The organism is Pseudomonas sp. GL-R-26 (assembly GCF_019947365.1).
Classification (GTDB): Bacteria; Pseudomonadota; Gammaproteobacteria; order Pseudomonadales; family Pseudomonadaceae; genus Aquipseudomonas.
Window position 1 is genome coordinate 55,849 of the sequence record NZ_JAGYGI010000019.1, and the last position, 57,671, is coordinate 113,519.

At 60.8% G+C, this 57,671-nt stretch carries 50 protein-coding genes and 1 pseudogene (2 of these 51 only partly in view); 23 read left to right on the forward strand and 28 right to left on the reverse strand.

Annotated features, from left to right (window positions below; all coding sequences use genetic code 11):
* A protein-coding gene (locus tag KGA96_RS19830; RefSeq protein WP_223514513.1) for a chromate resistance protein ChrB domain-containing protein crosses the window boundary here: on the reverse strand, window positions 1–565 show its 5' portion. Its footprint begins 380 nt before the window's first position; the window shows 565 of its 945 coding nt (coding positions 1–565); it begins with the start codon at window positions 563–565; its stop codon lies beyond the left edge, outside the window.
* Between the two features lie 538 nt (window positions 566–1,103).
* Here KGA96_RS19830 and KGA96_RS19835 point away from each other — a divergent pair.
* A complete protein-coding gene (locus KGA96_RS19835; RefSeq protein WP_223514516.1) occupies window positions 1,104–3,227 on the forward strand; it encodes a TonB-dependent receptor in 2,124 nt (707 codons plus the stop codon).
* Window positions 3,228–3,267: 40 nt separating this feature from the next.
* Here the strand turns inward: KGA96_RS19835 and KGA96_RS19840 are convergent, their stop codons facing one another.
* From KGA96_RS19840 to KGA96_RS19865, 6 genes are all read right to left on the reverse strand, one after another.
* A complete protein-coding gene (locus tag KGA96_RS19840; RefSeq protein ID WP_046038268.1) occupies window positions 3,268–3,720 on the reverse strand; it encodes a thiol-disulfide oxidoreductase DCC family protein in 453 nt (150 codons plus the stop codon).
* Window positions 3,721–3,771: 51 nt separating this feature from the next.
* Entirely contained in the window at window positions 3,772–3,978 is a 207-nt protein-coding gene (locus KGA96_RS19845) for a co-regulatory protein PtrA N-terminal domain-containing protein (protein WP_223514520.1), read from the reverse strand.
* 83 nt (window positions 3,979–4,061) lie between these two features.
* Window positions 4,062–4,715, reverse strand: coding sequence for a hypothetical protein (locus KGA96_RS19850; protein WP_223514523.1), 654 nt, complete (start codon window positions 4,713–4,715; stop codon window positions 4,062–4,064).
* 276 nt (window positions 4,716–4,991) lie between these two features.
* Window positions 4,992–5,270, reverse strand: coding sequence for a DUF2790 domain-containing protein (locus tag KGA96_RS19855; RefSeq protein ID WP_046038262.1), 279 nt, complete (start codon window positions 5,268–5,270; stop codon window positions 4,992–4,994).
* Window positions 5,271–5,528: 258 nt separating this feature from the next.
* Window positions 5,529–6,662, reverse strand: coding sequence for a response regulator (locus tag KGA96_RS19860; RefSeq protein WP_046038261.1), 1,134 nt, complete (start codon window positions 6,660–6,662; stop codon window positions 5,529–5,531).
* Window positions 6,663–6,779: 117 nt separating this feature from the next.
* The gene (locus tag KGA96_RS19865) at window positions 6,780–11,642 is read right to left on the reverse strand and encodes a HAMP domain-containing protein (RefSeq protein ID WP_223514526.1); all 4,863 of its coding nucleotides are present in this window, start codon (window positions 11,640–11,642) and stop codon (window positions 6,780–6,782) included.
* 297 nt (window positions 11,643–11,939) lie between these two features.
* Here KGA96_RS19865 and KGA96_RS19870 point away from each other — a divergent pair, with 297 nt between their 5' ends.
* Both KGA96_RS19870 and KGA96_RS19875 read left to right on the forward strand, forming a co-directional pair.
* Window positions 11,940–12,581, forward strand: a complete 642-nt coding sequence (locus KGA96_RS19870) for a response regulator transcription factor (RefSeq protein WP_046038257.1) — start codon at window positions 11,940–11,942, stop codon at window positions 12,579–12,581.
* A gap of 250 nt (window positions 12,582–12,831) precedes the next feature.
* Window positions 12,832–13,131, forward strand: coding sequence for a hypothetical protein (locus KGA96_RS19875; RefSeq protein ID WP_223514529.1), 300 nt, complete (start codon window positions 12,832–12,834; stop codon window positions 13,129–13,131).
* Between the two features lie 281 nt (window positions 13,132–13,412).
* On the opposite strand, the gene KGA96_RS19880 is transcribed toward KGA96_RS19875, so the two are convergent.
* Complete coding sequence (locus tag KGA96_RS19880) at window positions 13,413–14,066, reverse strand: hypothetical protein (RefSeq protein WP_223514532.1); 654 nt, start codon at window positions 14,064–14,066, stop codon at window positions 13,413–13,415.
* Window positions 14,067–14,342: 276 nt separating this feature from the next.
* Complete coding sequence (locus KGA96_RS19885; protein ID WP_008001371.1) at window positions 14,343–14,621, reverse strand: DUF2790 domain-containing protein; 279 nt, start codon at window positions 14,619–14,621, stop codon at window positions 14,343–14,345.
* Between the two features lie 816 nt (window positions 14,622–15,437).
* Between KGA96_RS19885 and KGA96_RS19890 the strand changes: the two genes are divergently transcribed.
* The 5 genes from KGA96_RS19890 to KGA96_RS19910 all read left to right on the forward strand — a co-directional run bounded on the left by KGA96_RS19890 (window position 15,438) and on the right by KGA96_RS19910 (window position 21,471).
* Window positions 15,438–16,688, forward strand: coding sequence for an OprD family outer membrane porin (locus tag KGA96_RS19890; protein ID WP_223514533.1), 1,251 nt, complete (start codon window positions 15,438–15,440; stop codon window positions 16,686–16,688).
* 160 nt (window positions 16,689–16,848) lie between these two features.
* Complete coding sequence (locus KGA96_RS19895; protein ID WP_046038251.1) at window positions 16,849–18,210, forward strand: spinster family MFS transporter; 1,362 nt, start codon at window positions 16,849–16,851, stop codon at window positions 18,208–18,210.
* 85 nt (window positions 18,211–18,295) lie between these two features.
* Complete coding sequence (locus KGA96_RS19900) at window positions 18,296–19,270, forward strand: AraC family transcriptional regulator (RefSeq protein WP_223514536.1); 975 nt, start codon at window positions 18,296–18,298, stop codon at window positions 19,268–19,270.
* 96 nt (window positions 19,271–19,366) lie between these two features.
* Window positions 19,367–20,473 carry an NAD/NADP-dependent octopine/nopaline dehydrogenase family protein gene (locus tag KGA96_RS19905; protein WP_046038248.1) on the forward strand — a complete coding sequence of 369 codons (1,107 nt, stop codon included), beginning with the start codon at window positions 19,367–19,369 and terminating at the stop codon, window positions 20,471–20,473.
* Window positions 20,473–21,471: a 3-hydroxybutyryl-CoA dehydrogenase gene (locus KGA96_RS19910; RefSeq protein ID WP_046038247.1), complete on the forward strand. Its 999-nt coding sequence runs from the start codon at window positions 20,473–20,475 to the stop codon at window positions 21,469–21,471. The genes KGA96_RS19905 and KGA96_RS19910 overlap by 1 nt, the downstream gene beginning before the upstream one ends.
* Before the next feature lie 57 nt (window positions 21,472–21,528).
* Here KGA96_RS19910 and KGA96_RS19915 read toward each other — a convergent pair whose 3' ends face one another.
* Window positions 21,529–22,230, reverse strand: coding sequence for an EthD domain-containing protein (locus KGA96_RS19915; protein ID WP_046038246.1), 702 nt, complete (start codon window positions 22,228–22,230; stop codon window positions 21,529–21,531).
* 515 nt (window positions 22,231–22,745) lie between these two features.
* On the opposite strand from KGA96_RS19915, the gene crcB reads away from it, so the two are divergent.
* The gene (gene crcB, locus KGA96_RS19920; RefSeq protein ID WP_046038245.1) at window positions 22,746–23,126 is read left to right on the forward strand and encodes a fluoride efflux transporter CrcB; all 381 of its coding nucleotides are present in this window, start codon (window positions 22,746–22,748) and stop codon (window positions 23,124–23,126) included.
* 14 nt (window positions 23,127–23,140) lie between these two features.
* Complete coding sequence (locus tag KGA96_RS19925; RefSeq protein WP_080925270.1) at window positions 23,141–23,482, forward strand: DUF190 domain-containing protein; 342 nt, start codon at window positions 23,141–23,143, stop codon at window positions 23,480–23,482.
* A gap of 114 nt (window positions 23,483–23,596) precedes the next feature.
* Here KGA96_RS19925 and KGA96_RS19930 read toward each other — a convergent pair.
* Window positions 23,597–23,689, reverse strand: a pseudogene (locus KGA96_RS19930) (GNAT family N-acetyltransferase); the annotation flags it as partial.
* A 124-nt stretch (window positions 23,690–23,813) separates the two neighbouring features.
* Between KGA96_RS19930 and KGA96_RS19935 the strand changes: the two are divergent.
* Window positions 23,814–24,179 (forward strand): NIPSNAP family protein, encoded by a 366-nt coding sequence (locus tag KGA96_RS19935; protein ID WP_223514539.1) that lies wholly within the window; start codon window positions 23,814–23,816, stop codon window positions 24,177–24,179.
* A 217-nt stretch (window positions 24,180–24,396) separates the two neighbouring features.
* On the opposite strand, the gene KGA96_RS19945 is transcribed toward KGA96_RS19935, so the two are convergent.
* The 4 genes from KGA96_RS19945 to KGA96_RS19960 all read right to left on the reverse strand — a co-directional run bounded on the left by KGA96_RS19945 (window position 24,397) and on the right by KGA96_RS19960 (window position 28,525).
* A complete protein-coding gene (locus tag KGA96_RS19945; protein ID WP_046038241.1) occupies window positions 24,397–25,428 on the reverse strand; it encodes a flavin reductase in 1,032 nt (343 codons plus the stop codon).
* Between the two features lie 292 nt (window positions 25,429–25,720).
* Complete coding sequence (dmpG, locus tag KGA96_RS19950) at window positions 25,721–26,755, reverse strand: 4-hydroxy-2-oxovalerate aldolase (RefSeq protein ID WP_046038239.1); 1,035 nt, start codon at window positions 26,753–26,755, stop codon at window positions 25,721–25,723.
* A 22-nt stretch (window positions 26,756–26,777) separates the two neighbouring features.
* A complete protein-coding gene (locus tag KGA96_RS19955) occupies window positions 26,778–27,665 on the reverse strand; it encodes an acetaldehyde dehydrogenase (acetylating) (protein ID WP_046038238.1) in 888 nt (295 codons plus the stop codon).
* A 32-nt stretch (window positions 27,666–27,697) separates the two neighbouring features.
* Entirely contained in the window at window positions 27,698–28,525 is an 828-nt protein-coding gene (locus KGA96_RS19960; protein WP_080925268.1) for a fumarylacetoacetate hydrolase family protein, read from the reverse strand.
* A gap of 283 nt (window positions 28,526–28,808) precedes the next feature.
* Between KGA96_RS19960 and KGA96_RS19965 the strand changes: the two genes are divergently transcribed.
* On the forward strand, window positions 28,809–29,606 hold the full coding sequence (locus KGA96_RS19965; RefSeq protein WP_046038236.1) for a DODA-type extradiol aromatic ring-opening family dioxygenase: 798 nt from the start codon (window positions 28,809–28,811) through the stop codon (window positions 29,604–29,606).
* On the opposite strand, the gene KGA96_RS19970 is transcribed toward KGA96_RS19965, so the two are convergent.
* The 13 genes from KGA96_RS19970 to KGA96_RS20030 form a co-directional block, all read right to left on the reverse strand.
* Window positions 29,603–29,986: a nuclear transport factor 2 family protein gene (locus KGA96_RS19970; RefSeq protein ID WP_223465059.1), complete on the reverse strand. Its 384-nt coding sequence runs from the start codon at window positions 29,984–29,986 to the stop codon at window positions 29,603–29,605. The two genes, KGA96_RS19965 and KGA96_RS19970, sit on opposite strands and share 4 nt — an antisense overlap.
* A gap of 196 nt (window positions 29,987–30,182) precedes the next feature.
* Entirely contained in the window at window positions 30,183–31,391 is a 1,209-nt protein-coding gene (locus tag KGA96_RS19975; protein WP_185754742.1) for an MFS transporter, read from the reverse strand.
* 7 nt (window positions 31,392–31,398) lie between these two features.
* Window positions 31,399–32,151, reverse strand: coding sequence for an enoyl-CoA hydratase/isomerase family protein (locus tag KGA96_RS19980; protein ID WP_259674426.1), 753 nt, complete (start codon window positions 32,149–32,151; stop codon window positions 31,399–31,401).
* A gap of 79 nt (window positions 32,152–32,230) precedes the next feature.
* On the reverse strand, window positions 32,231–32,998 hold the full coding sequence (locus KGA96_RS19985) for an enoyl-CoA hydratase/isomerase family protein (RefSeq protein ID WP_046038230.1): 768 nt from the start codon (window positions 32,996–32,998) through the stop codon (window positions 32,231–32,233).
* A complete protein-coding gene (locus tag KGA96_RS19990; RefSeq protein ID WP_046038229.1) occupies window positions 32,995–34,167 on the reverse strand; it encodes an acetyl-CoA acetyltransferase in 1,173 nt (390 codons plus the stop codon). Before KGA96_RS19990 ends, KGA96_RS19985 begins: the two co-directional genes overlap by 4 nt.
* Window positions 34,164–34,544 (reverse strand): Zn-ribbon domain-containing OB-fold protein, encoded by a 381-nt coding sequence (locus tag KGA96_RS19995; RefSeq protein WP_046038227.1) that lies wholly within the window; start codon window positions 34,542–34,544, stop codon window positions 34,164–34,166. The genes KGA96_RS19990 and KGA96_RS19995 overlap by 4 nt, the downstream gene beginning before the upstream one ends.
* Complete coding sequence (locus tag KGA96_RS20000) at window positions 34,537–35,004, reverse strand: MaoC/PaaZ C-terminal domain-containing protein (protein WP_046038225.1); 468 nt, start codon at window positions 35,002–35,004, stop codon at window positions 34,537–34,539. The genes KGA96_RS19995 and KGA96_RS20000 overlap by 8 nt, the downstream gene beginning before the upstream one ends.
* The gene (locus KGA96_RS20005) at window positions 35,001–35,480 is read right to left on the reverse strand and encodes a MaoC family dehydratase N-terminal domain-containing protein (RefSeq protein WP_223514543.1); all 480 of its coding nucleotides are present in this window, start codon (window positions 35,478–35,480) and stop codon (window positions 35,001–35,003) included. Before KGA96_RS20005 ends, KGA96_RS20000 begins: the two co-directional genes overlap by 4 nt.
* Before the next feature lie 13 nt (window positions 35,481–35,493).
* Entirely contained in the window at window positions 35,494–37,611 is a 2,118-nt protein-coding gene (locus KGA96_RS20010; RefSeq protein WP_223465067.1) for an acetate--CoA ligase family protein, read from the reverse strand.
* 33 nt (window positions 37,612–37,644) lie between these two features.
* A complete protein-coding gene (locus KGA96_RS20015; protein ID WP_223444049.1) occupies window positions 37,645–38,403 on the reverse strand; it encodes an SDR family NAD(P)-dependent oxidoreductase in 759 nt (252 codons plus the stop codon).
* Between the two features lie 17 nt (window positions 38,404–38,420).
* Complete coding sequence (locus KGA96_RS20020; RefSeq protein ID WP_223514546.1) at window positions 38,421–39,551, reverse strand: acyl-CoA dehydrogenase family protein; 1,131 nt, start codon at window positions 39,549–39,551, stop codon at window positions 38,421–38,423.
* Entirely contained in the window at window positions 39,552–40,580 is a 1,029-nt protein-coding gene (locus KGA96_RS20025) for an acyl-CoA dehydrogenase family protein (protein WP_223465069.1), read from the reverse strand.
* Between the two features lie 118 nt (window positions 40,581–40,698).
* The gene (locus KGA96_RS20030; protein WP_223465070.1) at window positions 40,699–42,444 is read right to left on the reverse strand and encodes an FAD-dependent oxidoreductase; all 1,746 of its coding nucleotides are present in this window, start codon (window positions 42,442–42,444) and stop codon (window positions 40,699–40,701) included.
* 340 nt (window positions 42,445–42,784) lie between these two features.
* On the opposite strand from KGA96_RS20030, the gene KGA96_RS20035 reads away from it, so the two are divergent.
* The 11 genes from KGA96_RS20035 to KGA96_RS20085 all read left to right on the forward strand — a co-directional run.
* Window positions 42,785–44,428 carry a DUF1302 domain-containing protein gene (locus KGA96_RS20035; protein ID WP_046038216.1) on the forward strand — a complete coding sequence of 548 codons (1,644 nt, stop codon included), beginning with the start codon at window positions 42,785–42,787 and terminating at the stop codon, window positions 44,426–44,428.
* A 70-nt stretch (window positions 44,429–44,498) separates the two neighbouring features.
* The gene (locus tag KGA96_RS20040; protein WP_046038214.1) at window positions 44,499–45,848 is read left to right on the forward strand and encodes a DUF1329 domain-containing protein; all 1,350 of its coding nucleotides are present in this window, start codon (window positions 44,499–44,501) and stop codon (window positions 45,846–45,848) included.
* 323 nt (window positions 45,849–46,171) lie between these two features.
* On the forward strand, window positions 46,172–47,284 hold the full coding sequence (locus KGA96_RS20045) for a WD40/YVTN/BNR-like repeat-containing protein (protein WP_223465072.1): 1,113 nt from the start codon (window positions 46,172–46,174) through the stop codon (window positions 47,282–47,284).
* 57 nt (window positions 47,285–47,341) lie between these two features.
* Window positions 47,342–49,867: an efflux RND transporter permease subunit gene (locus KGA96_RS20050; RefSeq protein WP_046038212.1), complete on the forward strand. Its 2,526-nt coding sequence runs from the start codon at window positions 47,342–47,344 to the stop codon at window positions 49,865–49,867.
* Window positions 49,868–49,938: 71 nt separating this feature from the next.
* The gene (locus KGA96_RS20055; RefSeq protein WP_223465075.1) at window positions 49,939–50,712 is read left to right on the forward strand and encodes an SDR family NAD(P)-dependent oxidoreductase; all 774 of its coding nucleotides are present in this window, start codon (window positions 49,939–49,941) and stop codon (window positions 50,710–50,712) included.
* 4 nt (window positions 50,713–50,716) lie between these two features.
* Window positions 50,717–51,961 (forward strand): NADH:flavin oxidoreductase, encoded by a 1,245-nt coding sequence (locus tag KGA96_RS20060; protein WP_223514548.1) that lies wholly within the window; start codon window positions 50,717–50,719, stop codon window positions 51,959–51,961.
* Between the two features lie 169 nt (window positions 51,962–52,130).
* Window positions 52,131–53,273 carry a helix-turn-helix transcriptional regulator gene (locus KGA96_RS20065; protein ID WP_223465077.1) on the forward strand — a complete coding sequence of 381 codons (1,143 nt, stop codon included), beginning with the start codon at window positions 52,131–52,133 and terminating at the stop codon, window positions 53,271–53,273.
* A 330-nt stretch (window positions 53,274–53,603) separates the two neighbouring features.
* Window positions 53,604–54,455, forward strand: coding sequence for an alpha/beta fold hydrolase (locus tag KGA96_RS20070; protein WP_223465079.1), 852 nt, complete (start codon window positions 53,604–53,606; stop codon window positions 54,453–54,455).
* A 71-nt stretch (window positions 54,456–54,526) separates the two neighbouring features.
* Window positions 54,527–55,558, forward strand: coding sequence for a ferredoxin--NADP reductase (locus tag KGA96_RS20075; protein WP_317850353.1), 1,032 nt, complete (start codon window positions 54,527–54,529; stop codon window positions 55,556–55,558).
* A gap of 41 nt (window positions 55,559–55,599) precedes the next feature.
* Window positions 55,600–56,487, forward strand: coding sequence for a VOC family protein (locus tag KGA96_RS20080; RefSeq protein ID WP_223465081.1), 888 nt, complete (start codon window positions 55,600–55,602; stop codon window positions 56,485–56,487).
* 114 nt (window positions 56,488–56,601) lie between these two features.
* On the forward strand, window positions 56,602–57,671 hold the 5' portion of the coding sequence (locus KGA96_RS20085; protein WP_223514563.1) for a flavin-dependent monooxygenase. 133 nt of this gene lie beyond the right edge of the window; the window shows 1,070 of its 1,203 coding nt (coding positions 1–1,070); its start codon is at window positions 56,602–56,604; its stop codon lies off the right edge, out of view.

A 57,671-nucleotide genomic window follows, 5' to 3' on the forward strand; every position in this document is an offset into this window, starting at 1 on the left:
GGCGGTCAACCCAAGGACGCTTGCGGGTTGCCCAAACACGCCCCTGAAAATCGCCACGATTGAGTGCTGTTATGGGGTGGTTACGGCTGTGTGGTTCGTCAGGAAACAAGGCTCTGCTGACGGCAATTTCAAGTGCTTGCAAGGCGACGTCAATCTGCTGCTTCGGCTTACCTGGGAAGTAATCGATGTTGGTCAACTGGTCGTAGGTTTTGCGCAATTTGCGAACCTGTTTCGTGGTGGCCAATGCGTTTTCAGGATTGAGCCGTCCACGGCATTCTTCGATCTCTGCGTTTAGTTTGCTGTAGTCATCGCTACGGTCGAACAACTCGACAAAACGCTCACCGTTAGGATCTATGACAGGCAGGATAAATACGGTCCCGTTGATGGCCAGGATGTCGCGCTCGACAACTGCGAGCGCTTCACGACAGACACTGGTATCGGGCAACAGATAGGCGCCATCACGCAGAACCGCCGCACCAGCAGCTTTCAGAGCACGCCAGGCTCGCATGCGTTCGGTGGCATTCGCTGTGGGTAAGCCGAGAATCAGTGCCAGCCAGGTTTTCATGTAGAGATCGCTATTTATTTTGTAGTAAAAGCTACATTACCCCTGATCTTAGTGTTTGAAAACCCGTCTTTCAGAAACAGGATTTCTGCGAGGCTAGCTGGAGGGGGGAGCTATGAGTGCAAGCAGCATCAATTGATGCGTTCTGATGCAAACCGTGTCAGAAAGGCGTTTCTCATTCTTTAGACGGCAATAGTGAATGGCCGATCACTGCCCGTCACCTTAAGTGATGCCTCTCATTTGCCATCACTGTGTCCACTGTCTGCCCCGATGACGTTTTCTGTCGAAGACGACTCTCCGGCAGATCGTCGATGGCACATTGCCGGCTGTGAGAGGCTGAGCTGTATCCGCCTACCCTGAGCGCCAGATATCGAACTGTAACGGCCCGAGGCTTGACGTCGGGACGGAGCGTTGATGTCGACCATCTATTGAATTGAGACGATCGTCCTGAGTGACGTCAATCATTTGTATCGGAATGATATGTATTTACTTACAAAAGATAATCGTTATTATTCGCGCCATAATTCACACAAAGGTGTCCATGGTGGCTCGATCGCGCATTTACCCAGCCTCTCTGTCGTTGCTGGGCGTTCTGGTTGTACCTGATTTACAGGCAGAAACGGGGTCTGCCCTGACTCTACCGGCAACCGCTGTGAACAGTGAGTACAACGAGCAGAGCTACATGTCGACCGAGAGCAGGAGCGCGCTGAAGATCGATGCTCCGCTACGGGATATCCCGCAAACCGTCAACGTGGTTCCCCAGAGCGTCATCAAGGATCAGGGGGCTCAGTCGATGGAAGACGTGCTGAAGAATGTCCCCGGTATCGGCCTGTCCAATGGGGACGGCCAGCGCGACCAGGTGACCATCCGTGGTTTCAGTGCCATTGGCGACATGTACATCGACGGCATTCGCGACGATGCGCTGTACTTCCGGGATCTGTCCAACGTCGAGCGGGTGGAAGTGATCAAGGGGCCGGCCGCAGTGCTCTATGGCCGAGGCTCTTCGGGGGGGCTGATCAACAGCATCAGCAAGACCCCCAACTTCGCACCCAGGCAGGAGGTCGGCGTCAGTGTCGACAGCGAGGGCAAGAAACGCACTCAGTTCGATGCCGGTTGGGCCGATCAGCAGCACGGCGATAAAGCCTTTCGTGTGACAGGTGCGCTGGAGAACAGCGACACCTTCCGGGATGACGGCTACATCGACCGCAAGGCCATCGCGCCTTCGGCCTACTTCAAGCTCTCGGATGATCTGGAACTGAACCTGGGCGCTAACTATCTGTATGACAAGCGCCTGATCGACTTCGGCATTCCGGCACGAGGCGACCGACCGGTCGATGTGGACCGCGACAAGCGCTTTGGCGCCGCCGACCCGGATGATGACTACACCCGCAGCGAAGTGTTCTCGTTCACGGCAGGTGTCGACTACCGGATCAACGACGATTTCAGCCTGAGCAATACCAGTCGCTACTACCACTACGACCTGGATCGCAACAACACACTCGCTGACACCAGCCCGACACGTTTCGTCACCGCCCCCAATGGTGAACTGCTGGTAAAACTCAACCGCGGCAACGTGCAGCGCAAGGAAGACGGCTGGTTCAACCAGACCGAACTCAACCAGCGCGTCGTGCTTGCCGGGATGAACCATAACCTGCTCTATGGTGTGGAGCTGGGGCGCCAGGTGAAGGACCAGTCAAGTTTCAGCCAATCCAATGTGGCCAGGGTGCCGGTGTACCGCGATGCCCTGGTCGACGTGCCGTTCCAGGCCAACCGGCAAACCGCCAAGGGTACCAACACCCAGGACACCGCCGGCTTCTACATACAGGACCTGATCGAACTGGCGCCACAGTGGAAGGCACTAGTGGGAGTGCGTTACGACGTGTTCGACCAGGAGTACGCCGATGACCTGACGCATAGCGAGCTGTCGCGCACCGATACAACCTGGAGCCCGCGAGTCGGTCTGGTCTACCAGCCTGATCAAGTGCAGTCCTATTACGTCTCGGTGAGCCGTTCCTACCAACCTTCCGCCGAGATGTTCGCCCTGAGTACGACCAACCAGGATCTTGAACCAGAGGAGACCACCAACTTCGAGATCGGCGGCAAGTGGGACCTGCTCGACAATCGCCTGGCGTTGACGGCGGCGCTGTTCCGCCTGGAACGCACCAATATGAAAACCAGCGATCCGGCGAACCCGACCAAACTGGTGCTTGCCGGTGAGCAGCGCACCGATGGCCTTGAGCTGACCGCCAGCGGGCAGTTGAGTGACAAATGGCAGGTCTATGCCGGTTACGCCTATCTGGATGCCGAGATCACCAAGTCCAACAGCTTTACCAACGGTGTCGCCAACGAAGGCCAGGTACCCACCTTGACGCCGCGCCACAGCGCCAACCTGTGGTTGGTGCGTTCGCTGACGCAAACCTGGCGTGTGGGCATGGGGGCCAACTATGTCGATGATCGCTATACCGCGCTGGATAACAATGTGGTCATGCCGGCTTATACAACCGTGGACGCCGCGCTGCTGTACAACGAGCCGAAATGGGACATGGCCCTGCGTCTGCGCAACGTTTTCGACAAGGACTATTACGCTTCGGCGCATGGTTCGGTGGATCTGATCACGCCCGGTGCCCCACGGACGCTGGAGCTGAGCACCAACTATCGCTTCTGAGTACAGACCTGAAGAACAGGCGCCCGGCATAGTCGGGCGTTCATAGGGGGGCTTTCAAAAAGCGCTGTTCATGATCAGGATCCGGCAACAGGCAGGTGTCGTACTTCCCGAAGAGCCGATAACGATTAAGCGCAATGCGGTCGTATGCCCAATCTCGAAGTTTGCGAGGGAAGATGCGCAGCAGATTCACCGGGCGCCAGCGTGCGGGAAACTGGGCGATGACTTCGAAAAAAGCTTGCGAACGCTCCCAGTAGTGTCGGTCGCGGATCACCGCCATGGTGTGGAATTGATCCATGGGCAAACCTGCCCACGCGAGCAGAGCCTGCCCCTCGGGTGACTGAACCGCCGCCAGCCGCAGGCGCCGCTGGCGGTCATGGCGAATCAAGAACCTCACCCAGCCATTGCATAGCTTGCAGACACCGTCGAACAAGACCACCGTCTCTCCTGGTTTGAGCAGGGGCGCAGGTGAGGGGCGGATTTGCGAGGCTGGCATTCGAGGCTCGAGGTCGCACATTTCAGTTAGCCGGGGGGCGCGCTAAACAGATCAGCTTTTGGCGCGATCGGTCGCCTTGGCTTTGCTTTGAGCGACAGTGGCTTCAGCTTTCTGCTTCTGGGCTACCTGGTAGGTTTCCATCGAGACTTTCCGGGCTGACTCCATGCGTGCGAAGGTCCGGTCACCGCCACCTGTGGCCATCGCCAGGGAAGAGGCGGTCAGAGTGGCGACTACGAAGAGGGCTTTCATGGATTTCATTTGGGTATCCTCAAGTGACATTTTGTAAACAGCTAACATCGGGTTTTATTGGCTAAAGCTGAACGTCCTTGTTCATCCTGGACTCACCATCCAGCCAGGGCGGCGTTTCCTGTTGACCAGGTGCCTTGCTCCTTACGCGCTTCGGCGTCTCTGTTCTTTGCAAAGGCAGTGAGCAGTACCATCGCCGCGAATCCACCGACGATGAGTACCGGATAGGCTGCCAGCAACTCCACCAGCGAGTACTTCCAGGCCAGCGGACGACCAACCCCCAGCATGGCGGCATAGAACCACGACACGCCAGAGAGGGCGCCGGAGAACAGCGCCAGCATGCGCAGGTTGAAGGAAAGCTTGAGTAACGAACCGGCTTTTTTCAGCGCCGGCAATACAGCGCTATGCAACAGGAAGCCGTTAAAGGTCAACAGCACAACGATGCCGATTTTGGCTTGCAATTTTGGATTGAGGAAATACTCCATCCCCTTGCCGGCATAATCGATCCCGACAATGCCAATGCCCGTAATCCAAAGCGCTACCAGTGCAAGCGATACGGTTTTTTGAAGGCTTTCCATGTGCGCGTCATCTTGGTGACCTGACGCATCCCCCTTCAGGAGTTGCTTGACCATTGCAATGTCGCTGGTCAAGACCAGCCCGATTGCCACACAGCAGGCGATAAGATGAAAATATACAACGCCCAAACGAACATATTCCACGGTGGACGAAGAGAACATACTAAGTTCCATGGTTACCTCTTGGCTTCAGTGAATCAATAGTGCTCTCGGCACGGCTTAATTGGAGTTTGCCGTTGCTGGTTGCAATCAAGATTCAGCAGTTATTATCAATTAATCTTGTGACATTACGCCGCCAAGATAATGGTGAGTTTCTCGAATGAACTATTAGTCATTCGATCATGTCCATTTTCAGGTAACAAAAAACATCATCGGCACTGGGTGCATATGAGGTTTAACTTCCGCTTCTGGGGTGGGCAGACGAGGCCCGGAACTCTATCGACGAGTGGATCAGACAATACTGGCGGGATTGGCCGAGCTTCCGCCCCATTCGAGGAAACGGATCTTGTGAACCTCGCCCTCGCTGTCCAGGTAGACCACAGTCACCGGTACTACGCCGGTCTTGTCGGATGTATCGGTGCGCTGCAGTACTTGTTTCACATCGATTTCCATTCCGTAGTGGTAATCGACGGCCGAGACATGCGCACCGGGCTCTTGCAGGCCGTTCTGGTCGAAGACGCTTGGTGCGAGACTGGAAATCACGGCACTTACTACTGTGGCCATGTTCATTAGGCTGTACCTCTGCTGAAGTTCGCTTGACGGGGACCTAATGTGACATGTCTTGGAAGTGAAGTTCACTTTACCGCGACGAACGTGCCCGTTTGAAAAGCCTGTAGTGGCTGCAAACTCCCGGCAATTCCCCGCGCTTGACGCCTTTTGACCATTCGTCCTTTAAACCCCGTATTTGTTGGCAAAAGTCCGTTTTTTTAGGGAGGTCATGACATGTCATGACGGATTTTCACGCAAGGTGAAGCAGTGCCATCCGGGTCAGTCGAGTGGAAGCGATATCATTAATTTCGTTCCTTTGTCCGGTGCGCTGTCGATCGTGAATTCCCCTCCCAGCATGCTGATGCGTTCCTTCATTCCCACCAGCCCGAACGAGTTCAATTTTTTGCGATCCGTCATGCCTACGCCGTTGTCTTTGATCTGCAGGTAAAGCCGGCGACTCTCCCTGGAAAGTTCGATATGCACCTGTGTCGCTTGCGCGTGCCGGGCAATATTCGACAGCGATTCCTGCACGATGCGGAACAGAGTCGTGGCGGATTTTTCATTCAGATCGCAACGGAAATTTTCGTCTTTCGCCGACATCGTGCAATCGATCGCGTTGCGCTGCCGGAACTCTTCAAGTTGCCACTCGATCGCTGCCTGCAATCCCAGATCGAGTACGGGTGGCCGGAGATCATTGATGATACTGCGGACACTGCGGATGGCTGTATCGAGTTGATTCAGAGCATCGCTGACCTTTTCGTTGAGCTTGGGGTGCAGGGTACTGGTGCGCGTCTGCAACATGGAGACATCGATTCGCAACGCCAGCAGACTCTGTCCCAGCTCGTCATGGATGTCGCGAGCGATCCGCTTTCGCTCTTCTTCCTTTATGTGCTCCTGATAGGAGGCCAGTTCACGCAACTGCAGCTTCGATTGCAGCAATTCTTCGGCCTGCATCGTCAGTTTGCGCTGCAAGTAGAACAGGTCGACAAAGACCCGGATCTTGGCGTGAAGAACCTCGGCCACAATCGGCGAGAAGATGTAATCCACTGCGCCGGACGTATAACCGCGGAAACGCTCGGAATCCGTGTCGGCCTCCGCTGTGACGAAGATAATGGGCGTGTGGGCCGACTTCGGGCGGCCGTGAATGAGTGCAGCGGTTTCAAAACCGTCCATCACCGGCATTTTTACGTCGAGCAGAATGACGGCGAAGTCGCGCTGCAATAGCAGGCGCAGCGCCTCGCGCCCGGACGTCGCCGTGGCAATATCGAGGCCCATGTCGGCAATCACCGCAGCGAGCGCCGTAAGCTTGGCGGGATTGTCATCCACCAGCAGCACGGATGCCGGCACGCCATCAGGCGGGAGCGGGTGCCGCACCTGGGCGCTCTCATTGAATACCGGAGGTTCCTGCTGCATGTTTATGCCACTTCTGTTTGCGCTAGCGCCTCTTGGCGTTACGGCAACACCGGTAACATCGAGCCGGCCTTGCGCACCTTGCCACCTTTGCTGTCGCGCAATGAGCGCGATACAGCGTCATCGATAGAGCCATTTGCGCATCAGTGACAGCAGTTGGTCGGTATCCACCGGCTTGCTGACATAATCCGAGGCTCCTGCCTCGATGCACTTTTCACGGTCACCCATCATCGCCTTGGCCGTCAGCGCAATCATGGGCAGGGTTTCAAATCTCTTGAATGTGCGGATCTGGCGCATGGTTTCAAAGCCATCCATCTCGGGCATCATGATGTCCATCAGCACGATGTCGGTATCGGGCTGCTGCTGCAGCAGTTCTATGGCGGTTCGGCCGTTTTCGGCTGTGGCCACCAGCATTTTGTTGCGCTCAAGCACGCTGGTCAGGGCAAAGATATTGCGCACGTCATCGTCGACCACCAGGGCCTTTTTACCCTCCAGACTGTCCGAACCCTCATAGAGTTTTTCCAGCATTCTGCGCTGGGTCTGCGGCAGCCTGGCTACGACACGGTGTAGAAACAGCGCAGTTTCGTCGAGTATGCGCTCGGGGGACTCAACGGCCTTGATGACGCCCTTGCCGAGCAGTGTCCTGAAACGCTCGTGTTCCGGCTTGCTCAGTGTCTCTGCACCATAGGCGACGATCGGCAATTCACGCAGAGCATGGTCTTCCTGCAGTGCCTCGAGAAAGCTGATGCCGGATGCGTCGGGCAGTTTGAGATTGATTGCCATGCAGTCGTAGCGTTTCTTTGCCAGTTTCTTCAAGGCTTCCACGTCGCTGGCGGTCGTTTCGATCTTCACGTCGGTGTTGCCGAGCAGATCGAGGATGCGGGCGCGGCTCCCATCGTTGCCGTCGACGAGCAGCAGGCTTCTGGTCTTGCGCCGAGCGAATGCCACGATGCCGACCAGCGCATTTTGAATCTCCTCGGCTGTGACCGGCTTGAGCAGATAGTCGAAAGCACCATAGCGCAGCCCGCGTGTGTGGTCGTCAGCGGTCGAGATGATCTGGACCGGGATGTGACGCGTGGCGAAATTGCGCTTCAACTGTTCGAGCAGTGACCAGCCATCGATGTCCGTCAGGCCCGGGTCCAGGGTGATCGCGGCGGGTTTGAAGCGCTCGACCAGCTCCAGTGCATCCGCGCCACGGGTCGTGACGATAGCCCTGAACCCCTTCTGGTGCGCGGCCTCGAGCAGAATGCTGGCGAATCGGGCGTCGCCCTCGAGCATCAGCAGCACTTGGTCCCCGGGTTGGACAGACTCGCGGTCGTCCGGTATCTGAACAGACGGGCTCGACATGAGATCGCGCCTGACTTGCCCTGGCACTGCCTCTGTCGTTGATTCGTCTAGCGTCTGACGCTGGGTATCCTGTGTACGCAAGGGCACGTACAGCGCGAAAGTACTGCCCTTGCCGATCTCACCGGGGATCAGCCGCAGCTCACCGCCCAACCGGTGTGCGAGCTCGCGGCTGATCGACAGGCCTAGGCCGGTGCCGCCGTATTTTCGTGAGGTTCCGGTGTCTCCTTGCTGGAACGCTTCGAAGATGAGCTTCTGCTTGCCGGCAGATACGCCAATGCCGGTGTCGGTGACCACGAAGGCGACCACCGCATCGGCACGATTGAGTTCGCTGTTATCCACGCTCCACCCGGACACAGCGGGTTCGATGCTGATCTTGACGCTGCCTTGCTCAGTGAACTTGAAGGCGTTGGACAGCAGGTTCTTGACCACCTGCAGCAGGCGCTTTTCGTCGGTCCGGATGACGGGGGGCAGGGCAGGCGCCAGTTCAATCGTGAAGGTGAGGCCCCGGCTTTCGGCGACCGGCCGGAAGGTGCGTTCGATCTGGTCGTGCAGATCGGCGAACAGCGCTTCATTCAGATCCAGTGTGACCGTGCCCGACTCGATCTTGGACAGATAGAGAATCTCGTCGATCAGCTCCAGCAGGTCTTTGCCCGCGCTACGGATGGTCTTGGCATATTCGACCTGCCTGGGCGTGAGATTGTGTTCCGCGTTGTCGCTGAGCTGCCGGGCCAGGATCAGCAAGCTGTTCAATGGCGTTCTGAGCTCATGGGACATGCTGGAGAGGAATTCGGACTTGTACTTCGAGGTCAGCATCAGCTGCTCCGCCTTCTCCTCCAGCGACAGCTTGGTGATTTCGACTTCGCGGTTCTTGCGCTCGACTTCGGCTTTCTGCTCCGCCAGCAGTCCAGCCTTGTCCCCCAGTTCCTCGTTGGTCTGTCTCAATTCTTCTTGTTGCTTTTGCAACTCCTGCGCCAGGGATTGCGACTGCTTGAGCAGTTCTTCAGTACGCATATTGGCTTCGATTGTGTTGAGCACGATACCAATCGATTCAGCAAGCTGATCAAGGAAGGTTTGATGAATGATGCTGTAGCGCGTGAACGACGCCATTTCGACGACGGCCTTGACCTTGTTCTCGAACAGGATCGGCAACACGATGATATTCAGCGGGGCGGCCGCACCCAGTCCCGATGAAATCGCGACGTAATTGGCGGGTACATCGGTCAGCAGGATGCGCCGTTTCTCGTAGGCGCATTGCCCGACCAGGCCCTCGCCGAGCCGCCACTCATCGTTCACATTGATGTTGCCCTTGTACGCATAAGCGGACAGCAGTTTGAGTTTCGCAGGATCGGGCGGGTTCTCGTTCATCATGTAGAACACACCGTGCTGAGCGTTGATCAGCGGAGCCAGTTCAGACAGCACCATCTTGGAGACTGCCGACAGATCGCGCTGGCCCTGCAGCAGACGGTTGAATTTCGCGAGATTGCTCTTGAGCCAGTCCTGCTCCGCGTTTTGCCGCGTGGTTTCCCGCAGGTTGCGGATCATCTCGTTGACGTTGTCCTTCAACTCCGCCACTTCACCCTTTGCTTCCACCTCCACGTAACGGGTCAGATCGCCCTTGGTCACGGCAGTCGCCACGTCGGCAATTGCGCGCACCTGATTGGTCAGGTTGGCCGCCAGACCGTTCACGTTGTCGGTCAGATCGCGCCAGGTGCCGGCCGCACCCGGCACGTTGGCCTGGCCCCCCAGCTTGCCCTCGACGCCCACTTCACGCGCCACCGAAGTCACCTGATCGGAGAACAGCGCCAGCGTATCGGTCATACCGTTGATGGTGTCGGCCAGTTCGGCGATCTCACCCTTGGCTTCCAGTGTCAGTTTCTTCTTCATGTCGCCATTGGCTACTGCGGTCACCACTTTGGCGATGCCTCGCACCTGGCTGGTCAGGTTGGCCGCCATGAAGTTCACGTTTTCGGTCAAATCCCGCCAGGTGCCGGACACGCCTTGTACCTGTGCCTGTCCCCCGAGCTTGCCTTCGGTGCCGACTTCGCGCGCCACCCGCGTCACTTCGGCGGCAAAGCTATTGAGCTGGTCCAACATGGTGTTGATGGTGTTTTTCAGCTCCATGATTTCGCCCTTGGCTTCCACGGTAATCTTGCGCCCCAGGTCGCCTTTGGCCACCGCCGTCGTCACGTCGGCGATGTTGCGCACCTGATTGGTCAGGTTGGCCGCCATGCTGTTGACCGAGTCGGTCAAGTCTTTCCAGGTTCCACCGACGCCCGTCACCCTGGCCTGGCCTCCGAGCTTGCCGTCAGTCCCCACTTCGCGAGCCATGCGCGTCACTTCGTCGGCAAAGGTCGAGAGCTGGTCCACCATTGTGTTGATGGTTTCCTTGAGCTGGAGAATTTCACCCTTCGCTTCGGCTGTGATCTTGCGTGACAGGTCGCCGTTGGCCACTGCCGTCGTCACGTCGGCAATGTTGCGCACCTGGGTGGTCAGGTTGGCCGCCATGCCGTTGACCGAATTGGTCAAGTCCTTCCAGGTACCGGACACGCCGGTCACTTCGGCCTGTCCGCCCAGTTTGCCTTCGGTACCGACTTCCAGCGCGACGCGTGTCACCTCCGAGGCGAAGCTGGAGAGCTGGTCCACCATCGTGTTGATAGTGTTTTTCAGTTCCAGAATTTCGCCCTTGGCTTCAACGGTAATTTTCTTGCCGAGGTCGCCGCGCGCCACCGCCGTCGTCACCTGTGCGAGGTTGCGCACCTGGGTGGTCAGGTTGGCCGCCATGCCGTTGACCGATTCGGTCAGGTCGCGCCAGGTGCCTGATACGCCGCGCACTTCCGCCTGACCGCCCAACTTGCCTTCGGTACCGACTTCCAGCGCCACGCGGGTCACCTCTGCAGCGAAGCTCGAGAGCTGGCCGACCATCGTGTTGATGGTGTTTTTCAGCTCGAGAATCTCACCCCGGACTTCGACGGTAATCGTCTTGCCCAGATCGCCTTTGGCCACCGCGGTCGTCACGTAAGCGATGTTGCGCATCTGGGTGGTCAGATTGGCGGCCATGTCGTTGACGGAGTCGGTCAGGTCTTTCCAGGTGCCGGACACCCCTTTGACATTGGCCTGCCCACCGAGAATCCCTTCAGTGCCGACTTCGCGCGCCACACGGGTGACCTCGGAAGCGAAGGAGCCCAGTCGAGTCACCATGGTATTCACGATACTGGCGGATTTGAGGAACTGGCCCCGCAGTTTCAGGCCGTCGAGTACCGGTGGTACCTGCTGGCTCAGATTACCGTCGGCAACCGAGCCGATAACGCGAATCATCTCGTTCATCGGGCTGATGAGGTCGCTGGTGAGCGCATTGCTCGAGTTGACGATCTTTTGCCATGAGCCTTTCATCATCGGCAATTGGATACGCTCATCGACCTTGCCCTGCTTGCCGATCAGTCGCGCCACCCGTTCGAATTCGGTGGCGGTGTCGGCCGCCATGTCGATGATCTCGTTGAGCGTGTCGGCGATCTTGCCCGGCATGCCGGTCCAGTCTTCCGGCATCCGCGTGGTGAAGTCACCATTGCGCAACGCCTTCAGCGCTCTGAGCAACGTCTTCATGTCGATAACTTCGATCGGTGTCGTCACTGTGGCCATGTCTATGTCCAGTCAAGATGGATGCCACGCGCAAGGCGTCATGCAGGAGCCGGCATTGCAGTATTGACCATGCTGAAAACCGAGCGTTGGCTTACGAAATATTAGCAAGGTTGGCGCAATGCCCCGGATTCTGGGGAAATTGACCGGGAACAGGCCGTTCCAACCGATTGCACCCGCTGTCCGGAGAAGTGAGCACTAACGCCTGAGGCAAAAGTGCAAGTGTGCTCTGTGCCTGCTAACGTCAAACGCTGCAGCAGATTCCATGGCTTGCTGGCCACTGGTGAATGGAAAATACAGATGGTTGACCACAAAATCAGAGTCTTGCTGGTGGATGATCACAGCATCGTGCGTAATGGCGTGCGACGCATGTTGGAGACTGCCGGCGAGATCGACGTTACGGGTGAAGCAGAGACGGCACAAGAGGCAATGCTCCTGGTCCGGGAGCAGGATTTCGACGTGGCGCTGGTAGATATTCAGCTGCCCGACAAGACCGGCCTCCAGCTCCTCAAGCTCATGCGTGCAGAGAAACCCAAGCTCGCCGTTCTGATGCTGAGCATGCATTCGGTCGAGGCCTATGCGTTACGCGCGATCAAGCTCGGCGCAGCGGGATACCTCACCAAGGATATTTCCGCAGCCACCCTGGTTACGGCAGTTCGCAAGGTGGCCACAGGCGGCAAGCACGTCAGTCCTGAGCTGGCAGAAAAACTGGTCAACGCTATCGGCAGAGGCGACGGGGCACCCCACGAAGCGCTATCCGACCGGGAGCTTGAAGTACTGAAGCTCCTCGCTTCAGGCGAGAGGATTGTGCGCATCGCTCAGATATTGCACTTGAGCCCGAGTACCGTCACGACGTACCGGGCACGTATCCTGGAAAAAACCGGGATGGACAGCAACGCGAAACTCGCCCGCTATGCACTCGAAAACGGCCTGTTGACTTAGAACACCCAGCCATCGACGCAGCCGGGCCACTCAACCGTTCTCGGCATCCTCCACACTCTGCGGCACATGCCCAGCTTCGCCGGATCCAGCCCGCTTGTAGTGGAATCACTACAAGCGCTTGGCCGATATCGCGACAAGGAAGCCCTGCTAACGTCGATAGCGGGGTCTGTTCCAATCAAGCATATTTACCTCTCGGCAAATTTTCGTCCGCTGCATTCATGTTGAATCAATGTTCTGACTGGAGGACGTCATGATGATAGGTTATTGGTTATGTGCGTTGCTGTGGGGTGTGGTGCTGCTGGAGGAGATCCAGCTCATGCCCCTTCAGGAATGGAAAGACGAGGGTCTGAAAAAAGTTCTGTTGTTGCGCCGGACCAGAGCCCGGACTGGCTACTTTATTGCCTTGATCGCGGGCGCCATGTGCCTTTATAGCGAACTCCTGGTGGCGTCGGTCGACCAGAGCATTTTCAATCCGGAGCTGATACTTGCCCTGTGTGGTGTTCTTTGGGGTGCTTATCTTTCCGTAGTCTGTATGAAGGGCAAGCGATAGACGCCTATCATCCGAGGTTAGCGGACGAGTTCCAGGCGCGCGGCATTATTGATCGGGATAAGCGAAAGGATCTGAGGCGACGGAGCATAATGCTCGTGCTGTCGAGGCGGATTCAACACACTGGATTGGGTGTAGGCGGGATCTTGGTCAAACCGGCGCTGGCAGCACCTTGGGTGCTACCAGCGAGGCTAGAGGCTGCACACTTCTGTCAGCCGGGTTTGTGTGAACTGCTAACAGCGGGATTTACTGGCTAAAGCTGAACGTCCTTGTTCAACCTGGCTTCACCATCCAGCCAGGGCGGCGTTTCCTGCTGACCAGGTGCCTTGCTCCTTACGCGCTTCGGCGTCTCTGCTTTTTGCCCAGGCAGTGAGCAGTACCATCGCCCCAAAGCCGCCGACGATGAGAACCGGATAGGCTGCCAGCAACTCCACCAGCGAGTACTTCCAGGCCAGCGGACGACCAACACCCAGCATGGCGGCATAGAACCACGACACGCCAGAGAGGGCGCCGGAGAACAGCGCCAGCATGCGCAGGCTGAAGGAGAGTTTGAGTAACGAACCGGCTTTTTTCAGCGCCGGCAATACAGCGCTATGCAACAGGTAGCCGTTAAAGGTCAGCAGCACAACGATGCCAATCTTGGCTTGCAATTTTGGATTGAGGAAATACTCCATCCCCTTGCCGGCATAATCGATCCCGACAATGCCAATGCCCGTAATCCAAAGCGCTACAAGTGCAAGCGATACGGTTTTTTGAAGGCTTTCCATGTGCGCGTCATCTTGGTGACCTGACGCATCCCCCTTCAGGAGTTGCTTGACCATTGCAATATCACTGGTCAAAACCAGCCCGATTGCAACGCAGCAGGCGATAAGATGAAAATATACAACGCCCAAACGCACATATTCCACGGTGGACGAAGAGAACATACTAAGTTCCATGGTGACCTCTTGGCTTCAATAGTGAATCAACTTGGCTTTCGGCACGGCTTGATTGGGATTTACCGTTGCTGACTGCCATTTAGATCCAGCAATTGTTATCAGTTAATCTTGCGACATTATGCCGTCAAGATAATAGTGAGTTTCGCGAATGAACTATTAGTCATTCGATCATGTCCATTTTCAGGTAACAAAAAACATCATCCGCACTAAGTGCATATGAGGTTTAACTTCCGCTTCTGGGGGGCTGAGAGGCCCGGAACCCGATCGACTGGTTGATCAGGCAATGCTGGTTGGGTCGGCGGGGCTTCCACCCCATTCGAGGAAACGGATCTTGTGAACCTCGCCTTCGCTGTCTTCGTAGACCAGGGTCACCGGTACCACGCCGGTCTTGTCGGATGTATCGGTGCGCTGCAATACCCGCTTCACATCGATCTCCATTCCGTAGTGGTATTCGACGGCGGAGACATGCGCGCCGGGTTCTTGCAGGCTGTTCTGGTCGAAGACACTGGGTGCGAGACTGGAAATCACTGCACTGACGATTGTGGCCATGCTCATAAGGCTGTACCTCCACTGACGTTTGCTTGACAAGGACCTAATGTGACACGTGGTGAAAGTGAAGTTCATTTCACCGCGACGAACGCGCCCGATTGAAAAGCCTGTAGTGGCTGCAAACTCCCGGCAATTCCCCGCGCTTGACGCCTCTCGACCATTCGTCCTTTAACCCCCGTATTTGTTGGTCAAAGTCCGTTTCTGAAGGAGGTCATGACATGTCATGACTGATTTTCACGCAGATGAATCATGCTTTCAGGCAGGGCACCAGGCTGTAGTTGGCTTGTACTTCGACGATACGCAGTTTGCACCGTGGCGGCAGCGCTCAGGCTGTCTGCATCAGGCTGCGCAATTGGAGAATCGCCTGCGCAATCGGGGAGGTTGGCGGGCAGTGCAATCGCTAGTTTAGGGCCCATCCAACAACAAGACCTCGCTGAAGGAAGGCTTATGCAATACAGGCTTGCCATCTCCCACTGTGTGCCCTGCGCTTTTGAGTCGACTAAGGGAAACCTTTAGCCGGGTTGAAGTTTTCCCCCCTACGGATGCTGTTCATCTCGATATCGGCGCGGCGCCTGCTGGCTTACCTTGGGTAGACAAGAGGCGTGTCGTCGTGGCGGACTGTTCCATTGAGCCCGCTTGGCGTTTTACCCCATAACAACAATAGGCCTGACAATGCTCGAACCCATCGTCCTTTATATCCCTGATGCAATCCGCCTTCCTGCGCAAGAAGGCTCGGTGTTCGGCTGCCGGCATTTTTAGTTTTTAGTTCAAATCTGCTCCTATAAATACAGTGCCCAGCACATACAGATGTGGAGAAGTTAGATGTTTCAGGTAAAACAATCTTGCCGTGGGCTCGGTATTGCCAGCGTGTTGGGAATTATCTGTTCGCCATTGGCAGCCTATGCCGATGTTGTTGATGACAGTCACTTGAAAGTGGATACGCGCAACTTCTACTTGCACCGCAACTACACCAATACCAATGCGCCGTTTTCGCAAGTGCATAGTTGGTCTCAGGGTTTCGATGCGCAGTTTACTTCCGGTTACACCGATACGGCCCTGGCGATCGGTCTTGATGTGGATGCGCAATACGCCGTGCGCCTGGATTCGTCGGGCAACGACGGTTCGCTGCCCTTCAGCGTCCACGACCAGCAGACGGCCGATGATTACAGTCGCGCCGGTGCAACCTTCAAAATGCGCTACAGCAAGACCGAGTTGAAGGTGGGTGACCTTCGCCCACAATTGCCGGTGGCGTACGATGACACCAGTCGGCAACTGGATACGATCTATCAAGGGGCGGTGGTCGAGTCCAAGGAAGTCGATGGGTTGACAATGACCGGTGGCCGGTTCTGGTCTGCCGTGACACGGGAGTCTTCCAACCACGAGAAACTGTACAAGTTTGGCTCCACCGATAATCTCGACAGTGACGGCCTGGACTTCGGCGGCGCAACTTACGACATTACCAAGAACCTGCAAGCCAGTTATTTTTATGGCGTGTTGCACGATATTTATCAGCAACACTATTTCGGCCTGATGCATATGGCTGACTTGGGTAATGGCTACAAACTTAAAACCGACTTGCGCTACTTCAATAACAATGAAGATGGCAATGCCTTGAACGGTGAGATCGACAACCGTTCCTACGGTGGCTTGTTCACCTTGCTCAAAGGCGCCCACATGTTTGGCCTCAGTTACCAGCGCATGCTCGGTGACAGCGTGTTCCCGACGATGAACGGTTTTATCCCGCAACCTTACCTGGTGCACTGGTCGTCCCTGGGGTTTGTCCGCCCGGGTGAAAAGTCCTGGGGCGCGCGCTACAGCTATGACTTTGCCGGGATGGGCATGCCGGGGCTGAAGCTCTACACCCGCTACATCAAGGGTACCAACTGGAACCGTGGCAACAACCTGAGCGACAACCAGGAAAGCGAACGTTTTCTGGGGCTCAGCTACGTGGTACAGAGCGGGGCGCTACAAGGCCTGGGGCTGGACCTGCGCAACATCGATGTGAAACAGAAGTACGGCTACGACTACAACGAATTCCGTGTCGCCACGACCTACACCTGGAAGTTCTGGTAAGCCCGGTCCATTCAGAGTTTGACCCCATAACAATAAGAGGCCTGACCATGTTCGAACCCTTTGTCCTTTACATCTGCCCCGCAACTTCCCAGTCGGTGTGCTGTGCACCGTCACCCGGCGCGCTGCGCGCATGAGCGGATTCCAAGAGGAGCAAACACTAGTGAATATCCAGGTCGATAACGCGGTCCTGCAACGGCAGAAGAAGAAAACCTACATTTACGAGTGGTACGTGGTCGGCTTGTGCATGATCGCCTACATCTTTTCATTTGTGGATCGGCAGATTCTGGCGCTGATGATCGAACCGATCAAAGCCGACCTGCAGATCAGCGACACCCAGTTCAGCTTGCTGCACGGGCTGGCCTTTTCGTTGTTCTACGCCTTCATGGGCATGCCCATCGCCTACCTGGCGGACCGCTTTTCCCGGCCGAAGATCATCGCCGTCGGCGTGGTGTTCTGGAGCCTGGCGACTGCCGCCTGCGGCATGAGCAAGAACTTCCTGCACATGTTCCTCGCCCGCATTGGCGTCGGCGTCGGCGAAGCGGCCCTGTCGCCTTCGGCCTACTCGATGTTCAGCGACATGTTCCCCAAGGAAAAACTCGGCCGCGCAGTGGGCATCTACTCGATCGGCTCGTTCGTCGGTGGTGGCCTGGCCTTCCTGGTGGGCGGCTATGTGATCGCGATGCTCAAGGACATGAACACCATCGAGGTCGCCTTTCTCGGTGCGATGAAGGCCTGGCAGCTGGCGTTCTTCATCGTCGGCTTGCCCGGTCTCGTGGTCGGCCTGTTGATCTGGCTCACCGTGCGCGACCCGGCGCGCAAGGGGCTGCAGGTGGATGCGCAGGGGCGGGCGAAGAAGGTCGCGATGAGCGATGGCTTGCGTTTTCTCGGCCGCCACCGTGCCACCTTCACCTGTCACTATCTGGGCTTTTCGTTCTACGCCATGGCCCTGTTCTGCTTGATGAGCTGGAGCCCGGCGCTGTACATCCGCAAGTTCGGCCTGTCGCCGATGGAGGCGGGCTACATGCTCGGCACCGTGCTGTTGGTGGCCAACACCGCCGGGGTACTGTTCGGTGGATGGCTCACCGATTATCTGGCCAAGAAAGGTCATCAGGACGCTGCCATGCGCACTGGCGTCATTGGTGCCCTCGGCATGGCGGTGCCGGCCGTGCTGTTCCCGCAAGTCGATCAACTGTGGCTGTCGGTGACCCTGTTGGTGCCAGCGATGTTCTTCGCCTCGTTCCCGATGCCAGCGTCCACGGCGGCGATGCAGATCCTCGCGCCGAACCAGGTGCGCGCACAGGTCTCGGCCGTGTTCCTGCTGATCAGCAATCTGCTGGGTCTGGGCCTGGGCACTACGCTGGTGGCGCTGCTGACCGACCGCTACTTCGGCTCGCCCGCGGCGGTGGGGTCGTCGATGTCGCTGGTGATCTGTGGCGCATCGGCGTTGACCGTACTTCTACTATGGCGTGGTTGCCGTCATTTCCGCGAAAGCTATGCCCGTGAGCACCCAACCCGGGCTTGATTGGTCATAGTCCACGATCGGCGCCCCGGCCTCGCTCCTGTTAAAGGGAGCGGGGCCGAGGTGCTCCAGGTCAGGAGAACCCTTGATGTTGAATGATGTACACCTGTTGGAACGGCACAGCCTGCTCAGCTCGGCCGATTACCGCGAGATCAAGGATAAGGTCAGCCAATACCTGTGCCCGCACAGCTTCAACGTGCTGCGTGACGAGCCCATTTACACTCGGCTCAACGGCGTATTCTTCGGCGATTCGGCGCTGCTCGACCTGCGCTATGGCGCACCGGTGGAGATCACCATCGGCGACATTGCCGATCAGTACCTGTTTCGCATTACCTTGCAGGGGCATTGCGAGGTTGCCCATGGGCGGCGCAGGGCGGCGATGCAGTCGGGCTATCTGAGCGTTTCCTCGCCGTTCGCGCAAAGCCGCATCGTCACCGATGGCGAGTGCCGCAACCTGATCCTGCGCGTCGACCGTGATGCCCTGGAGACCCAACTGCAGCGCATGCTCGGCCGCAGCCTGCGGCAGTCGGTGATCTTTGATGTCAGCGTCGACCACCTGGGCGCCGGCGTCGTCAGCCTCTATCACACCCTGGATTACATTTGCCGGTTGTACGGCAGCGGCGTGGACGGTTCGCGCCTCGCCAGCGGCCTGTCCGAATACCTGATGCAACTGCTGCTCACACAGTTGCCGCACAACTACTCGGCGGATCTGTTGATCGATTCGCGCGCGCCGCTGCCGCACCACGTGAAGAAGGCCCGTGACTACATCGAGGAACACCTCGACGAACCGATCAGCCTGACGACCTTGAGCGAGCTGTGTGGCGTCTCGGTGCGCACCTTGCAGAACGGCTTCAACCAGTTCCTCCAGCAGGCGCCGGTCGAGTACATCCGCGACCGGCGCCTGGCGGTGATCCACGAGTCGCTCAAACAGGGCAGGGCCGGTGAAACCGTCACCGATATCCTGTTGCGTCATGGCATCAACAGTTTCGGGCATTTCTCCAGCGCCTATCGGCATCGCTATGGCTGTCTGCCGTCGGACACACTGCGGCGGCAGAAGCACTGAGACTCCTGCGCAATCCGTCATTCGGCTGCGCAATCGGATGAGTCTGTGGCGGTGCGGCTCGATAGGATCGAGTCTCTAACAAAAAGGAGTATCTGCATGAATATTACTGTGCTGGGTGGTGGTCACGGCTGTTACGCCGCTGCTGTCGAAATGGCTGAAAAGGGGCACCAGACCCGCCTGTGGCGTAGAGACTCCGCCGCGCTCAAGGAACTGCTGGCCATCGGCAGCCTGACCATCAAGGACTACAAGGGCACTCGCAAATTGTCCGTCGGAAAGCAGGGCGACAAGCTGTCGTTCACCGACGACCTGGCCGAAGCCCTGGGCGATGCGCAACTGGTGATCATCCCGCTGCCGTCGACCTCCCACGAAGACCTGGCCAAACACGTGGCGCCGCACCTGCACGACGGTCAGGTGGTGTTCCTGCCGCCGGGCACTTTCGGCAGCTTCGTGTTTGCCAAGGCCATGGCCGATGCGGGCAACCGGAGCAAGGTTGCCTTCGCTGAAACCGGCACGCTGCCGTACCTGGTACGCAAACACGGCGCCAGCGACCTGGTGATCAGCGGCTACGCCACCCGCCTGCCGACCGGCGTATTCCCCAGCAATCTGTCCGAGCATGCTTTTGCGGTGCTGCGTGAAGCCTACCCGAGCGTCGAGCCGATTGAAGATGCCCTGAGTGGTGCGCTCATGAACGCCGGCCCCATCATCCACCCGCCGCTGATCATGATGAACGCAGGTCCCCTGGAGCATTTCGAGGCCTGGGACATTCACAACGAAGGCACCCAACCGTCGATTCGTCGCGTGACCAACCAACTGGATGCCGAGCGCATGGCCGTGCGCGAAGCACTGACCTACGGCGCGCCGCACTTCCCGCTGGCCGATCACTACAACACCACCGAAGGCGATGAGTGGATGTACGGTCGCGGTGCCCACGGCAAGCTGACCGACAGCGGTGACTGGCGCGAAGACATCGACCTGCAGAAACATCGCTACATGCTCGAAGATACCCGCCTGGGCCTGTCCTTCCTGGTGTCCGTCGGCCGCTGGGCCGGTGTGCCGACTCCGGTGGCGCAGGGCTTGCTGAGCATTGCCTCGGTCGTCGCGGGTCGTGATCTCTACGCCGAGGGCCGCACCCTGGAAAACCTCGGTCTGGCCACGCTGAACCGGGCGCAGATGACCGAACTGCTGACCAAGGGCTACAACTGATGAACGCCGCGCTGCCCCAAGTCAGCGTGGTCGGCGCTGGCCGGATGGGCGAGGGCATTGCCCTGGCGTTCATCCATGCGGGCCTGCCGGTGACCCTCATCGATATCAAGGATCGCGCCGAGGAAGAGCGGCACGGCTACTTCGAGCGTGTGCGCAACAACATCCGCAGCGAATTGCAGATGCTGGTAAGACTCGGCGTGCTCCAACTGGAACAGGCGGACATCGCATTGTCCCGGTTGACGCTGCAATCCAGATCAGAGGCCGTAGAAGCTTTGCGCCAGTGCGACCTGGTGTTCGAAGCGGTACCGGAAGTCATCGCGGTCAAGCAGCAGACCTTCGCCTGGGTCAGCGAGCATGTCCCGGCATCGACCATCATCGCGTCGACCACCTCGACGTTTCTGGTCACCGAGTTGAGCGAAATGGTCAGTGAGCCGCAGCGCTTTGTGAACGCGCACTGGCTCAATCCGGCGTACCTGATGCCGCTGGTGGAAGTCAGCCGCAGCGAAGCGACCTGCCCGCAGGTGGTCGAACGGTTGCTGCAACTGCTCAAGCGTATCGGCAAGGTGCCCGTGGTGTGCAATCCGGTGGCTGGCTACATCGTGCCGCGCATCCAGGCATTGGTGATGAACGAAGCCGCACGGATGGTGGAAGAGGGCGTGGCCAGCGCAGAAGATATCGACACGGCGGTACGCGTCGGGTTTGGTTTGCGCTTCTCGGTGCTGGGCCTGCTTGAGTTCATCGACTGGGGCGGCGGCGACATTTTGTACTACGCCTCGCGTTACCTGAGTGGAGCGCTGTCACCGCGCTTCGAGTCGCCACAGGTGATCGCCGACAACATGCAAAACGGCCGCAATGGCTTGCGCGATGGCCAGGGTTTCTACGACTACCGAGACATGGACGTGGACGCCTACAAGCAGCAGCGCCTCGGCGACTTTGTGCGCAAGCTGGAGTTGTCGGGATTGACGCCAGCGTTCGATGGCGCCTTGAAGCAGGTTTGAGCATCAGGGCCCGGAGGCTGGGCCCTGACACGCTTCACGCATGACGATTTCCCGCTCCTACAGACAGTACTGGCTGGTGGGCAGCACGTCGATCTTGTCGAAATCGATGAAGTGGCTGCAGCTGTCCATCATCGCCGCCAGGTTGCGCTGGAATTTTGCTTCGTCTCCCGCCGCATCGAAAAAGGCCATGGGATCGGTCATGGCCGCTGGCGGAAAACACTCTTCGACGATGGCATCGATCCGTGGGGCGCCGTGGGTCAGTGCCGACACCACCAGGTTTTGCACGTACTGGAAGTTGGCTTGCGTGTCCACGGCCACTGCCGTGTGATGGTTGCGCCAGATGTCCAGCCAGGCCTCTGGGGTCAGGCGTGGAGGGCGGGTCAGCAGGGCCAGTTGGGCAAACCCGTGGGTACGCTCACCGGGTGTTGCAGGGAAGCGAGTATTGGCGATGGCGACCGACTCGCAGACCAGGTAGGCGGCCATGCGCGCGGTTGCCGCGCTGATCAATTGGTCGAACGGGAGACGAGCCGGCCCGTTGGCACTGTCCAGCCACAGCGACAGGCTACCATCGGGCAATGGCCGGTTGTTTTCCTGGCGCAGGCCGGCGGCTGGCTGCACATCGGCATCGGCCAGGTTCAATTGCACACCACGGGCACCGAGTGCCTGCAATTGCCCGGCGACCTCACTGCGCAGGCGACGGGCGAAGGTATCAGGACTGACTTGAGTATCACGCCACAGCAGATAGATGACTTTTTCCACAGCTATCAAGCTCCTCGTTGCGGTTGATGGATGGCGCAGCGGTCGTGCTGCCTGGTGCATCCGGATGACCGAAAATCCTCGGCGTCATAGTCAATCAAGGGCAGCCCCGGGTAATACCTCAAACAGACTATTGACCCGCAATATGAGGGCAATGGCTGAGGCTTCAGGTTCGGGCTCGACGCCGGGCAGCCCTGGAGAACAGCAGCTAAGCTCTCTTGCGCCGGGGCGACAGTGGAAGTATTGCCTCGGGATGTCTATTTCCGGCAAGGGGGCCACCCGTCATGAGTGCCGAACAGCGTCATTACAGTCCGCCGACCCTGCTGGTGGTCGATGACACGCCTGATAGCCTGATGCTGATGATGCCTACGTGAACCCTGGACAGGGTGCGTAGGTATGTCGCCCTGTCCTCCAACTTAGGACAGGATCGTGATTTCAATCTCCCCGTTCATCCCCCATCTGTTCATCCAGTTGTCAGAGATTTCTCGCCTGTTCATGCCGATAGGAGACGCGCAGCTATGCTGAAGTCATTGCTCGTTATCGCTATCGGCGCATCACTTGGAGCCTGGTTACGCTGGTTGCTGGGTATCAAACTCAATGCCCTGTTCCCAACTGTTCCGCCGGGCACCCTGATTGCCAACATGGTTGGGGGATACATCATCGGTTTAGCGATTGCCTTCCTGGCAGCAACGCCATCGCTGAGTCCCGAATGGCGACTACTGATCATCACCGGCTTCTGTGGGGGGCTGACAACCTTCTCTACGTTCTCAGCTGAAACTGTCACCTTGATTCAGGAGGGCAGATTGTTTTGGGCGATTGGTGCCATATCGCTCCACGTCGCTGGCTCACTGGTGATGACTGCCGCAGGGCTTCTCTCGTTTCAATTTGGCACACGCTAAAGAGGTGATCAGTCATGAAAGGGTTTCTGGTGATTTTCTTTACCCAACAGAACCGCCGTCATCATGGAAAAATGCTCGGTGACTGGCTTGTCGATCTGGCCAAAGAAATGGGGCTGCGTGGAGCCACTCTGGCAACCGGTATTGAAGGCTTCGGACATTCGGGAAAACTGCATTCCTCGCATTTTTTTGAGCTGGCTGATCAGCCAACCGAGATCCGTCTGGCAATTACTGAAGAAGAGTTCACTCGCTTGTTTGAGCGCCTTGAGGCCGAGGAAATTTCCTTGTTCTACATAAAAGCCCCAATTGAATTTGGAGCCGTTGGCATGCGGGCTGATCCAGACGATCGCGCAGGTTGAAATGTGAGCATATGGATTGCTGCAAGGAGATGCCTGCTTTTGGCCGATTTCTGCCTGCCACGACCGGCTGAAACCGACCCGTTGCGGTCGCTCATATGAAGGGAATCCCCCCTGCACGCGCATTCCCATCTCGAGTGCACGTGTCTCAAACCCCAACTCTGTGTACAGGCGCGTGGCTCGTGCATTGAACGTCCACACAGACAGCCTTCGATTGCCGACGCAGCGGGCGAGTGAGATTACGCAGCTGCTGCCGCACAACTGGACTCCAGCCAAATAACGTAAGCTGGGATGTACGGATGCTCACGTTGAAACTCCACATGGAAGACTTGGAATGACTCGAATTATTGAAATCCTGATGTACACCTTGAAGCCAGGATCGGGATTGGATTTTCATCGAATAATGCAGAATGTAAGTGTTCCGCTTCACCTGGAAGCTGGCATAGATGTCGTTTCTTATGGCGGCTCATTACATGATTGTGACAGCTATCACCTGATTCGCTCCTATGAAAGCGAGAGCCATCGCCTAGCATCTCAAGATATTTTTTATGCAAGCGCTGCCTGGAAACAGGGCCCGCGAGCAGACATTATCAGTCGGATTGAAGTCAGTACAACGACAGTTATGGCGCTCACTCGAGACGTAATTGATGCCATCAGAGCTTCCGTAGTTCTATCTAAAGCCGATGCTCAATCAGCGTAGCCATCGGCAAAAGTATCAGGACGGTAGCCTCTCGGCGGTCAGTGCTGGTGAAGCAGTGTTGCCGGCATCCGAGCTGAGCGATGCGCTCAAGCAGATTCGTGAATTGCAGCGGATGCTGGGCATTCAGTACCAGGTTCATACAAAGACTCAGTGTTGCGAGCTCCAGCGATGTGAACCGTGAGATCAAGGTTTCTTTCGCAGAGCTAGCGGGACAGCCTCAGAACCAGCGATAGGGGATAAGCGGACTGTGGATCCTCACGAAGCGACTCAGTAGGGTACGTAGCGCAATGGTCTCGGGGACTCCGAGCTGTCGCATCATCGTTTCCTCCACCTGCTGACTCTGGCTGATGATGCGAGCGACGACTTTCTTGCCTTCAGGTGTCAGGAAAATTTGCGCGTGGTCCTCATCGTCCGGTGAGGTGCGTTCGTCATCGATGCGAATCAACCCTCTCGCTGCCAGGTCGTTTAACGATTCAGGGCCGACTTCCCGTCCGGTGTACGCGGCGAGGGAAATCAACTCGTGGTAGGTGCGTCCTTCCCGCGTACCCAGTGCACTGAGGACCAGGTACTCGATGTTGTTGAGTTTGAGCTCAGAGGCATGTTCCTGCGTCCTGGCGGAGAAGTGCAGGTATGCGCTGGCCAGCAAATAGCCAAGGGGGCTGGCTTCGCTGACGTTACGAGGGTCCTCGTCAGGAGGTGGCATGATGGTTTGCGCGGTGCTGGTGGCGATGGCGTAGTTGCCACTCTGGAATACCAGCGGAGGGGTATCGGACTTGTCGAACTTGAGTACTTCGCCCACCAGGATGATGTGGTCGCCGCCATCGTAGATATGGGCCGTGCGGCACTGCAGCCGAGTGGTGCAGCCGGCCAGCAGCGGCGCCGAGCCCAGGCCGCCCTCGTACTCGATTCCGTCGAACTTCTCCGGCCCGGAGACGCTACGGGCGAAACGCGCCGAGAGTTCGCCCTGGTCGTGGGCGAGGATATGCACAGCCCAGTGGCTGGCGTTTTCGAAGGTGGCGAGGCTCTGTGATTTGCGAGCCAGGCTCCAGAGCACCAGTGGAGGGTCCAGGGACACAGAGTTGAAACTATTGGCCGTTACGCCGACGGGGGCATCGTCCTGGTCGCGAGCTGTAATGATGGTGACACCCGTGGTGAACGTCCCCAGAGCGTGGCGAAACTCCCGGGGATCCAGTGTGGTACTGCCATGTTTCAGCTGGCCGGCTTGTGAGCGTTGTGCGTTGTCATTCATGCCCGTTTTCCTCTGGTACTGGGAGCCGTATCTGTGGCTTGAATTGTCTAACGTGCAGCACTTTCCAGCATGGTCAGAACGGACGATGTTTGTTGATATCGAGGTGATTTCAAAACTGCGTGAGGGCCAAGGAAAGCGGGCATGGACGAGATTTTTGTGGCTCAGGCTGGATGTCGATTGAAATGGACCTGATCTGCGCGATTTCGTGTGCGCTGGACATTGATTTCATGGGAAAAAAAGCCCCCGTAAGGGGGCAGGGGTAAACGATGTCTGATGTCGGGACCTGGCAGCGTCAGTGGCTGATTGCGCGTTCACGCGCCATGTCCAGTGCCAGGTCCTCGATCATGTCCTCCTGGCCGCCGACAGTCTTGCGTCGGCCCAGTTCCAACAGGATCTCGTGGGAGGGCACGCCGTACTTCTTTGCGGCACGTTTGGCGAACAGCAGGAACGAGGAGTAGACGCCAGCGTACCCTAGCATCAGCGAGTCACGGTCGACCCGGACGATGTGCTCCATCATCGGGAACACCTTCTCTTCGGCGACATCAGCGAGCTTGAACACGTCCACGCCCGTAATGATGCCCAAGCGATCGCAGACCGCATTGAAGACTTCCAGCGGCGTGTTGCCGGCACCGGCACCTAGGCCAGCGGCGGAGCCGTCGATGCGATTGGCACCGGCTTCAATGGCTGCCAGCGAGTTGGCTATGCCCATGCCGAGGTTGTGGTGGCCGTGGAAGCCCAGTTCGGTTTCCGGTTTCAGCGCCTGGCGAACCGCGTCGATGCGCACGCGAACGTCTTCGGGCAGCATGTACCCGGCCGAGTCCGTGATGTAGAGACAGTTGGCGCCATAACTTTCCATCAATTTGGCCTGTTTCACCAAGCCGTCGGCGTCGAGCATGTGTGCCATCATCAGGAAACCGACCGTATCCATGTCCAACTTGCGGCCGTACTGGATGTGCTGCTCGGAAACGTCGGCCTCGGTGCAATGGGTTGCCACGCGAATGGTGTGTACGCCGCAGTCATGTGCCATCTGCAGGTGATCGACGGTGCCGATACCGGGCAGCAGCAGGGCCGATACCTTGGCCTGTTTCATTTGCGCGATGACCGCCCGCAGGTACTCCTCGTCGCTGTGTGCCGCAAAGCCGTAATTGACGGAGGCGCCGCCCAGGCCATCGCCGTGGGTGACTTCGATCAGTTGAACACCGGCTGCGTCCAGGCCGGTGGCCACATCCACCATCTCCTGCAGGGTGATCTGGTGGCGCTTTGGGTGCATGCCGTCGCGTAATGACATGTCGTGCAGTTTGATTTGCTTGCCGCGTAAAGAGGTCATGGCAATTTCCATTCGAGAGTGGTTAGGCGTTCAGCATGTCTTCGGCAAACATTTCCGCGGTACGGGCGGCGGCCGCGGTCATGATGTCCAGATTGCCGGCGTACTTGGGCAGGTAGTCGCCCAGGCCCTCCACCTCCATGAAAATCGACACGCGATTGCCATCGAATACCGGTCCGTTTTTCAACGTGTAGCCGGGCACATACTTCTGTACTTCCTTGATCATTGCGTGCACCGATTGGGTGATAGCCTCGCGATCCGGTTCGCTTTCGGTCAGGCAGTGAATGGTGTCGCGCATGATCAGCGCAGGTTCGGCCGGGTTGATCACGATGATCGCCTTGCCTTCCCTGGCTCCACCGACCTTGACCACCGCGCCGGCAGTGGTGCGGGTGAACTCGTCGATATTCTTGCGGGTGCCGGGGCCGACCGAACGCGACGACACCGTCGCCACGATCTCGCCATAGGCAACGGGCTGCACACGTGACACCGCGTGGACCATGGGAATGGTCGCTTGTCCCCCGCAGGTCACCATGTTGACGTTCAGCACCTGCTTGCCCAAGTGATCGGCCAGGTTTACCGGTGGCACGCAGTACGGGCCGATGGCCGCAGGCGTGAGGTCGATCATCAGCACGCCCAGTTCATTGAGCTTGCGCGAGTTCTCGGCATGTACGTAGGCGGAGGTCGCGTCAAAGGCGATCCGGATGTCGTCGGCCTTGACGTGGGGCAGGAGCCCATCGACGCCTTCGCAGGTGACGTTCAGGCCCATTTCCCGGGCGCGCTTCAAACCGTCGGATTCGGGGTCGATCCCGACCATCCAGACCGGCTCCAGCACTTTGCTGCGTTGCAGTTTGTAGAGCAGGTCGGTACCGATGTTGCCGGGTCCGATCAGGGCGCATCTGATTTTGCGTGTCATGGCCAGTTCTCTCGCATCTAGGGAGGGCAGAGTCAGTCGGTGAAGCGAATCGAGGCGCAACCGATACCCGTAATGGTCAGCTCGAAGTGGTCGCCAGCTTTTACGGGTACCAGGGGAACCAGCGATCCCGACAGGATGATTTCGCCAGCGAGCAGGGGCATGCCGAAGGTACCCAAGGTATTGGCCAGCCAGGCCACGGCCTCGGCTGGGTGCCCTTGCACGGCCGAGCCAAGCCCACTGGAGTGTGGCTCTCCGTTGCGCTTCATATCCAGGCGGACATTGGCGAGGTCGAGGCCGGCAGGGGAGACGCGCGGGCTACCCAGGACGAAGACACCGCAGGAGGCGTTGTCGGCAATGGTGTCCTGTATGGATATCTTCCAGTCGCAGATGCGCGAATCGACGATCTCAAAGCAGGCCATGACCGAGTCAGTGGCTTGCAGCACATCCCCCAGGGTGACGCCGGGGCCCATCAGGTCGTGCTTGAGGATGAAGGCGATTTCACCTTCTGCACGGGGCTGGATGAGGTTGGCCTGGCTAAGGCTGACGCAGGCATCGTTATCGAAATGCATGCGGTCGGTGAGGAAGCCGAAGTCCGGTTGGTGGACGCCGAGCATTTCCTGCACGGCTTTGCTCGTCACTCCGATTTTCTTGCCGATGACCTGCTCGCCGTCGGCTTTACGCTGTTCCAGAATGGCCAGTGAGATGTGGTACGCATCTTCGATATCCAGCGAATCGGTGGTGGTCAGCGGCTCGATCGTCTCGCCATTGCGTAGCGCCCTGTAGAGACGTTCGGCAAGTCGCTGGCGCAGTCGCGTTTTTTCCTGCGAGGCACTGGAGGTGGGTTCGATTACGGGGGGCATTGGACTGTCCTCTTGTCGGGCTTGTCCAAATCATGCCGGATGTGTCGGCGCGTGCCCTCACCCGCATGCAGTAGTTTCAGCACTCTTTCTGCATCACTGCATTACTACGGAGTCGTGGTAATCAATCTGGACGAGGCGTCCGGGGTTGAGAAGACCGCACACTGGCGACAAATTACAGGTGGCCAACCAACCCGTTACTGGCGTGCGTCCTGAGCCTGGCGCTCTCTCTGCCAGCAGCGTCATCAATCCTGTTCCTGTTCCTGTTCCTGAGGTTGCATCTTCAATGAGCCTTCCGAGTCTGTTCATTCCTCATGGGGCGGGTCCCTGCTTCTTCATGCGCTGGGACTTCGGCCCGGCCGAGATGTGGCATTCACTGGGGGCATGGCTGCAGGGCCTGGCGTCGAGCCTGCCGGAACGGCCGAAGGCCATCCTGGTCGTTTCCGCTCACTGGGAGGCAGAGCGCTTCACGCTGACGTCCAGTCCGGCCCCTGACCTGATCTACGACTACAGCGGATTCCCGGCGCACACCTATCGACTGCAATACCCGGTCGCCGGCGCACCCTGGCTGGCCAGGGATGTGTGCGAACGCTTGCGCGGCGCAGGGCTACCGGCAACGCTCGACGACACACGTGGACTGGATCACGGTGCGTTCATCCCGTTCAAACTGATCTATCCGCAGGCGGATATCCCGATGCTGCAGCTGTCACTGCGCAGCGATCTGGACCCGGCAGCGCACCAGACTGCCGGGGCGGCGCTGGCGGGTTTGCGAGAGGAGGGGGTGTTGATCGTGGGCAGCGGCATGTCTTTCCACAATATCCGTGCATCTGCAGAGGACCTGGCTGCGCGGGCGCAGGCATTCGATGACTGGTTGCTCGATACGCTGATGGGGACGCCGGAGGAACGCAGTCAACGCCTGTGCCATTGGGTCGAGGCACCGCAGGCGCGTTTCGCCCATCCGCGCGAGGAACACTTGCTTCCGTTGCTGGTGGCTTGCGCTGCAGCAGGTGACCAGCCCGCGCGGCGCGTTTACGCCGAGCGGCTGGGGGGCCTCGTCGCGGTCTCGGCTTATCGCTTTGGCTAGTCGTTGCGGCTGTCGGAGGGGGCCTTGATCTCGATGTCGCCTGGGCCGAAATAGGCGCGCATGGAGGTGATGAGCCCGGCTTCGTCGAAGGTCATCACATCGATGACCCGCACCCGCGCTTCGCCCTGGGGTAGCTTCACCACGGCATCGAAAGCCATTGCGCCAGCATCGCCGTGAGAGGCGCGGACCGGTGCGCAGAGCTGCAGGGTGGCACCGTTGGCCATGGCGCTGCGGTAGAACTCGACGATTTGCGTCTTGCCCTCGCGCGGCGACGAGCCGTACGGGTCTTCCACCGTTGCGTCGTCGTGGTAGAGGGCGGTGATGGCTTCCAGGTCATTGCGGTTGAAGGCGTCGATGTAGGCCTGAAGGGCGCTTTTCATTTGGATTTCCGTTGGCATGTCTACTCCTTGCTCAGGCGATTGCCTGCTGGTTTATGGCGGATGTGGTTTGCGTAAGCGGTTGGAACTCCACCCTGGTCAGATGCACCGAGGCTTCCCACAACCCGGCCGCCACCTCTTCGCAACTCACGGGAGAACTGCAGGTTGGCGCGGATCAAGGCCGATTGGCTGCGCTCGCTCATGGGGTGCTCCCCAGGTTCTTGTCGTGGGGGATGGCCAGTGTCGTCAAGGCGGCCAGTGCCAGCAGAGCGGCGGTGCAGCCGAGAGCGAGGGCGTAGGAGTGCCGCTCGGCGAGCACCCCGATGAGAATGGGGCCGATGACCATGCCGAGGTCGGCGGCCATCTGGTAGCCGGCTATCACCGTACCCCCACGGCCATCGGCGGCGTCACCGGCGACTGCGGCTGCGGCAGTGGTGCAGAAGGCGGTTCCGAGCCCCATCAGTGCGAGCCCGCCCAGGTAGGTTGCCAGCGATTGCCCGCCCTGGATGAGCAGGAAACTGCTCAGTACCAGGGACATGCCCACCATCAGGCTTGGCTTGCGGCCCCAGGTGTCCACCCATCGGCCAGCCTTGGGCAGTAGCAGTGTCTGGGTCAGAGCACCGACAGTCAGACCGATGCCGATCCATTTCGCCGGCTGGTTGAGCACCGTCAGCAGGAACAGCGGCAGGACGGAAACCCTGACCCCGTAAACGGCAAAGCCGATCGCGAAATTGCTGGCGATCGCGGATCGGTAAGAGGCCAGGCGTAGCGCCTGGCCAAAGCTGACCGCCGCTTGTCCGGAGTCGCTCGCCGCGCTGTGACCGTGGCGCAGGTGGCGCAGCAGCAGTGCCGCGACCAGGGCCGCCGTTCCCGTTCCGGCTCCGTAGAGGAAGAACGGCAGGCGCACAGACATGTCCACGAACAGGCTGCCGATGGCGGGACCGGCGACCGTCCCGACGTAATAGGCACCCATGAACAGCCCCGCCGCCCGCCCCCGGTGGCTGGGGGCGGTGGTGCGCAGCATGAGGCTCATGGCCGATACGCTGTAAAGGATCGAGCCCATTCCGCACAGACCGCGCCATGCCAGCAGCTGCTCGGCGGAAGTGGAAAAGCCGGCGGCAACGCTGCCCAGCGCCAGGAGCCCAAGACCGCCGCACAGCAACCGGTACTCGCCCCAGCGATTGACCAGCCTGCCGCCTGGCCAAGCCATCAGCAGGCGGGCGAAGGGGAAGGCCGCAATGATCATGCCGATCATGCTGCTGCCCACCCCTAGCGCCTGGCCGAACAGCGGAATGGCCGGTGACTGGATGCCGAAGCCCACGGCGGAGATAAAGCTGATAACGCACAGGCAGCGCACTTCCGTGGAAATGCCGCCGAGCCAGCCGGTGTCTCCAGCGCCTCTGGACATGCTGTGCTCAGCGCCCATGAAAGACCGGCTGGCGCTTTTGCGCGAAGGCGCTGGAGGCTTCCTTGTGATCTGCGCTGAGGAAGGTCGCCGCTTCCAGCTGCAGCCCGAAGTCGGTCACCAACTGGCTGCGCTGGCGCAGGATCTGGTTCAGCGCGCGCTTGGTGCCCTGCAGCGCGAGAGGAGGGAGGGCGGCCATGCGCTCCGCCATCTGCAGCGCCTGATCATGCAGCTCCGTGGCCGGCATGGCCCGTAAGGCCAGACCCAGCCGGGCGGCTTCGCTGCCACTGAGTCGCTCGCCGGTCATCAGGTAGTACTTGGCGGCACCGAGGGGCATGCCCAGGGGCCAGGCCAGCGCGCCACCATCGCCTGCGACCAGGCCCATGGGCACATGGGTGTCGGCGATCTGGGCGTCGTCGGCGATAAGCACCACATCGCAGAGCAAGGCCAGTGTCGCCCCCAGCCCCATGGCGTAGCCCTGCACCGCGGCGATAATCGGCTGTGGCACATCGAGGAAGCGCTCGATCAGGTTCCCGGCGCCGCGGGTGACCAGGGCCATGGTTTCGCATGGGGTCTGCTCGATGGCCGGCGTCTCGGCAAACGCCTTGACGTCGCCACCGACACAGAAGGCCCGTCCTGCACCCTGCAGCACCACGGCCCGGACGCTGGTGTCGTGGCGCAGGTCGGCAAGGATGGCTTCGAGGCCTTCATGCATATCGGCTCCTACGGCGTTGAGGCGTTCGGGGCGATTGAGGGTCAGCACCAGGACATGGTCCCGGAGTTCGGCGAGGATACTGTTAAAACGTCCGTAATCGGTCATGGGGAAACTCCGTTTTTGTTGTCTATGGGATTGAGCGGCGCCCGAGCTTTTCCAGCATCGCCGCGCGGGCTCGCGCCCGATCGGGATCAAGGACTGCAAGGTTCTGCAGCGTGACTTCGGCCTCCAGTTGCTCAGCCAGGCTGTTGCGTGCGGCCTGGGCCAGGAGGCGCTTGGTCAGCCCAACTGCGAGTCCGGGCTTGGTGGCCAGTTGCTCGGCCATCTCCAACGCGTGTCCCAGCAGCCGTTCCGGGGCCAGCACCTCGCTCACCAGGCCCCACTCGCGGGCCTCTTCGGCGCCCAGCCGGCGATTGCTGGCCAGCCAGGAAAAGGCCCGGGCGTAACCCAGCAGCCGGGTGATGAACCAGCTGCCACCGGCATCCGGGACCAGCCCTATGTCGACGAACGCCGGTACGAACTTGGCGCCGCTGGACGCGATCCGGATATCGGCGGCGCAAGCCAGCGAGAGTCCGGCACCCGCTGCGGCGCCGTTGACGGCGGCGATGACAGGCTTGTCCAGCGCGGCCATTGCCAGGGTGTTCGCATTCAGTGCGTGGCGCAGCGTGCTATGACCCAGTGCCCCGGAGGCGGGTGGCGCGTTGAGGTCGGCACCCGCACAGAAGCCGCGTCCGGAACCGGTCAGCACCACCGCGCGAATCTGTGAATCACCGGCCTCGTGCCAGGCATCGCTGAGCTCGCGGTGCAGCTCGGCATTGAACGCGTTCAACGCCTCAGGGCGGTTGAGTGTCACCAGCAGCACCGCGCCCTGGCGTTCGCGCAAGACAGTGCTCATAACGCTGCTCCCGTGCCGAGGATGGCGGTGACCTGGCTGGAGAACTGACCGCCGTTGCCGTGGGCCAGCGCCAGCTCCACGCCGGCCTGCTGCCGTGCTCCGGCCTCACCGCGCAACTGCCGCGTGGCTTCGATGAGGGCGAAGATGCCGTACATGCCCGGATGGCAGTAGGACAGGCCGCCGCCGTTGGTGTTGACCGGCAGTACGCCTCCCGGGGCGATGCGGCCATCGGCGACGAAGGCACCGCCTTCGCCCTTGGCGCAGAAGCCCAAGTCCTCCAGGAACATGATGGTGTTGATGGTGAAGGCGTCGTAGAGCTGTAGCACGCCGATGTCCGCCGGTCTGACCCCGGCCATGGCGTAGGCTCTGGCAGAGGACTCGACTGCACAGGTGGTGGTCAGATCAGGCATCTGGGAAATGCTGCGGTGCGAGTGCGCTTCGCCCGCGCCGAGCAGGTAGACCGGCGGCCTTGGCAGGTCACGTGCGCGATCGGCACGGGTAACCACCAGGGCACCGCCGCCATCGGTGACCAGGCAGCAATCGCGGATGCTGAGTGGGCTGCAGACCATTTTGCTGTCCAGCACGTCGGTAATACCGAGCGGCCCTTTGTCATGGCAGAAGGCGACGGGGTTGAGTTGCGCCCAGGCGCGCGCGGCGACGGCCACCGCGGCCAACTGCTCGCGGGTCGTGCCGTACTGATGCATGTGCCGGGCGGTGGCCAGGGCGTAGCCGGACACCGGGTGGCGCGGCTTGTAGGGGGCTTCGTAGCTCGGCATCTCCAGTGGCCCGCTCAGCGGCTGCCGACGTTGGGCATCCGCGCGCGGGGTACTGCCATAGACGATCAACGCCGTGTCGCAGAGCCCGGCCTTGAGGGCCGCCGCCGCGTGGAACAGGTAGGACAGGAACGAGCTGCCGCCGATATTGCCGCTATCGCTGTAACGGGGGCGGATACCCAGGTATTCACCCAGGTCCAGGTTCGACATGAAACGGCCGGCGACACAGCCGAACAGGCCATCGACGTCCCGGGTGCGCAGGCCCGCGTCATTCAACGCGCGAACCGCCGCCTGGGCGGCCAGTTCGATGGGGTAGCGCTGTGGCCCGACGTCACCCAGGTCTGATTCGGCGACCCCGACGATAGCGGCAGCGCCGCGCAGATCATGGTGAGTCATGGTCGTTCTCCTTCGTTGAGGTCGAACACCACGCGCGGCTCCTGGCCATCGAGGCGTTCCACCCGCGCCCGGACCCGGGCGCCGATGGGCGGTGCATCGCAACCGGCAACAGTGCTCATCATGCGGAAGCCTTCGTCGAGGTCCACCAGCACGAGGTTGTAGTTGTGTTCCTTGTCGTAGACCACGCTGGACGAATAGAGCGTGCCCAGCCCTTGGCTGTCGCGCAGGTCCAGTTCCACCGAGCCGCAATGAGGGCAGCAGGGGCGCAGATAGAAGACCGCCTGATCGCAGTCGTGGCAGTGCTGATAAGCCAGGGCACCCCGTGCCAGGCCTTCGAGATAGCGCTGGTACGGCGCCGGTTCACGGACATCATTCATGCAGGCTTCCTCCGGGGGTGTCGTAGGTGGCGACGGCGATTGCCGTCAGGACGTCCTGGCGCTGACCGTTGGCTGCTTCGCGCTGCACCAGCAGTTCACAGTTCACCTGCATGCAGTCGGGGCCTTCGGGGTCGATGGCGGTAACCCGGCCGCTGAGGATCAGGGTGTCGCCTGGCCAGACCTGGGAGACGTAGCGCACCGAGTACCTGCGCAGCGCCGCCAGGCCCAGCCAGGAAGTCGCGTAGGCCGAGAGGATGCCAGCCGTCAGCAGGCCATGGCCGAATACGCTGCGGTAGCCGGCGCGGTGGGCAAAGGTCTCGTCGTGGTGGATGGGATTGAAGTCACCACCGGCGCCGGCGTAGCGAACGATGTCGGTTCGGGTGATCGGCCCGACACGGCGCACGGGGGCGGTGTCTCCGATCTGGAAACGAGGCGAAACGTCGTGATTTGTGCTGTTCATGTGGGCAGTACCTCGTGCTCGTCCATGGGCGGCGGTGGGGGCAGTTCGATGATGGTGCTGCGGGCGATCAGCACCAGTTGATCCTGTTTGTCGTAGAAACCCGTCTCGCGCACGATCAGGGTCATCTCGCCCTTGGCGCCCCGCTTGCAGGTCACGTCGGCGATATGCGAGCGGACAGTGAATTCCTCGCCGGCCAGCACCGGTCGCAGGTATTCCCATTCATTGCCACCGGCCAGTACGCGCTTGAGGTCGAGGTTGAGCGGGTTGCCTTCCTGCGGGGGGTGCCAGTGCATGGAGACGGTGCTGAAGGTCGGCGGTGCCGGCAGGGCGCAGAAGCCCTGCCGACGCGCCGCCTCGGGGTCGAAGTAACAGGCATCGGTACAGAGGATCGCCTTGGCAAACTCGGCGATCTTGCCTTCCTCGACCTTGAAGCGGAACGAGGGGAACTGGTAACCGACCAGGGATTGATCTGCCATCGCGTTCACTCCTTCAGTGCGCCGGCCCGGATGACCCGGCCAGCACCACCAGAGCGTCGGCGGCGAAGACCTTGCCGTCGTCGACCCGGATCGGGTTGATGTCGATTTCGCTGACCTCCTCGAGCTCCAGGGCCAGGTTGCCGATGCCAATCATGATGGCGGCGATCTGCGTCTGTTCCTCGGCGCTGAGGCCACGCCGCCCCTGGACCAGGCGACCCTGGAGCAGTTTTCCGAGCGCGACGCGGGCGGTATCGAGCCCGAACGGCGGGCGCAACAGCGTGGTTTCCGCCAGCTGTTCGATCAGCACGCCACCCAGGCCCACCGCCACCATGGGGCCGAACACCGGGTCGCGCTGCAAGCCGCAGGTCAGTTCCATGCGTGCGGGTACCATCTCCTGCACCAGCACGCCGTCGAGGACGGCATGGGGCGCCCGGCGTCGCACTTCGTCGAGCATATTTCTATAGGCTTCACGCACCGCGTCCGGCCCCTGCAGACCGAGGCGGATGGCGCCCACGTCGGACTTGTGCGGCAGCTGATAGGACATGACCTTGAGCACCACCTTGCCGCCGATGCGCGTCGCCGCCGCGATGGCGTCTTCCTCGCTGTGTACCCACTCTTCGCGGGTGATGGGGATGCCGTACTCGGCGAACAGGCGCTTACCCTGGGCCTCCATCAGCACCTGCTCTCCCTGGGGCAACTGCAGGTGCTGTCGCGCGCGCCGGGCACGTTCGGCATCGGGTTCCCGGGCGTGGTCCGCCGCGAGGGACGGTCGCGAGGAGAAACGCTGCAGGGCGGCGAGCGAGCGGGCGATCCTCTGCGGATCGGTGTAGGTCGGCACGCCAGCCTGCTTCAAGGGCTCCACAAGGTCGGTGGACAGCACAGCCATGGGTTTGTCGGTGCGCTGGTAGAGCGCGGCCAGTTCCCTGGCTGCCTCGGTGGCGCGAGCCCAGGTGACCGTGGTGAGCATGTCGACCGAAGGGCTCTGGGCGACCAGGTTCTGCAGTGCGAAAAGAGACTCCTGCTTCACCGCTGCGGTGGTGTCGATGGGGTTGGCCACGCTGCCGAAGAAGGGCGTATGCAGCACACTGAGCATCTGTGCCTGTTCCGCTTCGGGGAAGGTCGGGATATCCAGGCCGTTGAGACTGGCTTCGTCGGCCAGCAATACGCCGGTGCCGCCGGAGGCAGTCATGATCGCCAGGCGTTTGCCGGACGCCCGGCGACCGTCCTGGAAGATCATGCCCAGATCGAGCATCTCCTCCAGGCTGTGAGCCACGATCACGCCGTACTGACGGCAGACTGCATCGAATACATCGACGGCACCGACCACCGACGCGGTGTGGCTCATGGCGGCCTTGGCCGCAGCTTCGGAGCGCCCCGCCTTGAGGACCACCAGTGGCTTGTCGAGCGCCTGGGCACGCCGGGCCGCTTCTATGAATACCTCCGGGTCACGCAGGGTCTCACTGAACGCCAGCAGCACACGAACTTCCGGCCGCTCCACGAGGTAGCGCAAAACGGCCGCGACGTTCACGTCCAGCTCGTTGCCGGTACTGACGAACCAGCCAAGGCGCAGGCCGGTGAGCAGTCCCTTGGTGGTCAGGTAGGAGCCAAAGCCACCGCTCTGGGAAACCAGCGCCACACCGCCACCCGGCGGCAAAGGTTCGTCCGGGGTCAGGGCGAAGTTGGCCATGACGCCCCCGGCGATGTTCAGGTAGCCGATGCAGTTCGGACCAATCACCCGCACGCCGCCAGCCTTGGCCAGCTCTGCGATGCGCTGCTGCAGGGCGGTCCCTTCGGCGCCGGCCTCGGCGAAGCCGGAAGAGAGCAGCGCGACGCCACCCACGCCCTTGGCCACGGCCTGTTCCATGATGCCTTCGACGGCCTGGCAGGCCACCGCGATGACCACCAGGTCCACGGTTCCCGGTACATCGTGCAGGCTGGCGTAGGCAGGGCTGCCCTGGACGCTGTCGTCCTTGGGATGGATCGGGTAGAGCGCGCCGCCGAAGGAGCGCTTGAGGTTGGCGAACAGCAGGCCGCCGATGCTGTAGAGGTTGTTGGAGGCGCCAACCATGGCGATGGAGCGAGGTGCCAGCAGGCGATCGAGATCGGGAGCTGCGGTGTCGATACGAGTCATTGTCGTTGTCCTGTTCCGTGGCGGTTCGCGCGCTTAGCGCACCATCATCGAGCCGCCATCCACCGACAGAACCTGACCGGTGACGTAGGAGGACTCTTCGCTGACGAGATAGAGGAAGGCCGGGGCTATCTCCTCAGGCTCCGCCGAGCGCCGCAGCGGGTGCTGTTTGAGCGCTGCCGCATGGGCTTCGGCGAATTTCGGGTCGTTCATGATGGTCTTGGTCATCTCGGTGGCCGCCGCCGGAGCGATGGCATTGACCAGGATGTTGTACTTGCCCAGCTCGCGGGCGGCGGTGCGCACCATGCCGAGCATCGCGGACTTGGCCGCGGCGTAGTTGATCTGGCCGATGGAGCCGTTCTGTGCAGTGGAGGAAGTGACGAAGACGATGCGCCCCCACTGGCGTTCGATCATGTCGTGGACCACCGCCTGCAGCCAGTAGAAGGAGCCGTGCATGTGCACATCGATCACCTGGTGCCACTCGGCGCCGGTCATCTTGTGCAGCATGGCCGGACGGGTGATGCCAGCGTTGTTCACCAGGATATCGATGGGACCGAGCTCGGCCTTGATGATGGCGGCGGCGGCGTTGACGTCGACCTGGTTGGCAATGTCGCAGCGCACGAACAGGGCTTTGCCGCCCTCGGCATGGATCAGCGCGGCGGTTTCTTCACCGCCACTGACGTTGATGTCGACTATGGCCACGCTGGCGCCTTGCGCCGCATAGCAGCGGGCCACGGCGCGACCGATTCCTTGTGAAGCGCCGGTGATTACGGCGACGCGATTGTTCAAGCGCATGATGGGGCTCCTTGTGGTCAGCGCGGCATGTCGAGCATGCGGGCGAGGATGTTCTTCTGGATTTGCGAGGACCCGCCGTAGACGCTGACCGGGCGCGAGGTGAAGTACTCGGCCAGCCAGCGGGGGGCATTGCCGGTCAGGGCGTCGGCGCCAAGTACGTCGAGCGCGACATGCATGGTGTACTGGGCGGCCTTGGACCAGAGCAGCTTGCCCACTGAGCCTTCCGGCCCGGGATCGCGTCCGGCCAGGCGCAGCGACAGTTGCTGCGCCACGTTCAGGCTCAGCGCTTCGATGTCCACATGGGCGCGCGCCAGCTTATGGCGGGTGCTGGTATCGGCGAGCAGGCCGCGCTCGGCGGCGATCTGTTCGATCTCGCGCAGTTGGCGACGCAGTGCTGAAATGGAGCCGGTGTCCGAAGCGCCACGTTCGTAGGACACCGTCGTCATCGCGATGCGCCAGCCGTCGCCCGGCGCGCCGATGCGCTGGCTCGCGGGAATGCGCACATCATCGAAGAACACTTCGGCGGTTTCCGGTTCGCCGCTGTGCAATACGATCGGCTTGACGGTGAGGCCGGGTGCATCGAGCGGGGTCAGCAGGCAGGAGATGCCCTTGTGCTTGGCCGCGTTGCTGTCGGTGCGTGCCAGCAGCAGGCACCAGTCGGCCTGCAGTGCACCGCTGGTCCACATTTTCTGGCCGTTGACGACGTAGTGGTCGCCGTCCTGCTCGGCGCGGGTGCGCAGCGAGGCCAGGTCGGAGCCGGCACCGGGTTCGCTGAAGCCCTGGCACCACTGCACCTCACCACTGAGCAGGGTGGGCAGAAAGTGTTGCTTCTGCTCTTCGGTACCGTAGGTGAAGATCGCCCGCCCAAGGTAGTTCACCATCGCCGGCAGGCGAGGGGAATCGGCGCGGCCCGCTTCGTCATTGAGAATGGCGTCGAAAGTTGCGGACAGCCCCTGGCCACCGTACTCCTTCGGCCAGTTCAGGCCGATGTAGCCGCTGGCGTAGAGTGCCTTGTGCCAGCTCTTGCTCAGCGCGCGCAGGCCTTGCGGGTCGGTGACTTCGCGCCAGTTGGCGGGAGTGTTGTGCTTGAACCATTCGCGCAGTTCGAGGCGGAATCCGGCCTCTTCGGGGGTATCTCGGTAGTCCATTCAGCGTGCTCCCAGTCGGGCGTCGGCGATTTGCTGCAATTGATGGGACTCGCCGCCGAATAGTCGGGCGTCGAGCAGGGCGCGGCGGGTGTAGACGTGGGCGATGTGCTCCCAGGTCTGGCCGATGCCGCCGTAGACCTGCATCACCGCTTCGGTCACCGGCAGTGCTACGGAAGAGGCGTAGGCCTTGGCGGTGCGTGCGGCCAGCAGTGCCTCGTCGGCGTCCAGTTGGTCCACCGCCCAGGCGGCGTAGCAGGTAATGCTGTGGGCGGCCTGGGCCTGGACGAGCATTTCCGCGCACAGGTGCTGGATGGCCTGGAAGCTGCCGATCAGTGCCCCGTACTGCACGCGCTCCTTGGTGTAGGCCACTGCACCGGCATGGGCGCCGTTGAGTGCGCCGACGATGTCCGCCGCCACGGTGGTCAGGGCCAGGGCGTACCAGCGTTTGAGGGCGTCGGCGTCTATCGGTTGGCCGAGCACCTGCGCTGCGCCATGCGCAGTGCGAAGGTGCAATACGGCGCGAGTCAGGTCGGCCGGGTCGTGGCCCGCAGCAAAACCCTGTTGCAGGCTGATACGCACGAGGCGGCCATCGGCCAGGCCCAGGGCATAGTCGGCGCCTTCGCAATCCCAGGCGATGCAGCCGACTTCGTCGGGGGCGGCCAGACGCTCCAGAGTGCGGTCCAGCAGCAGCGCATAGCGGGTTTCACCGGCGGCGAGTTCTTCGATCAGTTCGTACGGGGCGTCTGCCTGGGCGAGCAGCTCGCTGGCCAGTACGGCGGAGGCGAAGGGTTGGGGAACCAGGGTTTCGCCCAAGGCCTGGGCGGCGATCATGACTTCCACACCGGAGGCGAGTGGAGTGCCGTTGTCACGCATGCGCAGGCCGAGCAGGCCCACTTCGGTGAGTTTCTGCCAGTCCCGTTGGGCGTCGCGGGTCTGGAGATCATGCGGGTTGGCGATGCCAATGGACTGCGCCAGGCGTTTGGCCGAGTTTTCAAACATCTGCTGTTCGTCGTTGAATAGCGCGAGCACGGGTGGGCTCCTTCTTTGAGTCGTGAATGGGTCGACTGCGAGGTATCTGGTACTTGTTGCCCATGCCGGACTCATTTTTCATGAGCCCCGGCCTGGGTGTCATGCCGCAAACGCAGTACTAGACGCGGGCCACGGACGGCGTGGCGGCTGCAAGCTGCGTGGAGCGGGCAATGTGGTTGGCCGCGCGGTAGCCGAATGTGAGCGCAGGGCCGAGTGTGCCGCCCGCGCCGGGGTAGGAGTCCGCCGTCACCGCGCCCGAGGCGTTGCCGATGGCGTAGAGGCCGGGGATCGGCTGACCTTCGACGTCCAGTACGTTGGCGTCGCGATCGACTTTCAGGCCACCCTTGGTGCCGAGGTCGCCGAGGTCGACGCGAATCGCGTAATAGGGCGCCCGGTCGAGCGCGCCCAAGCTCGGATTCGGCTGGTGCCGGGGGTCGCAGTAGAAGCGGTCGAAGCTGTGGTGACCGCGATTGAAATCGAGGTCGACGCCGGTTTTGGTGTAATCGTTGAAGACCGACACTGTATTTTCCAGGGTGGCGGGATCGATAGCGATCTTGAGGGCCAGTTCGCCAATGGAACCGGCGCGGTAGAGCACACTGTCCCACCACTCGGGAGGCAGGCTTGCGTCCGGCATGATCGAGCCGGGCATGATCCGGCCGAGGATGTTCTTCTTGCGATAGTTGGCATCGAAGATGAACCAGCAGGGTGTGTTTGCGCCGGTGCTGGCGCCGTCCTTGATCATCGCGTGGCCGAAGTCGTTATAGGACATGGCCTCGTTGGCGAAGCGCCTGCCCAGGCGATTGACGCAGAGGCTGTGGGCATAGCTGCGTTCGATGAAAAGCGCGCTGCGCATGTTCACGTTCGGCGTGTCCGCCGCCGGGATGCGTACGGTCGGCGCCCACCAGGCTTCGTGGAGGAACTCGGTGTCCGCGCCGATGTTCTGGCCGGCAATCAGCGCATCGCCGGTGTTGTTGTGCATGGGCGTCACGCTCCACTCCACCTGTGTCTGGACCGGCAGGTGGGCGGTGCGCAGCGGCTGGCTCTGTTCGAAACCGCCGGATGCGACGATCACCGCCTGGTTGGCAAGGATGCGGTACTCGTTGCAGTCCTGGCTGACGACCGCTCCCTGGACGACACCATTGTCGACAATGAAATGCTCCAGGCGGGTGTTGAGCAGCAGCTCAACCCCGCGTTCCTGCAGACCGATGCGCAGACCGGCGATGAGGGCGCTGCCCATGGTGACGCGTCGGTCACGGCGGGTCTTCAGGCGCCAGCCGATGTCCGACCAGTAGTTCCAGATCAGCGAGAAGATCTTGCGTTTCCAGCCCGTGGCGCGGGCGCCCAGCAATTGGCCGTCGTAGTAGTCCAGAGCGATGCGACCGAACAGTTTGGCGCCCATGTCGGCTTCACGCAGGGCGAAGAAGTCATCTCCCAGCACTCCGGCATCCACCGGCTCGACGAACATGGTGCGGCCGTTGTCCGAGGCGCCCGGCAGGTGCTGACAGTAATCGGCGTAGCCGGTGACGGCGTTGTACTTCACCCCGATCTGCTGACGCATGTACTCGACCATTTCCGGTGCCGAGTCGAGATAGGCACGAAGTTTCCCTTCCGGGACCCGGCCTTTGGTGCAGGCCCTGAAGTAGGTCAGCGCCTGTTCGTAGTTGTCCAGCCCCTGGATTCCTGAGTTGTTGGGGATCCAGATGCCGCCGCCGGACAACGCGGAGGTACCGCCGTAGCGATCACTCTTCTCAATGACGATGACCTTAAGTCCGAGGTCATGGGCACGGTTGGCGGCGAGCAGGGCGCCCGCCCCGGAACCGACCACCAGGACCGCGCAGTGCTTGTCCTCGATGAATGCATTCATGGCATGCGATCTCCGTTGTCACGCGCCAGCGGGGGCGCTTTCCTGTTCTGGGGAGCGAAGGCCGCCGCCGGTTTTCGGTGGCGCTGCTTCGATGCACATAGGTTGATCGCGATGCCTCTACGTAATCATCAACCGTATGCAGTAGATGAGCTCATTCGTTGAGCACGATGCAGACATGAGGGGAGGATTTATTTTATTGGCTACTGCAAACGGTTGATGTTGGCACTGGGTCGTTGTGTTGAAACTGGTTCCGAAGTCGCGGCCCGGGGAACCGGCCAGGGCTGTCATCAGGACAAGTTGAACAAAAAACAAAACCAGACTTGGACTTGCGGAGCACAACATGCACAAGACAGAGAAGGCTGCGACCCAGGGTGGTCGCAGGCTATTGGCGCCGATGCTGTTGCTCGGTGCAGTGGTCAGCCCCTTGGCCCATGCCATATCCATCGATACCGGCAATCCCGACCTGCAGATCAACTGGACCACGGACTTGCGTCTTGGGCTTGGGTGGCGCGCGGAGTCGATCGACTCGCATCTGGGCGACGATCCCAACAACCAACAGTCTGAGTACTCCACCCACAGCGGCGAGATGTGGAAGCGGCGCCTCGATGTGCTGACCGAGATGGACGTCATCTACAAGGACGATTATGGCGTTCGCGTCAGTGCCACGGGTTGGTACGACAACGCTTACGACGATCATGACCTGAAGGGCAACCCCGACCTGCAAGGAATCTCCGATAACGCCGACGGCAAGCTTTCGCGGCAGGCGCAGCGATACTACAACGGCCCGTCTGGCGAGATTCTCGACGCATTCGTGTTCGGTGCCTTCAATATGGGCAGCATCCCTGTGTCGGTGAAGGCAGGCCAGTACGCGCTGATTTGGGGTGTATCCCAGGTCAATGGCAGTGACGCGATTTCCTGGAGCCAGCAGCCCGCCAACTTCCAGAAGGGGGCGGAGATCCCCGGAGCTTCGCCGAAGGAGCTGGCTTTGCCGCTGCCGCAGCTGTCTTTCCAGAGCCAACTGAGTGACACGGTCTCCCTGTCCGGCTACTACCACCTGGATTGGAAGCCGAACCGGCAGAGCGAGGGCGGTACCTTCCTGGGCGGACCAGACTTTTTGTATAGCGACGATGGCCGGATTTTTGCGGCTGCCGTGCCCGGCTTCGGCAATATCTACATCAACCAGGGCAACATCATCGAACCTGATGACAAGCAGAAGGGCAACTTTGGCATGCAGTTGAGCCTGAGTCCGGACTGGTACGGCGGCACCGTCGGTCTGGTGTATCGCCACCTGGATGAGATGCAGCCGTGGCCGGTCAATTTCGCGGTTGACCCAAGTGAAATCACTGGCCTGCGCTTCCATCAGGTGTACAACCGTGGTGTCGACCTTTTCGGCGCCTTCACCAACTTCAGTTGGCAGGACATCAGCTGGGGGGCAGAGGTTTCCTATCGCCGTGGCACTGCGCTGGATAGCACCGGGGGGCCGCTGCCAAATGGCAGCCTCGACGGTGCGACCGGCAATACCTGGCATGCCCTGTTCAATACCCAGGCGTCGATGCCCGTGTTGCCGCTGTACGACACCGGGGTCGTGGTTGCGGAGCTCTCCTACACCTATCTGGACAAGGTGACGCACAATAAATCTGTCTTCAACGAGTGTGCCGACGACCTGGACGGCCCTGGCTGCGGCAGTCGCAACGCCAGCAGCTTCTCGTTGATCCTGCTGCCAACCTGGTTGCAGGTACTGCCCGGCGTCGACCTGACCGGCAACCTGACCTTGGCCGGCTATGGCCTGCATGGCAATTCACCGGTCCCGACAGGGTCTGCGGAGCGCGCGTATGCCTGGTCGACCGGCGTCACTGCCGACATCAACATGCGGTACAAGGTTGGCCTCCTCTATTCGGATGCCGGAGATGCCCAAGAGCGCCTCGGTGCGATGGGCAGTACGGACCGCGGTCGTATCACCCTGACTTTCCAAACCAGTCTGTAAGGTCCTTGCGCCCCGACGGGGCGGGAGGGGTTGCGCGTGCTCGTGGGGCGCGCCCAAAGAGGAGAAAAAGATGAAAATCAGTCAAATCGCCTTGTCACTTGCGTTGTCCCTGCCGCTGTCGATGTCCGCTCTGGCCACTGTTTCCACCGAAGAAGCCGCGCAGCTCGGTGGTGACAAACTGACCGGTATCGGTGCCGAGCGGGCGGGAAGTGCCGATGGCAGCATTCCAGTCTGGACGCCGAACTGGAAGGGGCCGGACATGCCCCAGGAGGGCGGGATCTACCCCGATCCCTTTCCCGGCGAAAAACCGCAGTACAGCATCAGTGCGGCCAACATGGCGCAGTATGCGGACAAGCTCAGCGAGGGCACCAAGGTGCTGCTCTCCCGCTGGCCGGACTTCAAGGTCGAGGTCTATAAGAGTCATCGGGTAGTCGACTTCCCCGATTGGCTGAAGGAAGACACCGCCAAAAACGCCACCCGCGTGCAGAACACGAGCGACGGCTCCGATCTGAACGGTGCCATGGGGGGGTATCCGTTCCCGATTCCCAAGAGCGGCGCCGAGGTGATCTGGAATCACAATCTGCGCTACTACGGACCGGCATATCGCTCCACGTTCTCGGGTTATCTGATCGACTCGTCGGGTAATCGCGTCATGACCCATGAGTTGGAGAACTATACGGAGTCGCCTTATCACGAGCACCCGGATGAGCCTGCCCAGTACTTTCAGCGCCGTCTGAGCACCTATATCGGTCCGCCGCGCAGCGTGGGTGAAAAGTCGCTCAACTATATGGTGACGAACTTCAAGAAGGATGGGCGCAACAAGAACTGGATCTACAACCAAGGGCAGCGTCGTGTGCGCCTGACTCCGGACTTCGGCTACGACATCCCGATGGCCATGGCCGGCGGGGCGTATTTTTTCGACGAGCTCGGGATGTGGGAGGGGCAGCTGGACCGCTTCGACTTCAAGCTGGTTGGCAAGAAAGAGATGCTGGTTCCGTACAACAACTACAAGTTCATCATGCATAGCTCGCCCGAGCAGGCCTATGGCAAGCAGTTTGCCAACCCTGATCTGGTTCGCTGGGAACCCCATCGTGTCTGGGTAGTAGAGGCGACGCTGAAGCCGGGAATGCGCCATGCACAGAGCAAGAAGGTGTTCTACGTGGATGAGGACAGTTGGTCGATCGTTCTTTACGAGGGCTACGACCAGGCCGGGAAGATGATGCGTTCAGCCCAGGGCCTCCTGACCTACGACTGGAATACCAAGTCTGTGCCTAACACGCCCATGATCATCTACGACCTGGGAAAGGGGCAGTACGGCAGCTCCATGCATCTGGCGGGTGGTACTGGTTACGTTCGTGTTCCGCGCTGGCCCAACAGCAAGATGACACCGGATTCCATGGCGGGCAGCGGCATTCGTTGAGTGCGCGGTGGCATCGATATCCGGTGCCACACCCCGTCACCTCCCTAGCGACACCGGCCGGTGTCGCTTTTTTATGTGCGCCGTCTGGCCGGGCTCATCGTATCTACCCGTACCGCGGGCCTGCGCCTGGGCGGTCTTTCCATTTTCCATGCGCACGGATGACCAATACGCGTTTTTTTTCAATGCCTACTGCAGATGGGGCATGCCGGGCAGCAGGTTTTTCCCGAGACTGAAGTCATGCCTGACCGGGCTGTCGCCGGGTCAAAGGGCAAAGCAGCAAGCTGAACAATAACAACAGCAGACTTGATCTTGCGGAGAACAACATGTGTGCAATGAGGACTGCCTTTGCCAGTTCGGGTATCACCTCAACTGGCCTGAAGCTGGCGTCAGGGGCAATGCTGGCACTGGCATTATCCCTGTCCGCTCTCTCCGTTACCGCCAAGAGCTTCGTCGATCCCCTTGATCAGCCGGCCAGTACAGTGCTCCAGGCCGCGCAGAAGCCCCTGCGGGATATCGTCAATACCGGCAAGCGCCTGATCGCGGTCGGCGACAACGGGCTGATCATTTTTTCCGACGACCAGGCAGGCACTTGGCGCCAGGCGCAGGTCCCGGTCAGCGTCGACTTCAATGCGGTGCATTTCGCCGACGAGCAGCACGGCTGGGCGGTCGGCCACGGCGCAGTCATCCTCCACAGCAGCGACGGCGGCGAGACCTGGACAAAGCAGCTCGACGGGCGCCAGCTCGAGGCCCTGGTTGTCGATTACTTCAAGAACAAGTCGGGCCTGGAGCCTGCGCAAGCCGAAAGCTACCTGTCCGCAATCCTCTCCATGAGCCGGCCAGGACCCGGCCAGTTCTTCATGGGTGTGTGGTTCGACGAGTCTGGTAGCAACGGCTTTGCCGTCGGCCCCTTCGGTCTGATCGTCGGCAGCCACGATGGCGGCAAGACCTGGCAGCCCTGGAATACCCGGATCGACAACAACGACCTGCTGCACCTGACCGCCATTGGGGAGGTGGGCGGGCGACTGTTCATCACCGGCGAGCGTGGCCATGTCTGGAGCCTGGATCCCGGCACGGGGCGCTTCAGCGCTCTGCAGACAGGTTACGAGGGCACCCTGTTCGGTATCACCGGTGCTCAGGGGGCGCTGTTGGCCTATGGGCTGCGCGGCCATGTGTTCCGCAGTGCCGATGAGGGGCACACCTGGTCCCCGGTGAAGAGTGATTTAACTACCGGGGTGGTCGCCGGTGCTGCCCTGTCTGGTCGAGGAGTGGTGCTGGTCAGCCAGTCCGCGCAGGTGGCCATGAGCCGCGATCAAGGGGGCACTTTCACGCCACTCGACATCCAGCGCCCAAGCCTGTTTTCCGGGGTGGTGGGGGTGTCCGACCACCAGTTGGCACTGGTCGGCCTGAATGGCGTCACCACCATGAATCTCAAGTAGAGCCGGGCCGGAAGGGGAGCGCGTGCTCAATCGGGCCTGACTCAGAGGAAAGACAAAATGGCCAAATCCCAGGATAACAATGCGACACCGGTAATGCAGGATCGCGCTCAGTTTGATGTCCGCTCCGGAAATTTCATCGAGCGACTGATCTTCAACAATCGCCTGTTCTTCGTGTTGCTGTGTTTCATTCTCACGGTGCTGCTGGGCTACAGGGCCACCGACCTGCGCATCAACGCGAGCTTCGAGCGAATGATGCCGAGCTCCCATGAGTTCATCCGCAACTACCTGAACAACAAGATAGATCTCGCGGCATTGGGCAACTCCGTACGCGTCATGGTGGAAAACCCGCGCGGGACCATCTATGACCCCGCCTACCTGCAGGCACTCCAGGAGATCAACGACAAGATCAACCTGGCGCCCGGGGTTGACCGCGCCTGGATGCGTTCGCTGTGGATGCCGGCGGTGCGCTGGAACGAGGTCACCGAGGTTGGCATGGAAGGCGGCCCGGTCATGCCTAATGACTACGACGGTTCGCCTGAGCAGCTGCAGCAGCTACAGATGAACGTGATGCGAGGCAACCTGATCGGCGACCTGGTGTCCCTGGACATGCGCTCCTCGGTAATCCAGGTGCCATTGATAGACAAGGATCCGGTCACCGGTGCCGCGTTTGACTACCGGCAGTTCGCGACCTTCCTGGAGAAGGAGATTCGTGGGCAGTACGAGGTGCCCGGTGCCGATGGCCAGCCCAAGGTGCGCGTCCATATCATCGGCTTCGCCAAGCTGGTGGGCGACCTGATCGACGGACTGACGCTGGTCATGGGCTTCTTTGCCGCCTCGGCCGTGATCGTGGCGCTGGTCATCTTTGGCTACACCCACTGCCTGCGCAGCACACTGCTGCTGCTGATGGCTTCGCTCAGCAGCGTGGCCTGGCTGCTCGGCCTGATGCAGCTGCTGGGTTACCAAATCGATCCTTACTCCATCCTGGTACCGTTCCTGATCTTCGCTATCGGCATGTCCCATGGCGCCCAGAAGATGAACGGAATCATGCAGGACATCGGCCGTGGCACCGACAAGTATGTGGCCGCCCGCTATACCTTCCGCCGCCTGTTCCTCGCCGGGCTGTCGGCACTGCTGGCCAACGTCTTCGGCTTCGCCGTCCTGATGGTGATCGACATCCCGGTGATCCGCGACCTGGCCATTACCACCAGCATCGGTGTCTGCGTGCTGATCTTCACGCAGCTGATCATGGTGCCAGTGATGCTCTCCTACCTGGGCGTCAGCCAGTCGGCGGCACGGCGCAGCGTACGCAACGAAGTCGAGGGCGAGCGGGCAGGCAGTGGCCGGTTCTTCGAAGCCATTGGCACGCGGCTGGTGAAATGCACCAGACCGGGACATGCCCATGTGCTGGTGCTGTTGTCGCTAATGGTGGGCATCGGCGCTTACCAGGTGCGGTCCGGGCTGCAGATCGGCGATCTGGATGCCGGGGCACCGGAGCTTCGTCCCGAGTCTGGTTACAACCGTGACGTGGCGTTCTTCAACCAGAGTTTTGGCCGCTCCACCGATCAGTTCGCCGTGATCGTCAAGACCGGACCGGGCGGCTGCTCCACCTTCGAGACCCTGACCGAGCTGGACCGCCTCGCCCAGATGTTGCGCGACGTACCCGGCGTGCAGACGGTCGCCAGCCTGGCCAGTTCCGTGCGCTTCATCAATGCCAGCTATGGCGAGGCGAACCCGAAGTGGATGAGCATCCCGCGCCAGGATGAAGTGGCGGCACAGGCCTCACAGATCGCGTCCGTGCAATCGCCGGAGCTGGCCAACTTCAGCTGTTCTGTATCGCCGGTCATCGCCTATCTGTCCGACCACCGCGCCGGGACGCTGCAGCGCGTGGTGGACGCCGTAAAAAACTTTGCAGAGAAACACAACAGCGACGACCGCCAGTTCCTGCTGGCGGCGGGTCCTGCAGGAATCGAAGCCGCGACCAATCAGGTCGTTGCCGACGCTAGCCTGAAGGTACTGCTGTTGCTCTACGCTTCAGTGGTGCTGCTCTGCCTGATCGCTTTCCGCAGCTGGCGCGCTGTGCTGGTGGCGCTGATTCCGCTGATCATCACATCGCTGCTGTGCGAAGCACTCATGGTGGTAATGGGGATCGGTGTGAAGATCGCGACCTTGCCGGTCATTGCCCTGGGGGTGGGCGCCGGCGTGGACTATGCCCTCTACCTGATCAGCGTACAGCTGACCCTGCAACGACGCGGTGCGAGTCTGGAAGAGGCCTATGCCGGCGCCCTGCGCTTTACTGGCAAGGTCGTCGCACTGGTCGGTTTGACACTGGCGACCGGTGTGCTGACCTGGGTGTTCTCGCCGATCAAGTTCCAGGCCGACATGGGTATCCTGCTGACGTTCATGTTTCTCTGGAACATGCTCGGGGTTCTCGTGCTGACTCCGGCGCTGTCGTACTTCCTGCTGCGTGGTGAGACCCGCCAGCCGGCGGTCGACAATGTTGCAGACCAGGCCGTAGCTGACGCGGAACGATCCGCACAGTCCCTCAAGGAAGCGGGGCGTCAGTCGGCCTTGACCGGCCGCTAGCAAGACGTTTCGCAACCGGTGGGCGACGTCGCTCCCCGGGCAAAGTCAACAATGACAACAAGGTACCTGTTATGACCCTTGCATCTCGCTTCCAGAACAAGAACATCATCGTTACCGGCGGGGCGTCCGGCATTGGCCGGGCGACCGTGATCCGCCTGGTGTCCGAAGGGGGCACGGTGCTTGCCGTTGACCTCGACGAGGCCGGCCTGCAGGAAACCCTGGCGCAGGCCAATGCGCTGGAGATGGGTGGCCGGGCGTTCGCGGCAAGGCTGTCGATCACCGACGAACAGGCGGTGCGCAGCACGGTGCAGAACTTCGCCCAGGAACACGGCAGTCTGGATGTGCTGGTCAACATGGCGGGGGTGCTGTGCTCCACGCATACCACCGACACCTCCTTCGAAGACTTCATGCGGGTCGTCCAGACCAACCTGGGCGGTACCTTCCTCTTCTGCCGTGAAGCCTTGCCCTTCCTTCTGGAAAGCAAGGGCAACATCGTCAACGCGGCCTCCACCTCGGCCTTCTTCGGCCATGCCTACATGGCCGCCTACTCGGCCAGCAAGGGTGGTGTGGCAGCGCTGACCCAGGCGCTCTCGCGCGAGTACATCAAGCGGGGTGTACGCGTTAACGCCGTGGCGCCAGGCGGGATTGCCACGCCGATGGTGGCGGCTCAGGCGCAGAGCTTCCCGCCGGGAGCCGATCTCTCCCTGTACATGCACCTGACTCGCCCGGATCGAAAACTGGGTGAGCCCCAGGAGGTGGCAGGTGCGATTGCCATGCTGGCGTCTGCCGACGGCGCTTTCGTCAATGGGGCGATCCTGCGAATCGATGGCGGCACCCATGGTTAATGGCATGGACAACGTGACCGGCAGGACCACGGAAATGCCGTCCCCGTTCTCGCCGTTCAAGCTGGGCCCGCTTACCTTGCGCAACCGTTTCATCAAGGCGGGCGCCAACGAGGGAATGACGCCCGATGGCATGCCTACCAAGGCCCTGGTCAAGCACCACCGGGACATCGCGGCAGGGGGCGTTGGTATGACCACCGTCGCCTATGGCGCGGTGTCGGCGCAGGGGCGAACCTTCCGCCATCAACTCCACATGACGAGAGGTGTGGTGCGCCATCTGCGGGTGCTGACCGATGCCGTCCACGCCGAGGGGGCCGCAACCTGCCTGCAGATCACTCATGGCGGCTCCTTTTCGATGTTGAAGCCGGCGCGCGGCTACCCCAGGACTGCATCTTCCGGATTCAATGCCTTTGGGTTTCTCCATGGCATCCTGTTCCAGAAGGCGATGGACGAGGCCGATATGCACCGGGTCGTCAATGAATTCGCCGAGTCGGCCATGCTGGCTCGGGAAGCCGGGTTCGACGCTGTCGAGATCCATATGGGCCACGGCTACCTGCTGAATCAGTTCCTGTCGCCCCTGAGCAATCGCCGCCGCGACCGGTATGGTGGCAGTGTTGAAGCGCGTAGCCGCTTTCCGGCCATGGTGCTGCGTCGGGTCAAGGACGCTGTCGGTGGGCGGATGGCCGTGACCTGCAAGCTCAACCAGACGGACGCGGCGCGCGGCGGTATCGATGCGGAGCAGGCGGCAGTCACGGCGAAAATCCTCGAGCGCGACGGTGCCGATATGCTGACGCTCAGTGGCGGCCACAACGTGTACAGCCCCTGGGCGCTGTTCGGCAGCCCCATGCCCATTGACGACATGCGGGCGCATGCGCGCGGGCTGTCCCGTATCGGGCCCTGGGTGCTGGGATTGCAACAGCCCAAAGACCTGTCTTTTCGTGAACTTTACTTCCTTGAGAGTGCCCGGCGGATCCGCAAGGCAGTCTCCATGCCGCTGGCGCTGGTGGGCGGGGTGAAGTCGCTATCCTCCGCCGAGCGAGTGATGGAGGAAGGCTTCGACGCCATCGCCCTTGCCAGGGCCCTCATTCACGATGCTGATTTCGTCAACAAGTTGGCCGACGGACGCCTGTTGCATTCAGGGTGTACAAGCTGCAACCGTTGCGTGATGGGCATCTATGATCCGAATGGCGTACGTTGCGTGTTGAACGGGGCTAACGATCCGCTCCTCGCCAGAGCGCTCCCGGCAGATTGACCGCATGACTTCGTTGACGTAAACACTAGTGACCTTAAAACAACAATAACCAGAGGTAATTGTGATGCATGCCAGGAAGACATCGCGCGCAGTCAACCCAAACAAACAGGGCACCCCCGACGCTTGGGAGGTTCTGCCGGCAATATTCCCCAGGCCGGGGATGCGCACATTGGAAGTGGACACCCAGGAGCTTCATGACATGGTCGGGCGGGTCGATCAGAACCGGATGACGCTCGCTATCTACCGCGGTCTGCTCGGCGATGACCCCTGGCGCGACACAGTGCGGCATCTCGCCGCCTACATGGAATCCTCCAGCGCAATCATCGTGATTCGACCTTCCACCAGTTCGGACCTGGGGTTCCTGGTATGCCAGCCGAAGAATCCGGAAGTCGAGGATGCCTATCGTGCCCATTTCTGGACCCTGGACCCCTTCCTCGAGCTGCCGATCGGCCGTGTCGTGACCATCGCTGATTATCTCGGGGTGGACAATTGGCTGGCATCGGACTTCTATCAGCGATTCATAGGGCAGGGTGGGCCTCTCTATGGCCTGGGCGCCAATATCGTTTCGGGTAATGGCACTGTCTGCCGCATCCGTATGTATCGTATGGCCAGTCAACCGGCCTTCACCGAGGACGACAAGATTCGCCTGAGCGACCTCCTCGAACACTTCAGCCAGGCGCTGAGCCTGGCCGCCCGTATCGAGCTGCAGGAGACCCAGAGCGAGCTTTATGAAGGTGCGCTCAATCGGTTGCATATCGGTGCGATCGTGCTCGACGAGAATCAAAAGGTGCTGCGCTGCAACCATGTTGCCCAGTCGCTGCTCAATGACAGCGATGGCCTGAAGCGGGCGGGAAATGGTGTGGAAGCCTATTACCGCAACGAGCGCAGCATGCTCCAGGAGCTCATCAACTCGGCGGGCCCGGCGGCGCAGGTGATGTCCATCTCCCGGGCCTCCGGCAAACGCAAGCTGGGGCTGGTGGTCAGGAGCATCCCCCTGCGCGAGGGGTCCGAAGGTAAATGCCGCCCGGCCTGGATGATCTTCGTCTGCGACCCGGATGCACAAACCACGGCGCCGCGTGAAATCATGCGCCAGGTGTTCGAGTTCACCCCCGCCGAAGCGAACCTGGCGATGGAGCTGGCCAACGGGCTGTCGCTGGACGAGGCGGCAGAGTTGCTGGGTATCCGGCGTAACACTGCGCGCACGCACCTGCGCGCGATCTTCGCCAAGGCCGGGGTGACTCGGCAGGCGGAGCTGGTCAGGCTGGTGCTCAATGGGGTGATCTGCCTTTCGACTCCCAGCCCGGCAGGCTAGCGGGTAGGGTGGCGGCGACACGGCGTCAACTTCGCCCCGCGCTCGCCTGCATACAACCACCTCGCAGTATCGGCAAGGACGCGGTGCGCGCGCTCACGCGCACCGCTGCCGTGACCAATCCCTTCATCTCGAAAATCCCGTCCCCGAAGTTATCGCCCAGCAGGGTAGGGCTTCCCTGTCCGGTTGGCAGCCGCCGTCGATGAACTGCACCTGGCACTGCCCGGTGGCTTTTCGCAGCGAACTAAATTTGAACGTCTACTGCATGCGGATCATGCGGAGCGCGCGGTTGCCGCAGCATAGTCAGGCCATAACAACATGTGGAGAACGGTTATGTCCTTGCAACCAGAAACTTCTCGATCGCCGATTCCGGTGGGCCATTTCATCGAGGTGGGTGATTCCTATCGCGTGCATTGTCACGAAGTTGGCCAGGTCTCGGCGGAGCGCCCGACGCTGGTCTTCCTGCACGGCAGTGGTCCAGGCGCGAGCGGTTACAGCAATTTCCACCTGAACTTCCCGTTCTTCGCCGAGCAGGGCTTTCACGTGCTGATCCCGGATCTCCTGGGTTACGGGCTTTCGGACAAACCGCAAGACATCCACTACACCTCCACCTTGCAAGTGGAGCTGCTGCACGAGCTGCTGAGCAAGAAGAACGTGACCCGTGCGGTGCTGATCGGCAATTCCATGGGGGGGGCCATCGCCTTCCAGTACGGCCTGACCTACCCGGAGCAGATCAGCAAGCTCGTGGTGATGGGCCCGGGCGGGGTCGAGGAGCCTGCATTATGGGCCGCCCAGATGAGCGGGCTGCGCTGCATGGCCTCCTTGATCCAGGGGCGCAAGACCGATCGCGAGTCCTTCCGTGAGCTGCTGCATCACATTGTTGCCTCGCCACAGACGATCACTGAGGAGGTAATCGATTCGCGCCTGCCGATCTGGCTCGAACAGCCCCTGGCGGTGTACGCCACGATCAAGGTCGAGGTGCTCACCGAGCGCCTGGCCGAGCTGAAGATGCCAGTGCTGTGCCTGTGGGGGCAGAAGGACAACTTCCTGCCGGTGCGCCATGCCCTGATCGTCGCGGAGCAGGTCGAGGATGTGCGGGTGGTGATCTCCGGCCGTTCCGGGCACTGGTTCATGCTCGAGGAGCCGGACTACTTCAACCGGGAAGTCCTGGATTTCCTCGGCTGAGTCAGGGGTGCTCGCCAGTCGGGGAGCACGTGATGGAGCTCGGCTCCGTTGCTAGCGCAAGAGTTGAAGTTATGTCGACGTCCCTTTATCTCCGACTCCAGGTGGCCGAGGTCATCGAGGAAACGCACGATAGCAAGTCGATCGTGTTTGCCTCTCCCGTGGAGCCACGGGCATTCGCTTACAAGCCGGGCCAGTTCTTGACGCTGCGCATCCCTGTCCAGGGGCAGAGCGTCGCACGATGCTATTCGCTGGCGAGTGCGCCGGCGGTGGACGCTGCACTGAAGGTCACCATCAAGCGTGTACGCGATGGTCTGGGTTCCAACTGGATTTGCGACAACCTGCGCGCCGGTGATGTCTTGGAGGTATTGCCGCCAGCCGGGGTGTTCTGTCCGGCTTCTCTGGATGTCGATTTCCTGCTGTTCGCCGGCGGCAGCGGCATCACGCCGGTGATGTCGATTATCAAGTCCTGTCTGCACCAGGGCCGAGGTCGGGTTCAGCTGTTCTACGCCAACCGCGATGAGCGTTCGGTGATCTTCCGCGATGAGTTGCAGCAACTGGGGCGTGCTTACCCGCAACGCCTCACGGTCATGCACTGGCTGGAGTCAGTTCAGGGGTTGCCGACAGCGGCGCAACTGGCCGGCATCTGCCACGGGCGCCTGGATGCGCACGCCTTCGTCTGTGGCCCCGGCCCCTTCATGGATGCCGTGGAGCAGACGCTGCTTGACCTGAACGTGGAGCGCAGCCGGATTCATGTCGAGCGTTTTGTTTCGCTGAGCAGCGACCCCGGCATCTTGGCCGATGCCCCCGCGGCGGCGACTGACGGCCCGCGGGTTGAACTCATGGCGCAGCTCGACGGCGAGCATCACGTGCTGCCCTGGAGTCCGGATGTCGATCTGTTGGATGCCCTGCTCGGGGCGGGGGTCGGTGCGCCCTTCTCCTGTCGCGAGGGGCGCTGCAGTGCCTGCATGTGCCGGGTGGCGGAGGGCGAGGTGAGCATGCGTAGCAACGAGGTGCTGAGTGCCGTCGATCTGGCCGAGGGCTGGGTGCTGGCCTGCCAGGCTCGACCACTGAGCGACAAGGTCTCGGTCAGCTTCGACGGCTGACGTTTGGGTGAAAAACAAGAAACATCATTAGGGAGAGGCTCATGAGCATCAATCAATTCGCTTACGCGGTAGTCGAGTCCACTGATATCGAAAAGTGGCGCTTCTTTGGCAGCCAGATTATCGGCCTGGCCGAAGAGTCGGGCGAGGACGGCGCGCTGTATTTGAAGGCCGATGGTCGCCGCTATCGCATCCTGGTTGTGCCGGGGGCGAGAGACGGCCTTTATGCGGCGGGCTGGGAGACTGCCTCCGAGGAGCAGTATCTCGCGTCGAGAGAATCGCTCGTCAGCGCGGGTGTGGAGATCGTCGAGTCGACACCGTTGGATCGACATCTTCGTTGCGTCACCGGGATGTTTTCCTTCGTGGACCCGTCCGGGAACCGGCAAGAGGTGACCTGGGGACCGATCTCGGACTTCGCGCCCTTCGTTTCGCCGGTCGGCGTCGAGCGTTTCGTCACCGGTCCCATGGGTATGGGGCACGTGGTGCTGCCGTCGATGAAGTTCGAAGAAACGAAGCAGTTCTGGACCGACGTCTGCGGATTCCAGTTGTCCGACATGCTGCATGTCCAGCTCTCGCCCGAGTACCGGGCGCGCATCCACTTCCTGCACTGCAACCCCCGCCAGCACAGCCTGGCATTGGCCGAGATGCCCCAGCCCAGTGGTTGCGTGCACATCATGATGGAGGTGCCTGGGCTCGATGATGTGGGTCGCGCGCTGGACCGCATCGCCCGGCACAAGGTCCCGCTGGCGGCCACGCTTGGACGCCACGTCAACGACGATATGGTTTCGTTTTACGTCTGGACACCGGGCGGCTTCGCCCTGGAGTTCGGCTGCGGCGGCATGGTTGTGGACTGGGAGAACGATCACACGGTTTTCGAAACGACCCGTGGCAGCCATTGGGGGCACCAGTGGGCCGCTCCGCCGGCCTCGTGATTTAGCGCCATCTACTCCTGATGCAGGGCGCGCCGGGGGCCTTTTGTTGTGGAACATGGGCCTGTGGCCACCCTTGCGCCAAAGCGGGATTCACTACTTGGGAAGTCGAGAACAATGCAAACAGTCGAGATGAAACAGCCTGCCGCGAACATTCCCGGCAGCGAAGAGCTGATCGCCCGAGCCCGGGCCCTGGTTCCGGTGTTGCGCGAGCGAGCGGCGCTGGGCGACGAGAACCGCCGTCTGCCGCAGGAGACCATTGCCGACCTGCAGGCCGCAGGGCTGTTTCGCGTGCTGCAGCCCAAGCGCTATGGCGGCTACGAGATGAGTCCCAAGGTGTTCTATGACATCGTCATGATCCTGGCCGAAGGCGACATGTCGGTGGGCTGGGTCTACTCGGTGGTCGCGGTACATGCGTGGCAGATGGCGCTGTTCGATGACCGTGCGGCGCAGGAAGTATGGGGCGAGGACAGCAATGTCCGGATCTCTTCTTCCTATATGCCCACGGGTCGTGCCAAGCCTGTCGAGGGCGGCTTCCTGTTCAGCGGGCGCTGGGGCTATTCCAGTGGTTGCGACCACTGCGACTGGGTGTTCCTCGGTGGCCTGGTGGAAACTGCCGAGGGGCAACCTATTGATGCGCGCACCTGGCTGATTCCACGCAAGGACTACGAAATCGTCGATACCTGGCATACCGCGGGCCTGAAGGGGACCGGTAGCAAGGATATCGTCATCAAGGATGCCTTTGTGCCTGAGTACCGCACGCACAAGATGATCGACGGCTTTACCTGCAACAGCCCCGGCAACCAGATGAATACCGCGGCGCTGTATCGCATGCCATTCGGCCAGGTATTCAGCCGGGCGGTGTCCACGGCCTCGATCGGGGCGTTGCGCGGCATGGTCGACAGCTTCGTGGAGACCGCCAAGACCCGTGTCAACGTCGTGGGTGCCAAAACCAGCGACGACTCGGTAGCGCAGCTGGCGATCGCTGAAGCGATCAACACCATCGACGAGCTGACTCTGGTGCTCAAGCGCAACTTCGAGGCGCTCGAAGGTTATGCCGAGCGGGGCGAGGTTCCGCCGATCGAGGAGCGGGTGAAGTATCGCTTCCAGGCCAGCTACCCGCCAGAGCGCGTCGCGGAGCTGGCTTCGCGCCTGTTCAAGGCAGCCGGCGGTGCGGCGGTCTACAC

Coding starts and splice junctions, on each gene's coding strand:
- KGA96_RS20055 (WP_223465075.1), top strand. CDS start 49,939: ATGACCCTTGCATCTCGCTTCCAGAACAAGAACATCATCGTTACCGGC.
- KGA96_RS19855 (WP_046038262.1), bottom strand. CDS start 5,270: ATGAACATGGCCACAGTAGTAAGTGCCGTGATTTCCAGTCTCGCACCA.
- KGA96_RS19990 (WP_046038229.1), bottom strand. CDS start 34,167: ATGACTCACCATGATCTGCGCGGCGCTGCCGCTATCGTCGGGGTCGCC.
- KGA96_RS20045 (WP_223465072.1), top strand. CDS start 46,172: ATGTGTGCAATGAGGACTGCCTTTGCCAGTTCGGGTATCACCTCAACT.
- KGA96_RS19850 (WP_223514523.1), bottom strand. CDS start 4,715: ATGGAACTTAGTATGTTCTCTTCGTCCACCGTGGAATATGTTCGTTTG.
- KGA96_RS19840 (WP_046038268.1), bottom strand. CDS start 3,720: ATGCCAGCCTCGCAAATCCGCCCCTCACCTGCGCCCCTGCTCAAACCA.
- KGA96_RS19975 (WP_185754742.1), bottom strand. CDS start 31,391: ATGTCCAGAGGCGCTGGAGACACCGGCTGGCTCGGCGGCATTTCCACG.
- KGA96_RS19880 (WP_223514532.1), bottom strand. CDS start 14,066: ATGGAACTTAGTATGTTCTCTTCGTCCACCGTGGAATATGTGCGTTTG.
- KGA96_RS19835 (WP_223514516.1), top strand. CDS start 1,104: ATGGTGGCTCGATCGCGCATTTACCCAGCCTCTCTGTCGTTGCTGGGC.
- KGA96_RS20060 (WP_223514548.1), top strand. CDS start 50,717: ATGGACAACGTGACCGGCAGGACCACGGAAATGCCGTCCCCGTTCTCG.
- KGA96_RS19885 (WP_008001371.1), bottom strand. CDS start 14,621: ATGAGCATGGCCACAATCGTCAGTGCAGTGATTTCCAGTCTCGCACCC.
- dmpG (WP_046038239.1), bottom strand. CDS start 26,755: ATGACCTCTTTACGCGGCAAGCAAATCAAACTGCACGACATGTCATTA.
- KGA96_RS19925 (WP_080925270.1), top strand. CDS start 23,141: ATGAAAGGGTTTCTGGTGATTTTCTTTACCCAACAGAACCGCCGTCAT.
- KGA96_RS19865 (WP_223514526.1), bottom strand. CDS start 11,642: ATGGCCACAGTGACGACACCGATCGAAGTTATCGACATGAAGACGTTG.
- KGA96_RS20005 (WP_223514543.1), bottom strand. CDS start 35,480: ATGGCAGATCAATCCCTGGTCGGTTACCAGTTCCCCTCGTTCCGCTTC.
- KGA96_RS19845 (WP_223514520.1), bottom strand. CDS start 3,978: ATGAAATCCATGAAAGCCCTCTTCGTAGTCGCCACTCTGACCGCCTCT.
- KGA96_RS19910 (WP_046038247.1), top strand. CDS start 20,473: ATGAACGCCGCGCTGCCCCAAGTCAGCGTGGTCGGCGCTGGCCGGATG.
- KGA96_RS19875 (WP_223514529.1), top strand. CDS start 12,832: ATGATGATAGGTTATTGGTTATGTGCGTTGCTGTGGGGTGTGGTGCTG.
- KGA96_RS19985 (WP_046038230.1), bottom strand. CDS start 32,998: ATGAGCACTGTCTTGCGCGAACGCCAGGGCGCGGTGCTGCTGGTGACA.
- KGA96_RS20050 (WP_046038212.1), top strand. CDS start 47,342: ATGGCCAAATCCCAGGATAACAATGCGACACCGGTAATGCAGGATCGC.
- KGA96_RS19945 (WP_046038241.1), bottom strand. CDS start 25,428: ATGAATGACAACGCACAACGCTCACAAGCCGGCCAGCTGAAACATGGC.
- KGA96_RS20020 (WP_223514546.1), bottom strand. CDS start 39,551: ATGGACTACCGAGATACCCCCGAAGAGGCCGGATTCCGCCTCGAACTG.
- KGA96_RS20000 (WP_046038225.1), bottom strand. CDS start 35,004: ATGAACAGCACAAATCACGACGTTTCGCCTCGTTTCCAGATCGGAGAC.
- KGA96_RS20070 (WP_223465079.1), top strand. CDS start 53,604: ATGTCCTTGCAACCAGAAACTTCTCGATCGCCGATTCCGGTGGGCCAT.
- KGA96_RS20080 (WP_223465081.1), top strand. CDS start 55,600: ATGAGCATCAATCAATTCGCTTACGCGGTAGTCGAGTCCACTGATATC.
- crcB (WP_046038245.1), top strand. CDS start 22,746: ATGCTGAAGTCATTGCTCGTTATCGCTATCGGCGCATCACTTGGAGCC.
- KGA96_RS19955 (WP_046038238.1), bottom strand. CDS start 27,665: ATGACACGCAAAATCAGATGCGCCCTGATCGGACCCGGCAACATCGGT.
- KGA96_RS19900 (WP_223514536.1), top strand. CDS start 18,296: ATGTTGAATGATGTACACCTGTTGGAACGGCACAGCCTGCTCAGCTCG.
- KGA96_RS19905 (WP_046038248.1), top strand. CDS start 19,367: ATGAATATTACTGTGCTGGGTGGTGGTCACGGCTGTTACGCCGCTGCT.
- KGA96_RS19870 (WP_046038257.1), top strand. CDS start 11,940: ATGGTTGACCACAAAATCAGAGTCTTGCTGGTGGATGATCACAGCATC.
- KGA96_RS19960 (WP_080925268.1), bottom strand. CDS start 28,525: ATGCCCCCCGTAATCGAACCCACCTCCAGTGCCTCGCAGGAAAAAACG.
- KGA96_RS19965 (WP_046038236.1), top strand. CDS start 28,809: ATGAGCCTTCCGAGTCTGTTCATTCCTCATGGGGCGGGTCCCTGCTTC.
- KGA96_RS20010 (WP_223465067.1), bottom strand. CDS start 37,611: ATGACTCGTATCGACACCGCAGCTCCCGATCTCGATCGCCTGCTGGCA.
- KGA96_RS20035 (WP_046038216.1), top strand. CDS start 42,785: ATGCACAAGACAGAGAAGGCTGCGACCCAGGGTGGTCGCAGGCTATTG.
- KGA96_RS19970 (WP_223465059.1), bottom strand. CDS start 29,986: ATGAAAAGCGCCCTTCAGGCCTACATCGACGCCTTCAACCGCAATGAC.
- KGA96_RS19860 (WP_046038261.1), bottom strand. CDS start 6,662: ATGCAGCAGGAACCTCCGGTATTCAATGAGAGCGCCCAGGTGCGGCAC.
- KGA96_RS19935 (WP_223514539.1), top strand. CDS start 23,814: ATGACTCGAATTATTGAAATCCTGATGTACACCTTGAAGCCAGGATCG.
- KGA96_RS19890 (WP_223514533.1), top strand. CDS start 15,438: ATGTTTCAGGTAAAACAATCTTGCCGTGGGCTCGGTATTGCCAGCGTG.
- KGA96_RS20075 (WP_317850353.1), top strand. CDS start 54,527: ATGTCGACGTCCCTTTATCTCCGACTCCAGGTGGCCGAGGTCATCGAG.
- KGA96_RS20040 (WP_046038214.1), top strand. CDS start 44,499: ATGAAAATCAGTCAAATCGCCTTGTCACTTGCGTTGTCCCTGCCGCTG.
- KGA96_RS20015 (WP_223444049.1), bottom strand. CDS start 38,403: ATGCGCTTGAACAATCGCGTCGCCGTAATCACCGGCGCTTCACAAGGA.
- KGA96_RS19995 (WP_046038227.1), bottom strand. CDS start 34,544: ATGAATGATGTCCGTGAACCGGCGCCGTACCAGCGCTATCTCGAAGGC.
- KGA96_RS20030 (WP_223465070.1), bottom strand. CDS start 42,444: ATGAATGCATTCATCGAGGACAAGCACTGCGCGGTCCTGGTGGTCGGT.